Raw genomic sequence first — 56,890 nt, forward strand, 5'->3', positions numbered from 1 at the left:
CCGGTTACATTCCGAACCCGGAAGCTAAGCCCTCCAGCGCCGATGGTACTGCACTCGTGAGGGTGTGGGAGAGTAGGACACCGCCGGACAATCTTTCCGTCAGGGCCACCCCTAGCAATGGGGGTGGCCCTGACGCGTATCCACATATAGAAGCGGGCCACCCCTCACCGGGTGGCCCGTTTCTGCGTTACCTCACCCCCACCCGGGGGTTGATCGACTCGATATCGCCGATGTGGGGGTGTCAGGTAGGCGGGTAACCGCCAGATCAGCGACACGGGGATCCACCGCATCAGGACCGCCGGCGCGCAGCTGGTCAGTCGCGGGTCTGCATATCGGCGCGGAGATCCCGCAGCAGGGCGCCAGCGTCGTTGACCGACCGCCCGGGGAACATGGCCATCACGACGCTGCCGTGGTCGGCCCAACCGCACACCGCGAAGTCGCCCCCCTCGCCGGTGGTGCTGCCGCACTTCATCACACCGCCGAGGTCGCCCGCGGGCACCTCGCGCAGGCCGGTCACCGCACCGGTCTCGTCGGACATTAGGCCGAAGAGGCTGTCCAGGTCGCGCTCCGGCTGCCACAGCAGGGTGGTGCCGCCGAAGATCAGCACGGACCGCTTGTCGTCGGCCGGATCGCGGTAGACCGTGCCGAAGCTGCGGTCCAGCTCGATGTCGGCGGCCAGGCCGCTGCGCAGGTAGTCAGCTGTGCTTTTCGCCCGCTCGCTGTCGTCCCGCGTCAACCCCGCCACCTGGTCGGGTGAGGTCAGCCGGGTGTCCTTCTGCTGCGCCACCCGCCACCCACCAACGGCCAGCGTGCCCGCACCCGCGAGGCCGACTGCCAGCGCGATCGCCCAACCGATCCGGCGACGCCGGGACCAGCCGCCCGAACGCTCGTCGGGCCCACCCCCGGTGTCCCGGGTGCTCAGCTGGATCGGCTCCTCGGTCAGCTCGACCGGCTCGCGACCGTCGTCGAGCGGGCGCTCAGTGAGATGTGCGTCGGACATAGCCGACACCGTACGCGAATGGCAGGTGGCGCACGTCGGGTCTGCGGAAGCCCTCCGTAGACTTGTCAGGTGACCGAGAGACTGGATGCCCGACGCCCCGACGCCCCGACCCTTGCCGGCCAGTACCTGCCCGGCGAGGTAGAGCAGCGACGGTACGAGCAGTGGGTAGCCGCCGGGCACTTCCGGGCCTCGGCGGACAGCGACAAGCCGCCCTTCACGATCGTCATCCCGCCGCCGAACGTCACCGGCTCGCTGCACATGGGTCACGCGTTCGAGCACACGCTCATGGACGCGTTGACCCGGCGTAAGCGGATGCAGGGCTTCGAGGCGCTGTGGCTGCCCGGTATGGACCACGCCGGCATCGCCACCCAGAACCTGGTCGAGCGTCAGCTCGCCGCCGAGGGTCTGTCTCGGCACGACCTGGGCCGGGAGAAGTTCGTCGAGCGGGTCTGGCAGTGGAAGGCCGAGTCCGGTGGGGCCATCCTGGGCCAGATGCGTCGCCTCGGCGACTCCGTCGACTGGGACCGCGAGCGCTTCACCATGGACGCGGGGCTGACCCGCGCCGTTCAGACGATCTTCAAGAAGCTCTTCGACGACGGTCTCATCTACCGGGCCAACCGGATCATCAACTGGTGTCCGCGCTGCCTCACCGCGCTCTCCGACATCGAGGTCGAGCACACCGACGACGACGGTGAGCTGATCTCCATCCGCTACAGCGACGAGGTCGTGGTGGCCACCACCCGGGCCGAGACGATGCTGGGCGACACCGCGGTGGCGGTGCACCCGGACGACGAGCGCTACCAGCACCTGATCGGCACCGAGGTCGAGTTGCCGCTCACCGGCCGCCGGATCCCGATCGTGGCCGACGCGCACGTCGACCCCTCCTTCGGCACCGGCATGGTCAAGGTGACGCCCGCCCACGACCCGAACGACTTCGAGATCGGCCAGCGCCACGACCTGCCCGCACTGACCGTGATGGACGAGCGCGGTGTGATCACTGTGCCCGGCCCGTTCGAGGGGCTGGACCGGTTCGAGGCGCGGCCCGCGATCGTGGCGGCGTTGCGCGAGCAGGGCCGGATCGTCGCCGAGAAGCGCCCGTACGTGCACGCGGTCGGGCACTGCTCGCGGTGCAAGACGACCGTCGAGCCGCGGCTGTCGTTGCAGTGGTTCGTCAACACTGCGCCGCTGGCCCAGGCGGCCGGTGACGCGGTCCGCGACGGCCGGGTTCGCATCGAGCCCGCCGAACTGGCTAAGCGCTACTTCGCCTGGGTCGACAACATGCACGACTGGTGCATCTCCCGCCAGCTCTGGTGGGGGCATCGCATCCCGGTCTGGTACGGCCCGCAGGGTGAGATCGTCTGCGTCGGCCCGGACGAGCAGCCGCCGACCGACGAGGGCTGGCACCAGGACGAGGATGTCCTCGACACCTGGTTCTCCAGCGGCCTGTGGCCGTTCTCCACCCTCGGCTGGCCGGAGCAGACTCCGGACCTGGCGAAGTTCTACCCGACCAGCGTGCTGGTCACCGGGTACGACATCCTGTTCTTCTGGGTCGCCCGGATGATGATGTTCGGCCTCTACGCGATGGACGGCCGGCCGCCCTTCGACGTGGTCGCGTTGCACGGCATGGTGCGTGACCAGTTCGGCAAGAAGATGTCGAAGTCGTTCGGCAACGTGGTCGACCCGCTGGACTGGATCGACCGGTACGGTGCCGACGCCACCCGGTTCACCCTGGCTCGGGGCGCGAACCCCGGTCAGGACGTTCCGGTCAGCGAGGAGTGGTGCCAGGGCTCGCGTAACTTCTGCAACAAGCTCTGGAACGCCACGCGGTTCGCGCTGATGAACGGCGCGCACACCACCGGTGACCTGCCCGCCGCCGAGCAGCTCTCCACCGTCGATCGGTGGATCCTGTCCCGGCTGGCGCACGTGACCGCCGAGGTCGACGAGCAGTTCGAGGCGTACGAGTTCGCGAAGGTGTGCGACCTGCTCTACCACTTCGCCTGGGACGACGTCTGCGACTGGTACGTCGAGTTGAGCAAGCCGGTGCTCGCCGAGGGCGGCGAGCGGGCCGAAGCCAGCCGACGGGTGCTCGGGCACGTGCTGGACCAGCTGCTGCGGCTGCTGCATCCGGTCATCCCGTTCGTCACCGAGGAGCTGTGGCTCGCGCTGACCGGCGGCGAGACGGTGCAGACCGCCGCCTGGCCGGTGGCCGACAGGTCGCTGGTCGACGACGCCGCCGAGGCCGAGCTGGTGAGTGTGCAGCGGGTGGTCACCGAGATCCGCCGGTTCCGTTCCGACCAGGGGTTGCGCCCGACGCAGCGGGTGGCCGCCCGCCTCGACGGGCTGACCGGTGCTGGCATCGCGGCTCACGAGCCGCTGATCCGGTCGCTGGTCCGGCTCGACCCGGCCGGCGACGACTTCCAGGCCAGCGCCACGCTGGCCATGCCCGGCGCGGTCGGTGTCGCGTTGGACACCCGGGGGTCGATCGATGTGGCCGCCGAGCGGGCTCGGCTGACCAAGGACCGCGCCGCAGCCGAGAAGGAGGTCGCGCAGGCTCGGGCGAAGCTCGACAACCCGGCCTTCATCGGCAAGGCCCCCGAGCCGGTGGTTGCCAAGATCCGCGACCGGCTCGCCACCGCCGAGGCCGATCTGGTCCGGATCGATGCTGCTCTGGAGACGCTTTCCTCGTGACCGACCGTACCGAATTCGCCGCCGCCGAGGCCGAGCTGGCCGCCCGCGGTTTCACCCGCATGGTCTTCGAGCTGGACCGCATCGAGTCACTGCTCGACCTGCTCGGCAGCCCGCAGCGGGCGTACCCGGCGATCCACCTGACCGGCACCAACGGCAAGACTTCCACCGCGCGCATGATCGACTCGCTGCTCCGGGCGTTCGGGCTGCACACCGGCAGGTACACCAGCCCGCACCTGGAGACCGTCCGGGAGCGGATCAGCCTGGACGGCGAGCCGGTCAGCGAGGAGCGGTTCGCCGCCGTGTACGGGGAGGTCAAGCCGCTGGCCGAGCTGGTCGACGCGCGCTCGGACGAACCGCTGACGTACTTCGACATGACCACGGCGCTGGCGTTCGCGACGTTCGCCGACGCGCCGGTCGACATCGCGGTGGTCGAGGTGGGGCTCGGCGGTGCCGAGGACGCCACCAACGTCATCCAGGCCGGGGTCTGCGTGATCACCCCGATCGGCCTGGACCACACCGAGTGGCTCGGCGACACGCTTCAGGACATCGCGCTCGCCAAGGCCGGCATCATCCACCCCGGCGCCACCGTGATCGCGGCGGCGCAGGAGGACGAGGCCGCGCGTCCCCTCCTCGAACGCTGCTCCGAGGTGGGCGCCACCATCGCCCGGGAGGGTGCCGAGTTCGGCGTGCTGAGCCGCGCGGTCGCGGTCGGCGGGCAGGTGCTCACCCTGCAGGGTCTCGGCGGCGTCTACGACGATGTGTTCATCCCGCTGCACGGCGCGCACCAGGCGCAGAACGCGGCGGTGGCGCTCGCCGCCGTGGAGGCGTTCCTGGGTGCCGGAACCCGACGGCAGCTCGACATCGAGGTGGTCCGGGAGGGCTTCGCGTCGACCAGCTCCCCGGGCCGGCTGGAGCGGGTGCGCAACGCCCCGACCATTCTGTTGGACGGCGCGCACAACCCGCACGGCATGAAGGCCACCGTCACCGCGCTGCAGGAGGAGTTCGCGTTCAGCAAGTTGGTGGCGGTTGTCGGCGTACTCGCCGACAAGGACGCCGAAGGTCTGCTGGAGCTGCTGGAACCGGTGGTCGACCAGGTCGTGGTCACCCGCAACAGTTCGCCACGGGCGATGCCGACGGCGGAACTCGCCGCGCTGGCCGCCGAGATCTTCGGCGAGGAACGGGTCGACGTCGCCGAGGAGATGCCGGACGCGATCGAGCTGGCGGTGGCGATGGCCGAGGAGGACGTCCCGGGTGAGCTCAGCGGGGTCGGAGTGCTGATCACGGGTTCGGTGGTCACGGTGGCGGACGCCCGACGGCTGCTGAAGCGATGACCGGCCCGGAGCGGGACCCCCGGACCGCGGAGCACCCATCGGCGGACCAGCACACCACCGCGCAGCCTGGGGCCGCGCAGCCCTCGGTGGAGCAGCCTGGGGCCGAGCAGCCTGGGGCCGAGCAGCTCGCGGCCGGACCGTCCGGGGAGCAGCCGACGGCCGGGCAGCCGCGCCGTTCCGGGTTGCGCAACCCGGAACGTGCGGTCCGTGGCCTGGGTGCCGGGACGCTCAGCCTGGAAGCGCTCGTGCTGCTGCTGGCCATCCAGCCGATCCGGGTGGTCGGCAGTGACTTCGGCGGTGCGGCGATCGGCGCGGTGGTGGCCCTTGCGGTGGCCGCCGTGCTGCTCGCCGGCATGATGCGCCGCCCCTGGGCCTGGCACGCCGGCACCGTGCTCCAGGGCCTGCTGCTGCTGGCCGGTCTGCTGCACTGGTCGCTGCTCGGGCTGGGCGTCATCTTCGCCCTGGTCTGGGCGTACGCGTTGCACGTCCGCCGGGTCATCCTCGGCTGACGCCCCACCCACCCCGCTCACGGAGACCCGCTGAGGGGGAGTGGGCCGGGTCAGGCGTCGGCGCGTTCCCGCCACTGGGTGAGGGCGATGCCGTGGCCGTCCGGGTCCCGGAAGGCCGCCGCCCACACCTCCAGCTTGCTGCCCCGGCTGATCACCCGGGGCGCGTACGTGAAGCGGACGCCGGAGTCGCGCATCCGCTCGTACGCCCCCTCGATGTTGTCCACCTCGAGGTTGACGTGCACCAGCCGGCGGCTGATCGGCGCCGCCTCGGTCAGCTCGCGCAGCACCAGCCGGGTCGTGCCGGAGGCGAGCACGGCGTTGCCGGTGCCCTGGTCGACCTCGGTGAAGCCGAGCCGGTCGCGGTAGAAGGTGAGCGACCGGGCCAGGTCGGTGACCAGCAGGGTGAGGCCGACCCCGCTGATCGGGCCGGCCGGGTCGGCGACGGCCGCGCCGTCGTACCCGAAGATCGCCTCGTCCAGTTCCTCGGCGGTGACGGTATCGCGGGCCGTTCCGCCGGTGGCCGGATCGTCCAGCGGCAGGTCCAGCGGGTCCAGTGGGTCTGTGGCGACCGGGCTGGTGCGCTGCGTGGGCGGCGGGTCGAAGCGCTGCGCGGTGGGCGGGTCGAGGTGTTCCTCCGCCGGTGCGGGCCGGTCGTCCTCCGGTGGGCGCGGCGCGGGGGTGGTGGCCCGTCGGGGCAGCCCGCCTCCGGCCTGCTGCTCGACCACGACGCCCTCCAGCACCACCCGACCGCTCGGGCTGTGGCTCATCACCACCGGCTCGTGCTCCTCCGCCGCGACGATGGCGTCGTCACGCAGCGGATCGGGGCCGTGCGGGTCCCGGAACGGGTCGCCGTGCGGGTCCCGGAACGGATCGCCACCGCGTGGGTCGCGGAACGGGTCGCCGTGGGGGTCGCGGTAGTCGTCGTCCCCGGGGTGGTCGGCCCATGGCGGGGCGTCCTGCTGGATCAGCACCTCGTCCACGGCGTCGACGTCGCCGAACTCCGGTGGGAGGTCGGCGACGGCCGCCGCCGTCTCGGCGTGGGTCAGCACCTCGTCCCACAGGACCTTGACGTGCCGCTGGTCGTCCAGCGCGACCCGGATCGGCAGGGTCTGACCCAACGACGGCCACTTGGAGACCGGCACCCGTGGCTCGATGATCTTCTTGGACCGGGGCGGCAGGCCCGGCGCGTCCAGCACCAGTTGCAGCTCGCAGCGGCCGAACGCGTACTGGGTGGGTGGTTCGGAGGCGCTGTGCACGTGGCCGACACCGACCACCCAGGTGCGCCCACCGCCGCGCACGGTGGCCAGCGCGATCGCCAGCACCAGCAGGGCGACCCCGAGCGCCACGATGGCCCAACTGGTCATGCCCAGCCCGAAGAGGACGACGAACGTGGCCACGGTGCCGAGCACCGTGCCAATCAACTTGCGTACCGGCGCGATGGGTCGGTTCCCGCCATTCGCCACAGTGGACCTCCCGGGGGTCAGGGCCAGGCTAGGCCGGATCGGCCGCCGGGGGAAAGACCGGCCGCCGCGCCGGCGCCGGGACCGGGTCGCTAGGCTGACCGTACCGAGCCCGAGCGTTCTGCGCGTACAGGAGGAACCCAGCGTGTCCAGCAACAGCCCGGAAGAGCGCAGCCTCGTTCTGATCAAGCCGGACGCGGTTCGCCGCGGTCTGGTCGGCGAGGTCCTCTCCCGCTTCGAGCGCAAGGGGCTGCGGATCGACGCGATGACGCACCGGACGATGGACGCGGCGCTCGCCGACGAGCACTACGCCGAGCACGTCGACAGGCCGTTCTACCCGCCGCTGAAGGACTTCATGACCAGCGGCCCGCTGATCGCCCTGGTGCTCTCCGGCGACCAGGTCATCGACGTGGTCCGTGGGCTGGTCGGCGCGACCGACGGCCGTAAGGCAGCCGCCGGCACCATCCGGGGCGACCTGTCGCTGTCCAACCGGGAGAACCTGGTGCACGCCTCCGACTCACCGGACAGCGCCAAGCGCGAGATCGCGCTCTGGTTCCCCGAGCTGGGCTGACCCGAGCTGTCGACCCCGAGCCCGTCGACCACGAGCCCGTCGACGCGGGCTCGCGGCGGCGGGCTCAGTCGACCGGCGGCAGCTTCGCCGGGTTGCCCACCACGTAGATCCCGGTGATCCGGCCGTCCGCCGCAGCGACGGTCATCGTGTAGCGGTCGCCGTTCGGGCGGGTGAGCAGGGCGGCGGGTTCGCCGTTCAACTCCAGCCGCCGCACCGCCCATTCGCGGTCCGGGCCGTAGATCCCGGCGAAGAACCGGGCGACCCGGTCGGCGCCGCTGACCGGGTTGCGGGCGGCCTGCACCCGACCGCCGCCGTCGTTCCACGCCGTGGCGTCTGCGGCGACCAGGCCGGTCAGCGTCGCCAGGTCCCCGTTCCGAGCGGCGGCCAGGAACGCCTCCAACAGTCGTTCCCGCTCCGGCCTGCTGGCGGTGAACCGACGCCGCTCCTGGCGTACCCGGGTGACCGCCCGGTGGTGCAGTTGCCGACAGTCCTCGGGCGTCCGGTCCAGGATCTCGGCGATCTCCGCGTACGGCAGTTCGAACGCGGTGTGCAGGACGTACACCGCGCGTTCCGGCGGGGTGAGCCGCTCCAACACGTGCAGCAGGGCGGTGGACAGCGAGTCGCGCAGCTCCGCGCGCTCCAGCGGCCCGAACGGCGAGGGCTCGGTCGGCACGGGCTCGGGCAGCCACGGCCCGACGTACGTCTCGCGGGTCGCCTGCCGCGCCCGCAGCCGGTCCAGGGCCAGCCGGGTCACGACCCGGGACAGGTAGCGGCGCGGCTCGGCCACCGTCGAGCGGTCCACGCCCAACCAACGCAGGTACGCCTCCTGGAGCACGTCCTCGGCGTCGTACCGGCTGCCGAGCAGGCGGTACGCCAGCCCGAGCAGCATCGGCCGGTGCGCCTGAAGCGCACCGGCCGCCTGCGTCGCCTCGGTCGTCACACCTGCGCCGGGAGCTCCGTGCGCGTGGTGATCGCCACTCGGTTCCATACGTTGATTGTGGCAATCGCGAGGACCAGGTCCGCCAGCTCCTTCTCCGACCACACCTTCGCGGCGGCGTCCCAGACATCGTCCGGTACCCCGTGGTCGCCGAGGCGGGTCACCGCGTCGGTGAGCGCCAGCGCAGCGCGCTCCCGCTCGTCGAAGAAGGGCGCCTCGCGCCAGGCGGCCACCGCGAACAGCCGCCGGCTCGACTCGCCGGCAGCGAGCGCGTCCCGGCTGTGCATGTCCACGCAGAAGGCGCAGCCGTTCAAGATCGACGCCCGCATCTTGACCAGCTCGAGGACGGTGTGGTCGACGTTCGTCTGGACGTACTTCTCCAGGCCCAGCACGGCCCGGTATCCCTGCGGCGCTACCTCGGCCGCGTTCATCCGCTGCATGACTACCTCCTGGTCGGTTTTGACACCGACACGACGGACCGACCGGGGTACGCCGTGACAGTTCCGGCTGTGATCCCGGTCATGTGGGTCGGGTGGGCTCAGCCGCGATCCGCTGACCGTCCACTCGAAACTGTCGGGGGCGTGCCGTCCGGACAACCGGCGTTCCGACCCACGTCACCCGTGCCGCCGGTCGCGGCCACCTCCCCCCACCCCTCCCCGGGTGATCATGAAGTTGTTGCCACGACTCGCCGTCACGGCGGGCAATAACTTCATGATCAACGGGGCGAGGTGGGGTGGGGTGGGGATAGTCGGGGGCGGGGAGGGCGGGAGGTCTTGTATCGTTGACGGTCGTAAGGCGATGACCCGGCTATCACCGGTGAGCCTCCGGAAGAACAGCCGGGTCACCGGCCCAGTAGAACCGGACGGGTCCGGCCCGTCACAGCCGGCCAATGAGCGGGCGGTCGCACGTTGACCGCCAAGCGGGGTGGTACCGCGGACCACCGGGAGCGCTGTTTCAGGCGTACCCCGGAAGGTTCGTCCTCGCAGACCCACGTTGAGTGAGCTGCGCGAGGAGAGCGACCCCCGATGGCCTATCCGTTGCACGACCCGACCGCCGCCGGTGTCCCGGCGAGCCCGGACCTGCCCGCGGTCGAGCGCCGGGTGCTGGAGCACTGGACGGCCGACAAGACCTTCGAGGCGTCCGTCGAGGCTCGCCCGGCCGGTGACGACGGCAAGAACGAGTACGTCTTCTACGACGGTCCGCCGTTCGCCAACGGCCTGCCGCACTACGGCCACCTCTTCACCGGGTACGTCAAGGACGTGGTGCCGCGCTACCAGACCATGCGCGGTCGGCACGTCGAGCGGCGCTTCGGCTGGGACTGTCACGGCCTGCCCGCCGAGGTGGTGGCCGAGAAGCAGCTCGGCATCACCAGCAAGGCGGAGATCATCGACCTGGGCGTGGCCCGGTTCAACGACGCCTGTCGCGCCTCGGTGCTGGAGTTCACCCAGGACTGGGAGCGGTACATCAACCGGCAGGCCCGGTGGGTCGACTTCGCCAACGACTACAAGACCCTCGACCTGGACTACATGGAAAGCGTCATGTGGGCCTTCAAGACCCTGCACGACAAGGGTCTGATCTACGAGGGCTTCCGGGTGCTGGCGTACTGCTGGCGCTGCGAGACGCCGCTGTCGAACACCGAGACGCGGATGGACGACGTCTACCGGGACCGGCACGACCCGACGCTTACCGTGTGGTTCGAGCTGACCGCCGACGAGTCCGCCCCGGAGCTGGTCCGCGGGCCGGTCAAGCTCGGCGTCTGGACGACCACGCCGTGGACCCTGCCGTCGAACCTGGCGCTCGCCGTCGGCCCCGACATCGAGTACGCGGTGCTGGAGCGCGACGGCGAACGTTACGTCGTGGGCGCGGCGCGGGTGGCCGCGTACGCCAAGGAGCTGGAGGGCTACGAGCAGGTCGGCACTGTGTACGGCCGGGACCTGGTCGGACGCCGCTACACGCCGCTGTTCGACTTCCTCGTCGAGCAGGCGGGCGAGAACGCCTACCAGGTGCTCGGCGCGGAGTTCGTCACCACCGAGGACGGCACCGGGATCGTGCACCTCGCGCCGGCCTTCGGCGAGGACGACCAGAACGTCTGCAACGCCGCCGGCATCCCCACCATCGTCACTGTCGACGACCACACGCGGTTCACCGCGCTGGTCCCGCCGTACCAGGGTGAGCAGGTCTTCGACGTCAACAAGCCGGTGATCCGGGAGCTCAAGGAGCGGGGGGTGGTGCTCAAGCAGGACACCTACACCCACTCGTACCCGCACTGCTGGCGCTGCGACACCCCGCTCGTCTACAAGGCGGTGTCGTCGTGGTTCGTCGCCGTGACGCAGTTCCGGGACCGGATGGTCGAGCTGAACCAGGAGATCAACTGGACGCCCGGCCACATCAAGGACGGCTCGTTCGGCAAGTGGCTGGCGAACGCCCGCGACTGGTCGATCAGCCGCAACCGGTTTTGGGGCTCGCCGATCCCCGCGTGGAAGTCCGACGACCCGAACTACCCGCGCCTGGACGTCTACGGCTCGCTCGCCGACATCGAACGGGACTTCGGCGTACGCCTGACCGACCTGCACCGGCCGGCGGTGGACGACCTGGTCCGCCCCAACCCGGACGACCCGACCGGCAAGTCGATGATGCGCCGGGTGCCGGAGGTGCTGGACTGCTGGTTCGAGTCCGGGTCGATGCCGTTCGCCCAGGTGCACTACCCGTTCGAGAACGCGGACTGGTTCGAGCACCACTACCCGGGTGACTTCATCGTCGAGTACATCGGGCAGACCCGCGGCTGGTTCTACACCATGCACGTGCTGGCCACCGCGCTGTTCGACCGGCCGGCGTTCCGTAACTGCCTCAGCCACGGCATCCTGCTCGGCTCGGACGGGCGCAAGATGTCCAAGAGCCTGCGCAACTATCCGGACGTCTACCACGTCTTCGACGCGTACGGCTCGGACGCGATGCGCTGGATGCTGATGTCCTCGCCGGTGCTGCGCGGCGGGGACATGGCGGTCACCGAGGCGGGCATCCGCGACGCCGTCCGGCAGGTGCTGCTGCCGCTGTGGAACGTCTGGTACTTCTTCTCGCTCTACGCCAACGCCGACGGGCACACCGCTCGTCGCCGTTCCGACTCGACGCACCTGCTCGACCGGTACGTGCTGGCGAAGACGAACGAGTTGGTGTCGACGGTCGGCGCGCAGATGGACGCGTACGACATCTCCGGCGCGTGCGCCACCGTCCGGTCCTACCTGGACGCGCTGACCAACTGGTACGTGCGCCGGTCCAGGGACCGCTTCTGGGCCGGCGACGCCGACGCGTTCGACACGCTCTGGACCGTGCTGGAGACGCTCTGCCGGGTGGTGGCGCCGCTGGCGCCGCTGACCGCGGAGGAGATCTGGCGGGGGTTGACCGGGGAGCGCTCGGTGCACCTGACCGACTTCCCGTCGGCGGAGGAGTTTCCCGCTGACCACGAGTTGGTCGCCGCGATGGACGCCACCCGGGCGGTCGCCTCGGCGGCGCTGTCGCTGCGCAAGGCCAAGGGGCTGCGGGTGCGTCTGCCGCTGTCCAGGCTGGTCGTGGCCTCGCCGGCGGCGGAGCAGTTGCGCCCGTTCGCCGACCTGGTCACCGACGAGGTCAACGTGAAGGCCGTCGAGTTCAGCGCGGACCTGGCCGAGTACTGCCAGCAGGTGCTGACCGTGGTGCCCCGGGTGCTCGGCCCACGCGTCGGCAAGCAGGTCCAGCAGGTGATCAAGGCGGTCAAGGCGGGCGACTGGGAGCTGGTCGACGGCGCCCCGGTGGCCGCTGGCGTCACCCTGGCCGAGGGCGAGTACGAGCTGCGTCTCGTCGCCGCAGACGCCGAGCACTCGGCGCCGCTGCCCGGCGCTGAGGGCGTGGTCGTGCTGGACACCGAGGTCACCCCGGAGTTGGCCGCCGAAGGGCTGGCCCGCGACGTGGTGCGGGTGGTGCAGCAGGCCCGCCGCGACGCCGACCTGAACGTCTCGGACCGGATCGTGGTGTCGGTGTCGGCGTCGGAGGAGGTGCGCGCGGCGGTGGCCGCGTACGGCGACTTCGTGGCCGGTGAGGTGCTGGCCGACTCGGTCGACTTCGCCGAGGGCCTCGACGGCTTCGCCGGTGAGGTCGGCGAGGGCGACCGGGTGACGGTGGTCGTCCGCCGGGTGTAACGACCGTCGTCAGGGTGCGGACGCCTCACCACCTCCGTCCGGGGGGTGTGGAGGCGTCCGCTACCGTGACACCGCCTGTTCGTACCTGATCCCGCCGGAGGACCAGTGCCCCTGCTCTACACCATCGGCAAGCTCACCGTGGCGCCCACGCTGCGGTTGGCGTTCCGCCCGACCGTGGAAGGGCTGGAGCACGTGCCGGAGAGCGGCGGCGCGGTCTTCGCCGGCAACCATCTCTCGGTCGCCGACGAGCTGTTCCTCGGCACGGTGGTGCCCCGCCACCTGGCGTTCTGGGCGAAGTCGGAATATTTCAAGGGCACCGGTGTGAAGGGCGCGATCTCCAAGTTCGTCCTCACCGGCCTGGGTGCCATCCCGGTCGAGCGGGCCGGCGGGCGGGCGGCACTGTCCGCGTTCGACGCCGCGATCCCGGCGCTCAAGGGCGGTGACCTGGTGGCCGTCTACCCGGAGGGCACCCGCTCACCGGACGGCAGGCTCTACCGGGGGCGGACCGGCGCGGCCCGCCTGGCGATCTCCGCCGGTGTGCCGATCATCCCGGTCGGCATGATCGGCACGGACAAGGCGCAGCCGATCGGCGCCCGGGTGCCGCGCCCCGGCACCGCCAAGATCACGATCCGGTTCGGCAAGCCGCTGGACTTCACCGGCCGCCCGGACGACCGGGCCTCGCTGCGGCAGATGACCGACGAGCTGATGAGCGAGATCCAGAAGCTCACCGGCCAGGAGTACGTGCCGCGCTACGCCCCGCCGCGCGCCCACCCCGACCCGACCCACGACGCCTGACCCGCCACCCCCGCCCCCCCCCCGCCCCGCAACGGGTGATCAAGAGGTTTGCGTCATCGCGGAGGCGGGTTCTGACCGATACCTCTTGATCACCGTCGGCGCAGGGCTCACGCCTTGGGTTGGACGATCTCGTTGCGCAGGGTGGACAGCAGGTCGGCACTGTCGGCGACGGAGAGCCGGGTGAACACGCCGGTCGCGATGCTGCCGTGGTCGACCGAGGTGCAGACCACCACGTCGGCACCGGCGGACCGGCCGACCGCGCAGCGCTCGTGCCGGCCCCGTACGCCGGTCTTCACCGTCTCGGGGGCGTCCAGCGCGTAGCGGTCACTGAGCCGGGTGATCTCCGCTTCCGCGTCCGCCTCTGGGGTCAGTCGGAAGCCGGTGCCGCCGAACACCGTCACCCGCTTGCCGTCCTTCGTGCCGTAGACGCCGGCGAACGTGTCCTCGGCCAGCCAGTACTCCTGGCGTACCTCGCCCTCCAGTTCGCGGGCGGTCTGGGCGCTGCCGTCGTCCTGACGCAGGCTCAGGTCGGCCACCCGCTCGGGTAGCGCCGCGCGGGCCGGGTACTGGGCCGAGATCGGGAACCCGTAGTAGGCGGGGCAGCCGCAGCAGCAGGCCAGGGTGAGCAGCAGCAGCCACGGCCAGCGGCGACGTCGCCGTACCGGTACCGGCACGTACCCCTTCGGGGCCTGCCAACCCGGCGGCGGCATCGGTGGTGGTGCCATCGGCGGCGCGGCCGACCGCCGGCCCCGGCGCTGCTTGGGCGGTCGGGGCGGTGCCGGGGGCGGTGCGGGCGGCGACATGGGTCGGCTCGGCATCATGGGCCCGGCGGCCTGCGGCGGTCGGGGTGCGGCCTGCGGTGGCATCGGAGGGGCCGGCGGCGACACCGGATGCGACCCGACTGAGGGAGCGGGCGGACCGGACCACTGCCGGGTCGCCGGCGGCATCGGGTAGTCCAACGTCGGCGGCATCGGGGGCAACTCGGCGGACGGCAGGTCCCAGCCGCCGGTGTCCACACCGGCCCACGGGTCGACCGGCGTCTGGTGCTCCGGCGATGCGACGGGCACGGGCGGCGGCGGAGTCGGCTCGGCCGACTCGCCCCAGGCGCGCCGACGCGGCAACGGCGGCGGCACCGGCGCCGAGCCGCTCCACCGGGGCGCGGGGACCTCGGCGGCGGCCTCGGGCTGCTGCGACGGCTCCAGGGCTGTGGGCTGCGCCGATGGTTCCGGCTGGTCCGATGGTTCCGGCTGGTTTGGGGGTTCCGGCTGGTTCGGCGGTACGGGTGGGGAGGTCGGCTCGTCGGCGACCGCCGGACCCTGGTCCGGCTCCGCGCCCGGGGTGTTCCCGTCGGCCGGCCGTGCTCCCGGCTGGGGCTCCGGCATCGCGGCAATCTCCTCTCGCGCCGGTCCGAGGTTAGTACCGCGTCGCCACCGCCGCCGCGCGGGCGTCGAGGCACGCGCGGGCGTCGAGGCACGCGCGGGCGTCGAGGCAGCGGTGCGGTGAGGCAGGGGTGCGGCGGGCGTGCTCGGTGCATCGGTGCGTCGTGGCGGCGTCCGCGCGGTCGCCGCCGGGCGGGCGCGTACCCTTGGGCATCATGAGTGCCCCGTCCACGACGCCGCGCGCGGCCGCGACCAATTCCGTCTGGCCCCGGCTGGAGCCGCTGCTCCCTCAGGTCTCCAAGCCCATCCAGTACGTCGGCGGTGAGCTGGGCGCGGTGGTCAAGGACTGGGATGCGGCGACGGTGCGCTGGGCGCTGATGTATCCCGACGCGTACGAGGTGGGCCTGCCCAACCAGGGCGTGCAGATCCTCTACGAGGTGCTCAACGAGCTGCCCGACACCCTCGCCGAGCGGACGTACGCGGTCTGGCCGGACCTGGAGACCCTGATGCGCACGCACAGCGTGCCGCAGTTCACGGTCGACGCGCACCGGCCGGTGCGGGACTTCGACGTGTTCGGCATCTCGTTCTCCACCGAGCTGGGCTACACCAACCTGCTCACCGCGATCGACCTGGCCGGCATTCCGATGCTGGCCGCCGACCGCACCGACGCGGACCCGGTGATCGTGGCCGGTGGGCACGCGGCGTTCAACCCGGAGCCGATCGCCGACTTCATCGACGCCGCCGTGCTCGGTGACGGCGAGGAGGCCGTCCTGGAGATCACCGCGATCGTCCGGGAGTGGAAGGCCGAGGGCTCCCCGGGTGGCCGCGACGAGCTGCTGCTGCGGCTGGCCCGCACCGAGAGCGTGTACGTGCCGCGCTTCTACGACGTCGACTACCTCCCCGACGGGCGCATTCAGCGGGTCGTGCCGAACCGGGCGGATGTGCCGTTCCGGGTGCACAAGCGCACGACGATGGACCTGGACGCGTGGCCGTACCCGAAGAAGCCCCTCGTGCCGCTGGCCGAGACGGTGCACGAGCGGTACGCGGTGGAGATCTTCCGGGGTTGCACCCGGGGCTGCCGCTTCTGCCAGGCCGGCATGATCACCCGCCCGGTGCGGGAACGCTCGATCACCACCGTGGGGCAGATGGTCCAGCAGGGGCTGGAGTTCTCCGGCTTCTCCGAGGTGGGCCTGCTGTCGCTGTCGTCGGCCGACCACTCCGAGATCGGCGACATGTGCTCCGGCCTGGCCGAGCAGTACGCGGGCACCAACGTGTCGCTGTCGCTGCCGTCGACGCGGGTGGACGCCTTCAATATCGACCTCGCCCAGGAGTTGTCCCGCAACGGGCGGCGGACGGGTCTGACCTTCGCTCCGGAGGGCGGGTCGGAGCGGATCCGCAAGGTCATCAACAAGATGGTGTCGAAGGAAGACCTGATCCGCACCGTCGTCACCGCGTACAGCAACGGCTGGCGGCAGGTGAAGCTCTACTTCATGTGCGGCCTGCCCACCGAGACCGACGAGGACGTCCTCGAGATCGCCGACATGGCCCACGAGGTGATCAAGGCCGGTCGGGCCGCCACCGGCTCCAAGGACATCCGCTGCACGGTCTCCATCGGCGGGTTCGTGCCGAAGCCGCACACCCCGTTCCAGTGGGCTGCCATGGAGCGCCCGGAGGTCATCGACCACCGGCTCAAGATCCTCAAGCAGGCGATCAACTCGGACCGATCGCTGGGCCGGGCCATCGGCTACCGCTACCACGACGGCGAGCCGTCACTGATCGAGGGCCTGCTCTCCCGGGGTGACCGCCGGGTCGGCTCGGTGATCCGCAAGGTGTGGGAGAACGGCGGCCGGTTCGACGGGTGGAGCGAGCACTTCTCCTACCAGCGCTGGGTGGACGCCGCGGCCGAGACGCTGCCCGCGTTCGGGGTGGACCTCGACTGGTACACGACCCGTCAGCGTGAGGAGCTGGAGGTCCTGCCCTGGGACCACCTGGACTCGGGCCTGGACAAGGACTGGCTCTGGCAGGACTGGCAGGACTCGGTGAGCGGCTTCGAGCAGGACGACTGCCGCTGGACCCCGTGCTTCGACTGCGGCGTCTGCCCGTCGATGGACACCGAGATCCAGATCGGCCCCACCGGCAAGAAGCTCCTCCCCCTAACCCCCCTGAAGAGCCTGAAAACCCCCACCGCGTAGCCCCGGCCGGCCCGCCCGCCCCAGCCCGCGTTGATCATGAAGTTGTTGCCTGCGGCACCGCGTGTCGCCGACAATAACTTCATGATCAACGGTTTCTGAGTTCCGAGGAGCGAGACGATCAGTAAGAAACCACAGCCGGAGGGTGGGCAGGCGCCGATCGTCCAGCGCGTCCGCATCCGGTACGCCAAGCGCGGGCCGCTGCGGTTCACCTCACACCGGGACTTCGCCCGCGCCTTCGAACGCGCCCTGCGTCGGGCCGCCGTACCGATCGCCTTCTCCCAGGGCTTCACCCCGCACCCGAAGATCTCCTACGCCAGCGCGGCGCCCACCGGCGTGGCCAGCGAGGCGGAGTACCTGGAGATCGGCCTCCAGGCGCCGGTCGACCCGGAGGCGCTGCGCGCCGCGCTGGACGCCGCGCTCTCGCCCGGGTTGGACGTGCTGGAGGCGGTGATCGCCGACGGTGGCAACCTGCCGGACCGGATCGAGGCATCGCACTGGCACATCGTGCTGCCCGAGGTCGACCCCGCTGTGCTGCGCGCCGCCGTGGACGCCTTCAGCGCCGCCGACGAGGTGCTGGTCGAGCGGATGACCAAGCAGGGCCGACGGACCTTCGACGCTCGCGCGGCCGTTATATCAATCGATGTCATGGCGTCGACGGAGACGCCTTCCGGGGCGCCGGCCGTACCGTGTGCGATACTCGAACTGGTCGTGCGGCAGGTCACCCCGTCCGTACGGCCCGATGACGTCCTTTCCGGCCTCCGCGTGGTGGCCGACCTGGAGCCGCCGGTCTCGCCGAGGGTGACCCGGCTGGCTCAGGGCACGTTGACCGCGCAGGGTGCGATCGTGGATCCGTTGGATGCGGACCGCGGCGGGGCAGCCATCGTTGGGCATTGACCGACGGTCAGTGCTCTGGCAGGCAGACTTCGGCGGTCGCGCACCACGCGCGCCCGGCGGAAACACTTTTGCGGCAACCCTGCGTGGCAGCGCTCACCCGCGCCCGGGGCAGCCAGAACTGGAGAACGTCCATGCTCGAGAACGAGCCCGAGGGCGGCGAACGGACCGGCTCACAGCCGGCCGGTGACACCGCTGACCAGAGCACCACCGACGGCCTTTCCGCCACGGCCGCCGGCTCGGCACCGCTGGAGCCGACGGGTGCGCAGAGCACTGAGCCAGCCGGTGCGCAGAGCACTGAGCCAGCCGGTGCGCAGAGCACTGAGCCAGCCGGTGCGCAGAGCACTGAGCCAGCCGGTGCGCAGAGCGCCGAGCCCGCAGCCCCGGTGCGGCGTGCCCGGACGACCCGTCGTCGGGCCGCGCCGCTCAGCCAGCCGGAGCAGACCGACGCGCCGGTCGAGGCGTCCACCGGCGGGACGGGCAGCGCCGAGTCGCCGCAGGCGGAGGTCCTCGCCCCGATCTCCGGCGACCAGGACGTAGCCCCGAAGACCCCCCGGCGCCGCCGCAAGGCCACCGCGGTCGAGACGACCGCCGCGGAACCGCTGGTCGCGGCCACCGCCGAGGAGGCGTCCGCCGAGGTGGTGCCCCCGGTCAAGGTGACGCGTACGCGGCGGAAGAAGGCCACGCCGGCAGCCGTCGAGGAACCCGCAGCCGTCGAGGAGCCGCCCGCCGTCGAGGAGCCGCCCGCCGAGGCGGAGCCTGTCGAGGAGCCGGCCGTCGAGACGCTGGCGGAGTCGGACCTGCGCGAGGCGGAAGCCGAGCTGAACGAGGCGGAGATCGACGCCACCGCCGAGCCGACCCGGACCAGTGGTGCCCAGGCGGGTTCCGGCGACGTACCGCCCGGGGTTTCTGTTGCCAACGTGGCGGAAGAGCCGATCGAGCCGGCCGAGGTCATCGAGCCGGAGCAGCCGCGGACCCGGCGTCGGCGTGCGGCGCTCTCCGCGCCCACCGTGCTGTTCATGGCGCCGCAGCCGGACGCCGTGCCGGTGACCCGGCCGGTGGAGCCCGCCCCGGTCGCCGAGGAACTGGCCGTCGAGGCCGAGCCGTCCCGTCGTCGGCGGCGCGGTCGCCGCGACGTCGAGCCGGTGGAGCCGGTCGAGGCCGTCGAGGCCGAGGAGGAGCCCGTCGAGGAGGCCGACGAGGTCGCCGAGGCGGATGAGGACGACGAGGACAGCGCCGCCGCGCGTCGCCGCCGCCGGCGTGGTCGCCGTGGCCGTGGCCGGGGCAAGGGCGGGGCCGACGACGCCGAGGACGAGGACTCCGAGGAGGCGCAGGCCGAGGAGGAGGAGACCGCCGAGGCCGAGGGTGACGAGGACGAGGAGTCCGAGGGCGGGGACGGGCTGACCCGCCGCCGTCGGCGTCGTCGTCGCCGGGGCGCCGGTGACACCGAGGGTGCCGCCGACGACGGCGTGCCCACCGTGGTCAAGATCCGTGAGCCGCGCCGTACTGTCGACGAGGTCCAGGGTGTGTCCGGCTCGACCCGGCTGGAGGCCAAGCGCCAACGTCGCCGGGACGGCCGGGAGCAGCGGCGTACCCGGCCGCCGATCCTCAGTGAGTCGGAGTTCCTGGCTCGCCGGGAGGCGGTCGACCGGGTGATGGCGGTCCGGCAGCGCGGTGACCGCACCCAGATCGCCGTCCTGGAGGACGGGGTGCTGGTCGAGCACTACGTCACCCGCAACTCCTCCGGCACGATGGCCGGCAGCGTCTACCTGGGCAAGGTGCAGAACGTGCTGCCCAGCATGGAGGCGGCGTTCGTCGACGTCGGCCGGGGCCGCAACGCGGTGCTGTACGCCGGCGAGGTCAACTGGGACACCTCCGGGCTGGAGGGCCGCGCCCGCTCGATCGAGCAGGCGCTGCGCTCCGGCGACTCGGTGCTGGTGCAGGTCACCAAGGACCCGATCGGCCACAAGGGCGCCCGGCTGACCAGCCACATCGCGCTCTCCGGCCGGCACCTGGTCTACGTGCCCAACGGCAACGCCTCCGGGATCAGCCGGAAGCTGCCGGACAACGAGCGCAAGCGGCTGCGCGACGTACTCAAGAAGTTGGTCCCGGACGGCGCCGGCGTGATCGTCCGTACGGCGGCCGAGGGCGCCAGCGAGGACGAGCTGGCGCGCGACGTCAAGCGGCTCCAGGCGCAGTGGGAGGACATCCAGGCCAAGGCCGCCGAGGGTGGCGCCCCGGTGCTGCTCTACGAGGAGCCCGACCTGGTCATCCGGGTGGTCAGGGACCTGTTCAACGAGGACTTCCGCGAGCTGGTGATCGAGGGCGAGCAGTCGTACGGCATGGTCGAGTCGTACCTGTCGCACGTCTCTCCGGACCTGGTCGACCGGGTACGCCGGCACGTCGGCACGAGTGACATCTTCGCCGAGTACCGGATCGACGAGCAGATCATCAAGGGCCTGGACCGCAAGGTGTTCCTGCCGTCGGGCGGCTCGCTGGTGATCGACAAGACCGAGGCCATGACGGTCGTCGACGTCAACACCGGCAAGTACACCGGCTCCGGGGGCAACCTGGAGGAGACGGTCACCCGGAACAACCTGGAGGCGGCGGAGGAGATCGTCCGCCAGCTCCGGCTGCGTGACATCGGCGGCATCGTGGTGATCGACTTCATCGACATGGTGCTGGAGTCGAACCGTGAGCTGGTGCTGCGCCGGCTCACCGAGTGCCTGGGCCGGGACCGCACCAAGCACCAGGTCACCGAGATCACCTCGCTCGGCCTGGTGCAGATGACCCGTAAGCGGATCGGCGCGGGCCTGCTGGAGGCGTTCAGCGAGACCTGTGAGTGCTGCAAGGGTCGGGGCGTCATCATCCACACCGAGCCGGTGCCGGAGAAGCCCCGCACCGGTGGGGCGGGTGAGAAGGTCAAGGCCGTCGCCTCGTCGGCCCCGGTGGCCGCCGCCCCCGCCGCCGAGCAGGGCACCGCGTCCTCCCGCCGCCGGGCGCGCAAGAGCGCCCCGGCCGAGCGGGCGGTGGTCGAGGTCGTCGACACCGACACCGACACCAGCGCCGAGCCGGACGCCGACTACCAGGACACCATGGGCTACGACCTGTCCCGCTACGAGTCGGACGCCGCCGCCGGGCCGGCGGTCACCGACAGCCAGCAGGGCGAGTCGGCCCGGCTGGCCGCGGCGGACGACCCGGACGCGCTCGCCGACGGCGACGCCGACGAGGAGAGCAGCGAGGGTGGCTCAGGGCGTCGCCGCTCCCGGCGCGGTGGCACCCGCCGGCGGACCCGCCCCTGACCCGCATCATGTTTGACGAGGTCCCTTCTCCGGCAATCTGGCGGGGGAGGGACCTCGCCGTTCCGGCCCACCAGGCCGCTCCCGGTCAGGAGGAGAGGATGCGTCGCCTGCTCGCCGTAACCGTGCTGGTCAGCGCGCTCGCCGCTGGGGCGGGTTGCGCCGCCGACCGGCCGGTCGGCGAGGGCACGGCCGGTGCGACCACCGGGGGGTCCGGCCCGACGGCGGCCGGGCCCGGGGGAGCTTCCGCCGGGTCGAGCGGTACGCCCGGGGTGGGCGACGCGCAGGTGTGCGCCGAGGCGCGGCGGGCCGGCGAGACCGCCCTACGGGTGTACGTGGAGGAGTTGGGCCGGATGGTGGCGGCGGTGGGTGCCGGCGACAGCGCCACGGCCGAGGCGGCCCGCGCGAGAGCCGAGGCGGCGCTGGCGCTCTGGCGTACCGCGCTGCGGGAGCAGTCGGCCCGAGCCGTCGATCCGCAGCTCAAGGCACTGCTCACCGACATCGGCACCGAGGCCGCCGCGCTCGGCGCCGACGTCGAGTCGATCGACGAAACCGAACTCGACCGGCTCCAGCAGCGCCTCGACCAGCTCTGCGCACGCTGAACAGGGCGGGCCGGTTTGGGGTCCGGGCCGGCCATGGCGTACTCTTGCCTGCGGCGCACCTTTGGTGTGCTGAGTTCCCGTGTGCCCGCGCCGCCGTGCACTGCTACCCGGCGAGCCGCCGCGGGGACGACCGCCAGCAGCCTCAACGACAGGGAGTCCGCCTCCGATGTACGCGATCGTCAAGACCGGCGGCAAGCAGTACAAGGTCGCCGAGGGCGACGTGATCGAGGTCGAGAAGCTCACCGGTGCTCCCGGTGACGCGGTGAAGCTCACCGCGGTGCTCCTCGTCGACGGTGACGACCTGGTGACCGACGCGGCGAAGCTTGCCGAGGTCGCGGTGTCCGGCGAGATCGCCGCGCACACCAAGGGCCCGAAGATCCGGATCCACAAGTTCAAGAACAAGACCGGCTACCACAAGCGCCAGGGTCACCGCCAGCCGTTGACCCAGGTCAAGGTGACCGGCATCTCCAGCGGGAAGTAGGTCGTCCTCCAATGGCTCACAAAAAGGGTGCGTCCAGCTCGCGTAACGGTCGTGACTCCGCGGCCCAGCGACTCGGCGTGAAGCGCTTCGGTGGTCAGGTTGTCAGCGCCGGTGAGATCCTCATCCGGCAGCGTGGCACCAAGTTCCACCCCGGTGACCTGGTCGGCCGTGGCGGCGACGACACGCTGTTCGCGCTGTCCGCCGGTGCGGTCCTGTTCGGCACCAAGCGCGGTCGTAAGACCGTCAGCATCGTTCCTCAGCAGTAGTTTTCAGGCTTTGCGGGCCGCGGACCTCCGGGTCCCGGCCCGCTTCGCTTTTTCGAAGTGCGGGGTCGACCCTCGCTGGAAGGATTGACGCCGTGGCGACGTTCGTTGACCGGGTCGTGCTGCATTTGCAGGCCGGCGATGGCGGGCACGGGTGTGTCTCGATCCACCGCGAGAAGTTCAAGCCGTTCGGCGGACCGGACGGCGGCAACGGCGGGCACGGCGGCAGCGTGTCGCTGGTGGTCGACCCGCAGGTGACCACGCTGCTGGACTTCCACTTCCACCCGCACGTCAAGGCCGACAACGGCAAGGGCGGCGCCGGGTCGAACCGGGACGGGGCCAACGGCCGCAACCTGGTGCTCAAGGTGCCCAACGGCACCGTGGTGCAGACCACCGACGGCACCGTGCTGGCCGACATGGTCGGCGCCGGCACCACCTTCGAGGTGGCCCGCGGTGGGCGCGGTGGGCGGGGCAACGCCTCGCTGGCCAACGCCAAGCGCAAGGCTCCTGGCTTCGCCGAGTTGGGGGAGCCCGGCGACCAGTTGGACATCGTGCTGGAGCTCAAGAGCGTCGCCGACGTGGGTCTGGTGGGCTTCCCGTCGGCCGGCAAGTCGTCGCTGATCTCGGTGATCTCCGCCGCGAAGCCGAAGATCGCCGACTATCCGTTCACCACCCTCGTGCCCAACCTCGGTGTGGTCCGGATGGACAACCACACCTTCACCGTCGCCGACGTGCCGGGTCTGATCCCCGGCGCGGCCACCGGCAAGGGGCTGGGCCTGGAGTTCCTGCGACACATCGAGCGCTGCGCGGTGCTGGTGCACGTCATCGACTCGGCGACCCTGGAGCCCGGCCGTGACCCGGTCGCCGACATCGACGCCATCGAGGCCGAGCTGAGCCAGTACGGCGGGCTGACCGACCGGCCGAGGCTGGTGGCGGTCAACAAGGTCGACGTGCCGGACGGCCGGGACCTGGCCGAGATCGTGCGGCCGGACCTGGAGGAGCGCGGCTACCGGGTGTTCGAGGTCTCCGCGGCCACCCGCGAAGGGCTCAAGGAGCTGACGTACGCGATGGCCGAGCTGGTCGACGCGGAGCGTAAGGCCGCGCCGCCGGCAGAGCCGACCCGGATCGTGATCCGGCCGATGGCCGTGGACGACGACGGCTTCACCATCACGGCCGAGACGGACGGCTCGTTCACCGTCCGGGGCGTTCGGCCGGAGCGGTGGGTCAAGCAGACCAACTTCGACAACGACGAGGCGGTCGGCTACCTGGCCGACCGGCTTGCCCGGCTCGGTGTCGAGGACAAGCTCGCCAAGGCCGGCGCCCAGCCCGGTGACCTGGTTCGGATCGGTGTGCGGGAGTTCGACTGGCAGCCGACGCTCCACGCCGGCGTGGAGTTCGTGCCCGGCAACCGGGGCACCGACATCCGGCTGGAGGAGAAGTCGAACCGGGCCTCGGCGGCGGACCGGCTCGCCGCGCGCAAGGCCCGCCGGGTGCGTTCGGCGGACGAGGTGGGCGCGGACGCCTCCGACGATGACGTCGACGACGACATCGAGGACGACGCCGAGTAGCCCGTTGCGCTCCGTGATCGGGTTGACTGCTGGAAACCTCCGCGAAATCCATCCGGCCTAACGTCGGGTGATGCTGATCGAGTCCCGGCCCGCCACCGATCCCGAGATCGCCACCCTGGTCATCGCCCAGCAGCGTGAGCTGCGTGCGGCCGATGGCGGGCTGGACGGGCAGGTCACCATCACCCACGACGACATCCGCTACCTGGCGGTGGTGGCGAACGGTCAGGCGGTCGCCTGCGGCGGCCTCCAGTCGCTCGACGCCGCCACCGGCGAGATCAAGCGGATGTACGTCCGACCGGCGCACCGGGGGCGGGGGATCGCCCGCCAGTTGCTCGCCGCGCTGGAGGAGTTGGCGTTCCGGCAGGGCCACTCGGTGGTCTGCCTGGAGACCGGCACGTACCTGCCCGCGGCCCTCGGGTTGTACGCCTCGTGCGGGTACGACCGGATCCCGGTGTACGGCGAGTACGTGGGTAACCCGTACAGCGTCTGCTTCGCCAAGCGGTTGCCGGTCGCGGCCTGACGGCTACGGCGGTCGCCAGGATCTCCACCTCCTGCACGGGTTCAGCGACGCGCTGATACCCGTGCCGGTGTGGCCGTGAAACCCAGAACGGGCAGCTCAGGGCCGGTCGAAGGGGGTGTCCAGTCGCCCGCCGGTGCCCACCTGGTTGGACAGCAGCAGCCCGAGCGCGACCATGCCGAAGCCGAGCGCGAGGTGCAACCAGTTGTCGGCGTTGTTGACCGGCAGGATGTTCGCGCCGCCCGCCTCGTCGAGCCCCTCGACCACCAGCCCGTACAGCCAGAGGGCCAGGTAGATCGCGCCGCCACCGGCCAGGAACAGCCGAGCGCCGGCGATGCTGCGGGCCATCGCCAGGCCGACCAGCCCGAACAGCAGGTGCACCGCGTTGTGCAGGATCGACACCTGGAACAGCCCGAGCAGCTTGGCCTCCGAGTGATGCCCGGCGAAGCGCAACTGGCCGTAGTCGGTGGTGATGCCGGGAATGAAACCGAGGACACCGATCAGCAGGAAGGCCCCGGCCACGGCCAGCGCGGCCACCTGCACCCGGGGCCGCTGCGCGGCAGGTCCGCTACCTCGCGCGTCTCGTGCCATCCCCTGCCCCCTCCGTGGATCTGCCAGCCCCGCGAATCTCGCTGTCCGTAGCGGCGACGTGACGCAGCCCGACGATCCTCCATTTTGAAGTCGATCCGGCCGGCCGCGCAGAGAAATGGGCGAAGAGGTATGGAAGCGAAAACGCAGGGTAGGTGAATTGTCGGCGGCCACGGTGACGCGGTCGCATCCCCCAGCACAACCGCGACGACTTTCCGAGCGGAAGGGAAATCATGACTTACGATCTTTCACCCACGTCTTCCACGTACGGGCAGGAGTCGGCCAACGGCGGAGGCGTTCGCGAGCAGGCCCGCCAGGTCGGGTCCGAGGCGGCGCACGCCGGTGGGGCGGTCGCCCACACCGCCAAGGAGCAGGGCACCGAGGTCGGCCGCGAGGCGGCCCGGCAGGCCCGCGACCTCTACGGCGAGGCGCGTACCCAGCTCGCCAGCCAGACCGGTGAGCAGCAGCGGCGCGCCGCCGGCGGGCTGCGCTCGATCGCCGACGAGATGCGCTCGATGGCCGAGCAGGGTGGCCAGGCCGGCCCGGTGAGCGAGCTGACCCGTCAGGCCGCCGACCGGGTGCACGGCGTGGCCGGCTGGCTTGAGGAGCGCGAGCCCGGCGACCTGATCAACGAGGTACGCGGCTACGCGCGGCGCAACCCGGGCACCTTCCTGGTCGGCGCGGCGGTCCTCGGCGTGCTGGCCGGCCGTCTGACCCGCGGCATCACCGCCACCGGCGACGACTCCGGCAACGCATCGGCCGGCTACCGAGGCGCCGGGGCGTACGACCCGGAGCAGACCGCCGTGATCCCGACGCCGCCGCCGGCACCCCGCGCCGCGCCGGACGCCGTCCCGCCGGGTGGCTACCTCGACCCGACCCCCGGCACCTACACCGAGCCGACCTCCGGCGGCTACACCGACCCGGTGCCCGGCGAGTACGCCGACCCGCGGCAGGCCAACCACCCGGAGCAGACCGGCACCACCCAGCCGCTGCCGCCGGTGACCCAGACCGACCCGCTGCCGGGCGTGCCGTCCACCGGTAGCCCTCGCCCGTGAGCCACCGAGTCATCCGAAGGGAGGCGACGGCATGACCATGCCGACGCAGGGGTCCGGACTGGACTCCGGATACCACCCCGACGCGGGTGCCCCGCACACCGCGGCGGAGGTGAAGGGCAGCTCGCTCGGTGACCTGATGCGTCAGGTCACCACCGACCTGTCGACGCTCATGCGCCAGGAGGTCGAGCTGGCCAAGGCCGAGATCCGCCAGGAGGGCAAGAAGGCGGGCAAGGCCGCCGGGCTCTTCGGTGGCGCCGGCTTCGGCGGGTACATGGTGGCGCTCTTCGTGTCCATCGCCGTATGGCAGTTCCTGGACAACGTCATGGACTCCGGCCTGGCCGCGCTGATCGTGGCCGTGATCTGGGCCGTGGTCGCCGCGGTCCTCTACTCCAAGGCCAAGCAGAACGCCCAGCACGTACGCGGGCTCAAGCAGACCAACGACAGCGTGCAGCGGATCCCCGACGCGCTCAAACCCCACCCGGAGGGAGTCACCCGATGAGCACCGACCCCGACCAGATCCGCCGGGAGATCGAAGCCACCCGCAACAGCCTCAGCTCCGATGTGGACGCGCTGGCGTACAAGGTCAGCCCCAGCCGCATCGTCGACGACCGTAAGCAGCGGGCCCGCTCCGCGCTGCAGAATGTGAGGGACAAGGTCATGGGAACCGCATCCGACCTCGGCCACGGCACCGGCCACGCCGCGCACTCGGTGGGCGACCGCGCCTCGTCGGCGGCTTCCAGCGTCAGCGACGCCGCGCACTCGGCGGCCTCGACCGTCAGTGACGCCGCGCACGACGCGCCCCGGGTGATCCGGCAGAAGTCCCAGGGCAACCCGCTGGCGGCCGGGCTCATCGCGTTCGGGGTCGGCTGGCTGGCCTCCTCGCTGATCCCGGCCTCCCGCCGGGAGCAGCAGGCCGCGGCGCAGGTCAAGGAGAAGGTCAGCGAGCACAGCGGGGTGGTCAAGGAGAAGCTGGGCGAGGTGGCGAGCGAGCTCAAGGACGAGCTGCGCGAGCCGGCCCAGCGCGCCGCCGATTCGGTGAAGACCACGGCCCAGGACGCGGTGCACGCGGTCAAGGACGACAGCAGGTCGGCCGCGCACGACGTCAAGGGCCATGCCCAGCAGGTCAGCCCCTGACCCCACACCAAGAACCGCAATCGCGACAGCTCGCGGCCACCCCGGTGCCCGCGAGCTGTCGCGTCCCAGCTCCTCTCCTCCCGCGATCTTGCAGTTTCGGTCTAGCTTTTGCCGCCTTGGGGCTGGTTTGTCCCGACAGAAAGTGCAAGATCGCGGGAGGGGTGGGGGTGTTTTTGCAGGGTTCGGGTCTGGTGGGCGGCTCGGCGGATCAGGGCGTCGCCGTAGCGGACGCCGCCGAGCAGGAGTCGCTGGCCGACCGCCAGCCAGCCGCACACACCGCGTTCCAGCAGCCAGACCGGAGCCGCCAGCGCCGTGCGGGGCGGAAAGACCGCGGTGCCACCGGCACGACGGCGACCCACCTCGGCCAGGGCGACGACACTGGCCGCCGCGCCGACGAGCAGCACGGGCCGACGGGCCGCGACCGCCGTGGCCAGCGCCGGCACGACCGCGAGCGCGGTCAGCAGGCGGGCCGGCTGGGCCAGATCGTCGTACGCCTGGCGGACCCGCTGCCCCCGGAAGTGCGCGGTGTCCGGCGGCAGCCGCCGGACGTACAGCCAGGCCGGCGTGACCTCCGTACCGCCGTGGGCGCGCACCGTGCGGATCAGCTCCAGGTTCTCGAAGAGCACGTCCGGGTCGTACCCGCCCATGCCGAGGAAGGTGCTTCGGCGCACCGCGAGGGTGCCCGGGTAGTCCGCCCCGAGCGCCCGGTTGAGCAGCGTCCGGCCGGTGTCCCACCAGGCGTGCCAGGGCAGCGGGTCGAAGTAGTTCTGCGGGCGTACCAGGTCCGCCCGGTCGAGCAGCCGGTGCGTCGCGAGCAGCCCGGCCTCGTCGTACCGGATGTCGTCGTCGGCGATCACCACGTGCTCGTGGCCGGCCGCCGCCACGCCGGTGAGGACCCCGAGCACCTTGCCGTTCGCCCCGCGCAGGGCGGGGTCGGGTGTGAGGTGCCGGACCAGCCCGTGCCACGCCGAGGCGTGTCGGGCGAAGAGGTCCGGCGCCGAGCCGTCGACCACGAGCACCTCGACCCGGTCGGCCAGCCAGCGCAGGTAGCCGGTCAGCTCGGCCAGGCCAACGTCGGAGTGCCAGCGCAGCGGCAGCACGTACGCCATCGGTAGTCGGACCGGCGACGTGCCGGCGCCCTGGGGTCTGACGTCGCGGCGGCTTCCGGCTCGCCCGGAGCCGGTGGGGCCGCTGGTCGGGGCGCTCACGTCGCATCCGAGCGTCGGCCGACCGGCCGTGGAGCGCTGGCCGGGAATGGCTGTGTCCGGGCCAGGCGTATGGCGGTAGCCGCCGGTCGTGGGCTGGACACCGGCGTCAGGCGGCGCGACGGATGTTGGTGAGGGTCATACCGCTGGGCGGGAGGGCGGGCATTCGGCGCAGATCCAGGGTCAGGTCCTGTGGCGGCACGTCGTAGGTCATGGCGCTGGTCAGGTTGGTGACCGCCCGCTTCATCAGGTCGATGGTGATCCACTCGCCGGCGCAGCGGTGCCCGGTGGCGTAGTCCCCGCCGCCCTGCGGGACCAGCTCGAACGGGTCCACCCGGCGGCCGGCGAACCGCTCCGGACGGAACAGCTCCGGCTCGAGCCAGAGCGCCGGGTGGTGGTTGGTGCCGTAGAGGTCGAGGAGCACCCGGCGGCCCCGGGGGAAGTGGTGGCCCGCCCAGTCGAAGGAGCGCCGGACCCGGGCGGCGGCGGACGGGAAGAACGGGTAGTAGCGGCGTACCTCCTGGACGAACTGTTCGGTGGCCTCGTCGTCGCGGACCCGCTGCCGCCAGGCGGGATGGTCGTGCAGGGCGAGCGCGGCGAAGGCGATGTACCGGTCCACGGCGACCACCGGTCGCAGCACGTTGAGCAGTTCGACCGCCGCGATCCGGTGGGGGAGCAGCGCGCCCCGCGCGTCGCGGTGCTCGGCGATCACGTCCAGCGCACTGCCGGCCGGTGCCGGTTCCGTGCCGACCCGGGCCCGCTCGATGCGGTCGGCGAGCCACCGCTCGGCTCGGCGGCGGGCGAGCAGCCCTCGCCAGTGCCGGAGGCCGACCACGGCCGGGCCTTCGATCATGGCGTGCAGCTCGACGGCACGCCGATCGACCTGCGACGTGGCCAGCGGCACCCCGGCCCAGGCGCAGACCACCCGGGTCAGGAGGCGGCCCACCTCGTCGTAGAGCGTCACCAGGCCGGCGGCCTCCCAGGCGGGGATCCTGGCCCGCCACTCGTCGTCGAAGAGCTGCCCGAGCCGCCCGATGCTGTCCGGCGTCATGATCGACATGAACATCGCCTTGCGGTCGGAGTGCTCCGGGCCGTCCAGGCCCTGCACGCCGCCCCGCCCGGTGAGCGTGCGCTGCACCCGCAGCGGCATCGCGTTCTGCCGCTGGAAGCGCTCGGTGTCGTAGAACAGCGTCGCCGCCGGTCTGCCGCGCAGGCAGATGGTCGGTGCCAGCAGGATTCGGGTCTGGAAGACGTCGCTGCCGTACCGGTCGCAGCGCTCACCGATGAACCGGTAACCGGAGCGCAGGAGCGCGAGGGTGCTGTCCGGGCTGCGGTCGACCGGCATGGTCGCCATCGGTGTCTCCCCACGCACTCGTGGCAGCCGTCGACCACCTGCCGCCCTGCTGCCGTGACTACCCCGGTCGCCGCCGCTGAATCCCGCCGATCGGCGCGCCGGCTGGCCCCTCCCAGGGACGGCGGAACCTGGTTGGCTGCTGGTGGGGCCGCCGCCTGCCGGCGCCGGGCCTGGAGGCCACGACTACGGGGAGGGCGCGATGCGGGAGAACAGGTCGCCGCACTGGCGGCAGCGACGGTCGGCTGGGGCACCGAGCGGGGGCCGCGACGGTCGGCCGCTGATCGGGCCGCCCGGTCGGCCCACCCGACCGCACCGGTTCTTCACCGTGCACCTGGGCTTCACCGCGCCCGGTCCGGCCGACGCCCGCGAGGTGGCGGTGGCGTACGCGGAGGCGTTGAGCCTGCTCCGCCCGGAGCTGGCACTCGGCGCGGCGGCCCTGTCACCGGCCGACGCCTGGCACCGGGCCGAACGACTGTTCTGCGGGGCGGTCGGCCCGGACGGTGAGCGCTGCGTCGACGTCGCTGACCATCCCGGCTTCCACCACGCCCCCGGCCCCGGCGGCCTTGGCTGGGGCGAGGGCGACACCGACGGCGACACCGATGGCTGACGGCGACGCAGGTCGCGGTCAGTCCAGGTCGAACTCGCCGTCCTGCGCGCCGGCCACGAACGCGTCCCACTCGGCCTGCGTGAAGACGAGCACCGGCCCCTCCGGCTCGGCGGAGTTGCGCATCCCGATCAGGTCGTCGACGAAGGCCACCTCGACCGCGCTGGCGGAGGTGTCCCCCTCAGCCCGTTGCCAGACCGCCCGGGAGAGGTCGAAATCGCCCTTGGGGTGCTGCGCCATGGTTCTTTCCTCCAGTGCCGAGGGTCGTGTGGTGACCGATTGCCGATCCCCATCGGGCAGGATAAGCGGATGCCGAGCCTGACCCGTGTAGAGGCGACCGCGCGTGGCGCGGCGATTACTGTCGAGTCCTACCAGGTGGATCTCGACCTGACCGGCAGCGGCGACCTGTTCCGCTCCCGCGTCGAGATCCGGTTCCGGGCGACCCCCGGCACCGCGACCTTCGCCGAGATCAAACCCACCACCCTGCTGGGTGTACGCCTCAACGACCGCGACCTCGACCCGGGCGTGCTGGCCGACAACCGGCTCCCGCTCAGCGACCTGGACGCGGAGAACACGCTTGTCGTCGAGGCGGAGATGGCCTACTCCAACACCGGGGAGGGGATGCACCGCTTCGTCGACCCGGCCGACGGCGAAACCTACCTCTACGCCGTGACGTTCCTCGACAACGTGCAGCGCATCTTCGCCGCGTTCGACCAGCCCGACCTGAAGGCGTCGTTCGTGCTCACGGTGACCGCCCCGCCGCAGTGGACGGTCGTCGGCAACGCCGAGGTGGCCGCCAACCCGGCTCCGGGGCGCTGGGAGTTCGCCCCGACCGCGCCCCTGGCCACGTACTTCTTCTCGCTGATCGCCGGGCCCTACCACGTCCGGCGGGCCGAGCACGACGGTGTGCCGCTGGGCATCTACTGTCGTCGGTCGCTCGCCGAGCACCTGGACGCCGACGCGGAAGAGATCTTCACCATCACCCGGCAGTGCCTGGACCGGTTCCACGAGCTTTTCACCGAGCGCTACCCGTTCGGCAAGTACGACCAGGCGTTCGTGCCGGAGTTCAACGCCGGCGCGATGGAGAACCCCGGCATCGTCACCTTCCGCGACGACTACGTGTTCCGTTCGGCGGTCACCGACACCGAGCGTGAGCAGCGGGCGACGACCATCGCCCACGAGATGGCCCACATGTGGTTCGGTGACCTGGTCACCATGCGCTGGTGGGACGACCTGTGGCTCAACGAGTCCTTCGCCGAATATCTGGGCACCCGGGTCACCGCCGAGGCGACCCGCTTCGACCAGGCGTGGACGACGTTCGCCATGCGCCGTAAGGCCTGGGGGTACGCCGCCGACCAGCGTCCGTCCACCCACCCGGTCGCCCCGGTGGAGGTGGCCGACGCCGACGAGGGCCTGCTCAACTTCGACGGCATCTCGTACGCCAAGGGCGCCAGCGTGCTGCGGCAGTTGGTCGCGTGGCTCGGTGACGAGGCGTTCCTCGCCGGCCTGAACGCGCACTTCGCCGCGCATCGCTTCGGCAACGCCACCCTGGCCGACCTGCTGGCCAGCCTCTCCGCCGCCAGCGGTCGCGATCTGTCCGACTGGGCCGAGCGGTGGCTGCGCAGCCCGCAGGTCAACACGCTGCGCGCCGAGGTCGCCGTCGACGCCCACGGCCGCTACACCGAGGTGGCCGTGGTGCAGACCGCGCCCGAGTCGTACCCGGTGCTGCGTCCGCACCGGATCGGGGTGGGCCGCTACTCGATGGACGGCACGGCGGAGCGCGCCGAGGTCGACCTCGACCCGGCCACCGTCGGCGGCCGGACGGTGCTCGGCGAGCTGACCGGCGCTCCGGCGGCCCGGCTGCTGCTGCTCAACGACGGCGACCTCACCTTCGCCAAGGTGCGCCTCGACCCGGCGTCGGCCGACGCCGTGCCGCTGGTGCTGCCCAGACTGGCCGACCCCCTCACCAGGGCGGTGCTCTGGGGCGAGGCGTTGGACGCGGCGACCGACGGGGAGCGGCCGGTCGCCGGCCTGGTCGACCTGATGGTCGCCGCGCTGCCCGCCGAGACCGAGGTGATCATCGCGGAGGACGTGCTGACGCTCAGCCGGTCGCTGATCGACCGTTACCTCGACCCGCTGACCCGGTCGGCGGCGCTGGCCCGGGTGGCCGGGGCGTGCCGTCAACTGCTCGACGGTGCCCCGGCGGGGGAGTCCCTCCAGCTCGCCGCAGCCCGGGCCTGGGTCGCCGCGACCACCGACGCGGATCTGCTCACCGGCTGGCTCGCCGGCCGCGACGTGCCGGCCGGGCTGAAGGTCGACGCCGAGCTGCGCTGGTCGGTGCTGCGTCGACTCGTGGTGCTGGGCGCGGCCGGCGAGGCGGAGGTCGCCGCCGAGGCCGCCGCCGACCCCAGCTCTGCGGGTGCCGAGCGGGCCGCCCGTTGCCGGGCCGCCCTGCCGGATCCGGCCGCGAAGCAGGCGGCCTGGGAGGTCATCGTGGGGGGCGCCGAGCTGTCCAATCGGCTGCTGGAGGCGACGGCCGAGGGGTTCTGGCAGCCCGAGCAGGCCGAGTTGACCGCCGCGTACGTCGAGCGGTACTTCGCGGAGATGCCGGCCGCCGCCCGTCGGCGTACCCCGTGGACGGCCGACCGGGTGGCGAAGCTGGCGTTCCCCCACTACGCCGTGGCGCAGCCGACCCGGGAGGCGACCGCGGCGCTGCTGGCCCGCGACGACCTGACCCCGGGTCTGCGTCGGGTGGTCACCGACGCCGACGACGACCTGCGTCGCGCGCTGGTCGCCCGGACGGCGGTGGCCGCCGGGGCGGCCTGAGACGCGTCGGGCGCGGGGTGGCCGGTGGGTCACCCCGCGCCCGGAGGCTCAGCGCAGCGCCGGGTCCGCCGTGACCGGGGCGTCCCAGTCGATGACGTAGCGCTGCTCGTCGGCGACGGTTTTCTCCGGGTCCATGGCGGTGCGTGTCAGCAGCGGCATCAGCAGCGGCATCAGCGTCCGGGCGACCGGCCCCGGCGCTTTGGCCTGGTTGATGCGGGCGGCGCGGGCGGCGACCTTTTCGACCCGGGCACGGCGCAGCCGCACGAACGCGGCCAGGGCCGACTCCACGTCCGGCAGGTCGCGCAGGCAGCGGGCGAGCTGCACCCCGCTCTCGATGGCCAGCGACGCTCCCTGCCCGGAGCTGTTCGACGGCGCATGCGCCGCGTCGCCGACCAGCACCATCCGCCCTCGGTGCCAGTGCGGCACCGGCGGCATGATCTGCAACGCGCCGACCACCTGGAGTTCGTCGGCGTCGCTTGTCGCCGTCAACTGTCGACCCGGGTCGTCATCGCCGTAGCTTTCGCGCAGTGTGTCCAGCCACTGTGCCGCCGGCACCGCGCGGGCCTCGACGAGGCTCAGCGGTCGTTGGTACGGCAGGTTGGCGCCCCACCGGGTGCCGCCGCCGGGCTCCGGCCAGTACAGGTAGTAGCCGCGTCGGCCGAACGCGAACGTCATCGTGCCGGGTTGGACGTCCACCTCGTGCCGGGCGACCGCCTCGAAGCCGAGCAGGCCGGTGAACCGGGGGCCGGGCGCGGCCGGGTCGATGAGGCCCCGGACCGTGGACCGGATGCCGTCGGCGCCGACGAGGATGTCGGCGGTGGCGGTGCTGCCGTCCTCGAATCGGGCGGTCACACCGCTGTCGGTCTGGTCGGCGTGGACCAGCCGCTTGCCGTACGCGAACGGGACGCCCTCGGTGACCGCCCGGTCGTGCAGGACGCGGTACAGCTCGGCCCGGTGCACCACGCGCAGCGGCGGCACCCCGGCCAGTGTGGGCAGGTCGATGCGTCGACGGCCGACGGCCATAGCGGTGCGCTCGATCGGGGTGGCGATCGCCGTCACCGCCTCGTCCGCGCCGACCGTGCGCAGCGCCGCCACGCCGTTGGGCGCGAGCGCGAGGGTGCCGCCGATGCCGCCGGCCGCACTGGCGGTGGCGGGGTACGCCTCGTAGACGGTGGCGGTGATGCCGGCGCGGCGTAGCGCGAGTGCCGTCACCGGCCCGGCGATGCCGCCGCCGATGACGATCGCGGTTCGTAGGGTGGTCATGCTCTCTCCCTGGGGTTCGTCGGTCGTGCGCGTGCGAACCGACCTGGGAGGGAACCCGGTTATCCTCGTGTTTGCCGCTTCGGGCCGGGTGCCTCAACAGGTGTCGGTTCGAGGTAGGGCTCCGGCGGGGTGTTGGCGCACCCCGCCGGAGCCGTCTTTCAGTCGGTGGTGTCGGGGTCGCGGCTGGTCCTTTCTGCCAACTCGGTCAGCTCGGCCGGCATCTCGCCGGTCTCGTGGAAGGCCCGCCAGGTGTCCAGGCCCGGGTAGGTGCCCGAGGTCAGCTCGCCCAGCAGAGCCCGCAGCCAGGCTGCCTCCGCGGCCCGCATGGCCAGGTCGTACTCCGACTCGACGAGGAACAGCCGTGGGATGTCCCGCAGGTGTGCGTCGAGCGTGTCGCGGTCCTGGCGGATCGCGCCCTCCAGCAGATCGAGTCGCTGGCGCAGCAGGTCGGTGGCCTCGTCGGGGTGCAGGGCGGCGAGCACGGAGAGGCCGGCGCGGAAACGGGGATGCTCCGGCACCGGGGTGGAGACCAGCTCACGGGCCCAGTCGACCAGCTCCGCCCGCCCCGCCTCGGTGATCCGGTAGACGGTGCGTTCCGGACGCCGGCTGTCGCGGACGCTCTCCACAGCCTCGATCAACTGGTGTTTGTCCAGGTTGCGGACCACCGTGTAGAAGGACCCCCACTTGAACTCCATGTCCTGGTCCTTGCCCCAGGCGCGCAGTGTGGTGGCGATCTCGTACGGGTGCATCGGCCGCTGGACCAGGGCGGACAGCACGGCCAGCGCCAGCAGGTTGCCGACCTTGCGCCGCTTCGGCACGACGCGCCTCCTGTCCTCGTTTCCGATTGCTCGTAGACGAGTATATGCCGGCGAGTGGTCGTGGCGCGACCCCTCGCGTCGGCCAGCACTCCCTCTGTCGCGCTGCTTCGAAACCGGGGCAACGCGGGTGCTGCCGGGCCGAATCGGCCGGCCAGGGCGCTCCGCCTACGATCACGGGGTGGAGGAAGATATCCGGCGGATTGGGATCATGGGTGGCACCTTCGACCCGATCCACCACGGGCACCTCGTCGCGGCCAGTGAGGTGGCCGACCGGTTCGGCCTGGACGAGGTGGTCTTCGTCCCCACCGGGCAGCCGTGGCAGAAGGCCGACGAACCGGTCAGCCCGGCCGAGGACCGGTACCTGATGACCGTCATCGCCACCGCCTCCAACCCTCGCTTCCAGGTCAGTCGGGTCGACATCGACCGCAGTGGGCCGACCTACACGGTCGACACCTTGCGCGACATTCAGGCCGAGTACGGCCCCAAGGTGCAACTGTTCTTCATCACCGGCGCGGACGCCCTGCAACGCATCCTGTCCTGGAAGGACCTGGACGAGATCTTCGAGTTGGCCCACTTCGTGGGGGTGACCCGGCCCGGCTTCCCGCTGACCGACAAACACCTGCCGGCGGACACGGTCAGCCTGATCCAGGTGCCCGCGATGTCCATCTCGTCGACCGACTGCCGCGCCCGGGTGGCCCGAGGCGAACCGGTCTGGTATCTGGTGCCCGATGGTGTGGTGCAGTACATCGCCAAACGCCGCCTCTATCAGCGCTGATCGTGCCCGGTATGGCCGCGTTCGTGCGCCTAACCGACCAGAACTGACGAGTCGGGGCGTCCCCGGGTATGAGACGCTTGGAGGATCGCACGGTTGATCGAAGGAGAACGGTGACAGTTTCCGAACGCGCTCACGAGCTGGCAATCGCAGCCGCCCAGGCCGCCGCCGACAAGAAGGCGCAGGACATCGCGATCATCGACGTCGGCGACCAGCTCGCCATCACCGACGCGTTCGTGCTCGCCGCCGCCCCCAACGAGCGTCAGGTGCTGGCCATCGTCGACGCCATCGAGGAGAGCCTGCTGGAGCTGCCGGAGAAGGCCAAGCCGGTGCGGCGCGAGGGCGAGCGTGGTGGCCGGTGGGTGCTGCTCGACTACGTCGACATCGTGGTGCACGTCCAGCACACCGAGGAGCGCGAGTTCTACGGGCTCGACCGCCTCTGGAAGGACTGCCCCACGATCCCGTTCGTCGACCGCGACCTGGTCGAGGCCGACGCCGGGTCCGCCGCAGCCGAATGACCCGGCTGATCGTCTGGCGGCACGGCAACACCGACTGGAACGCGGCCAACCGCGTCCAGGGGCAGACCGACGTACCCCTCAACGAGCTGGGCCGTGACCAGGCTCGCGCCGCCGCGCCGCTGCTGGCGTCGCTGCGTCCCGACGCCATCGTGTCCAGCGACCTGAGCCGCGCCGCGGAGACCGCCGACGCGTTGGCCGCGCTGACCGGCCTGCCGGTCCGCGCCGACGCCCGACTGCGTGAGCGGCACTTCGGCCAGTGGCAGGGCCTGCACCTCACCGAGGTCGCCGAGCGCTTCCCCGACGAGTACGCCCGCTGGCGGGCCGGCGACCCGGCCCCGGGCGCTGACCTGGAACCGCTGCACGATCTCGGCGAGCGGGTGGCCGCCGCGCTACTGGAGGCGGCCGACGCGGCCCACGGCGGCACGGTGGTGATCGCCACCCATGGCGGTGCCTCCCGGCAGGGCGTTGGTCACCTTCTCGGCTGGGACTCCGGTGTGCTGCGCGGCCTCGGCTCCCTGGCCAACTGTCACTGGACCGAGTTGCGGCACGCACCTCGCGCGACGGCGGTCGGCCGGGCCCACGAGGTCCAGGGCTGGCAGCTGCGCGGGCACAACGTCGGCCTGATCACCGCCGCGGCCGTCGTCGACGCGTTCTGAGCGTCGTCCCGGCGAGGCTGGGCGTGCCCGCGCCTCGGCGTTCGACGCCTCGATCGGCTAGCGTGCCGGGCATGCCCGTCGCGGTCGTCACCGACTCCACCGCCTACCTTCCGCCTGAGCTGGTGCAGCGGCACCGGCTGACCGTCGTTCCGCTGACCGTCGTGCTCAACGGCGCGGAAGGGCTGGAGGGGGTGGAGACCCAGCCGTCCGACGCCACCCGGGCGTTGGGCGGCCGGCGGGTCACGGCGACCACCTCCCGGCCGGCGCCCGAGCAGTTCGCCCGCACTTACCGCCAGCTGCTCGACGCCGGCGCCGACGGGATCGTGTCGGTGCACATCTCCGCCGGTCTGTCCGGCACCGTCGAGGCGGCCCAGTTGGCCGCCGCCGACTTCGACGGCCGGGTCGAGGTCGTCGACAGCCGCTCCACCGGCATGGGGCTCGGCTTCCCGGCCATCGCGGCCGCCACCGCCGCCGAGGGCGGCGCCGACCTCGCCGGTGTACGCGACGCCGCGCTCACCGCCGTCGCACGGACCACCATCTGGTTCTACGTCGACACGCTGGAGTTCCTCCGCCGGGGCGGCCGGATCAACGCGGCCGAAGCGCTGTTCGGCACCGCCCTGTCGGTCAAGCCGATCATGCACATGCCGGACGGGGCCATCGTGCTGCGAGAGAAGGTCCGCACCGGCAGTCGGGGAGTGGCCCGACTCGTCGACCTGGCCGTCGAGGCGGCCGGCGACGACGACGTGGACCTCGGGGTGCACCACCTGGCCGCGCCGCAGCGGGCCGAGGCGCTGCTCGCCGCGCTCACCGAGCGGCTCGGCGACCGGGTGCACGACACGTACGTCTCCGAGGCGGGCGCGGTGGTCGCCGCGCACGCCGGCCCGGGGCTGGCCTGCGTGGTCGTGCACCGCCGCGCCGACGGCTGAGCCGGTGCCCGCCTCCTATGTGGTCACCGGAGGTGGCCGCGGCGTCGGTCGGGCCGTGGTGCGACGGCTGGTGGCGACGGGTGCCGCCGTCGTCGTCGTGGAGCGCGACGGCGACGCCCTCGACTGGCTGGCCGGGGACCCAGCCGCCGACCGCCTTGTCGCGGTGGTCGGCGACGCCGGTGCCGAGCCGGTGGCCGAGCGCGCCGCTGAACTTGCCGAACGCGCCGCTCCGCTGACCGGCTGGGTCAACAACGCGGCCGTGTTCCGCGACGCCGCGCTGCACACCGTTTCGGCCGACGTGATCCTGGACCTGATCGGGCTGAACCTGCGACCCGCCGTGGTGGGCGCCGCCGTCGCCGTCCGCCGGTTTCTCGCCGCGGGCAACGGCGGTGCGATCGTCAACGTCTCGTCGCACCAGGCCCGCCGGCCCGTGTCCGGTGCTCTGCCCTACGCCACGGCCAAGGCCGCCGTGGAAGGGCTGACCCGGGCGCTGGCCGTCGAGTACGGGCGGCACGGCATCCGCGCCAACGCCGTCGCGCTCGGCTCGATCGCCACCGAGCGGCACGCCGAGTTCCTCGCCGCCCAGGAACCCTCCCAGGCCGAGTGGATCGACGCCGAGCTGAACCGGTTGCACCCGGTGGGCCGTATCGGGCGGGCCGACGAGGTGGCCGAGGCCGTCGCGTACCTGCTGTCGCCGGCGGCGAGCTTCGTCAACGGGGTCGTCCTGCCGGTGGACGGGGGACGGGCCGTTCTCGGCCTCGACCCGGAGGCCCGCTGACTGCTTCCGCCTCGGATTGGGCCCGTCCGGAGGTTGCTGACGCCCATAGCAGATCGGGGCATGATCAGGGCGTTGTCCACAGTGGTCCCGGTTGTCCACAGGGAGAGCTCGGCGCGTCTCGCCACGCCGTCCGCCGCCATAGCGTCGGGCCGTGTCGCACGACGAGGAGACAGAGGTACGCCAGCGCCTGCGCCGACTGACGCACCCGCCGGCCGGCGCGTTGCCGCCCTGGGCTGAGACCCCGCTCGCGGGTGTGGTGCCGCCTCGGGCTGAGGTGCCGCACGCGGGTGTGGTGCCGCCTAGGGCTGGGGTGCCGCTCGCGGAGCAGCCGGCTCCGGACGGCCCTGCGGCCCAGCCCTCGTCGCTGCTGCCCGGGCCGGGAGCGTTCGATCCGGGGCGGCGCGGGGTACGGGCGCTGGCGGTCGTCGCCGTGCTGGTGGTGCTTGCCGCCGCCGGTTGGGCCTGGCGGTCCCGACCCCGGTCGGAGCCGGTTGCACCGCTGGCCACTGAGGCCGCTACGGCCGTCACGGCGGGTGTCCCCGGCGCATCCGGCTCGGGCGAGCTGGTGGTGGCTGTCGCGGGCAAGGTCCGCAAGCCCGGGCTGGTGCGGCTGCCGGCCGGCGCCCGGCTCGCCGACGCGGTGCAGGCGGCCGGTGGCCCGCTGCCCGGCGTCGACGTGGCGCTGCTCAACCCCGCCCGCAAGGTCACCGACGGCGAGCTGATCGTGGTCGGGGTGACACCACCGCCGGTGCCGGCCGGCGCGATCGGCCCGGCGGCCGGTGGGGCACCGCCCGCCGGTCCGCTGAACCTGAACACCGCCACGCTGGCCCAGCTCGACGCGCTGCCCGGGGTGGGGCCGGTGCTCGCTCAGCGGATCCTCGCCTACCGGGATCAGCATGGCGGCTTCAAGGGCGTTGGTGATCTGCGCCAGGTCGACGGGATCGGTGACGCGCGATACGAGCAGCTCAAGGACCTGGTGACGGTGTGAGCGTCCACCCCGTCGTCGGTGACCCGACCCCGCCGGACCTCCGGCTGGCCGGGTTGGCCGTTGCCGCCTGGCTGACCGCGCTCGCCGGCCTGCACGTCGACGCCCGTCTCCTCCTGCTGGTGGCCGGGACGGCGACGGTGTTGACCGCGCTGACGAGCCTGCACCTGCTCGGCCGCCTCGGGCGGCCCCGGGCCGTGGCGCGCCGGTACGGCTGGATCGTCGTCGCGGTCGGCCTCGGCGTGGTCTGCGGCGCGGCGGCAACCGCCGCTCGGCTGGCCGTCCGGGACTCACCGCCGGTCCGCGTCCTGGCCGAGGCGCGCACTCCGGTCACCGCCGACCTGGTCGTCCGGGACGACCCGCGCCAGATCCGGTCCGCTGGCGGTCCCGGCATGCTGTTGGTGTCGGCGGACCTGGTCCGGCTCACCGGTCCGGACGGCGAGCGGGTCCACGCGTCGGTGCGGCTGTTGATCCTGGCCACCGACCCGGCCTGGCGAGGGCTGCTGCCCGGCCAACGCGTGACCGCCGAGGGCCGGCTCGGCGTTCCGCGCGGCGGCGACCTCACCGCGGCGGTGCTCAGCACCACCGGCCCGCCCGAGCGGCGGGGCGCACCGTCCTGGGCGCAGCGTGCCGCCGGCACGCTGCGCGCCGGCCTGCAACGAGCCTGCGCACCCCTGCCCGACGACCCGGGTGGCCTGCTGCCGGGCCTGGTGGTGGGGGACACCAGCCGCTTGCCGCCCGCCGTCGAGGAGGACTTCCGGGCCACCGGCATGACGCATCTCAATGCCGTTTCTGGGAGCAACGTCGCAATTGTGGTGGGTGCGGTGCTGCTGTTGGCCCGCTGGGCACGCGCCGGCCCGTGGCTCGCCGCCGGGCTCTGCGGGATGGCGCTGGTCGGTTTCGTCATCCTGGTGCGTCCGTCGCCGAGCGTCGTACGGGCCGCCACGATGGGCGCGATCGGGCTCGCCGCGCTGGCCGCCGGCCGGCCCCGGGCCGCGCTGCCCGCGCTGGCCGCCGCGATCGCGGTGCTGGTGCTGCTCGACCCCGAGCTGGCCGGCGACGCCGGGTTCGCGCTCTCCGTGCTGGCCACCGGCGGTCTGCTGCTACTCGCCCCGCGCTGGCGGGACGGGCTGCGCCGGAGGGGTGTCCCGGGCGGGCTGGCCGAGGCGTTGGCGGTGCCGGCGGCGGCCCAGGTGGCCTGCGGGCCGGTCGTCGCAGGCATCTCCAGCACGGTCAGCCTGGTGGCGGTTCCGGCCAACCTGCTGGCGGTGCTGGCCATCGCACCGGCGACGGTGCTGGGCGTGACGGCGGCCGTGCTGTCGCCGGTCTGGCCGGCCGGCGCCGAGTTCGTCGCGTGGCTGGCGAGCTGGCCGGCCTGGTGGCTGGTCCTCATCGCCCATCACGGTGCCCGACTGCCGGCCGGCACCCTGCCCTGGCCGGGTGGAGCGGCCGGCGCCCTGCTGCTGGCCGGGCTGACCGTGGCGCTGCTGGTCGCCGTGCGCCGGCCGCTGGTGCGCCGCCTGGTCGCGGTCGTCGCCGTCGCCGCGCTGGTCGGCGCGCTCCCGGTCCGGCTGATGGCCTCGGGCTGGCCGCCGCCCGGCTGGGTGGTGGTGGCCTGCGCGGTGGGGCAGGGCGACGCCCTGGTACTGCCGGTCGCCGCCGGCCGCGCGGTGGTGGTCGACGCGGGACCGGAGCCGGGGGCGGTGGACGCCTGTCTGCGGCGGCTCGGTGTGCGGGAGGTGCCGCTGCTCGTGGTGAGCCACTTTCACGCCGACCACGTGGGCGGGGTGGCCGGGGTGTTCCGGGGCCGGCGGGTGGCAGCGGTGCTGACCCCAGCGTCGACGGATCCGCCGGCCGGCCGGGACGCGGTCCGCGCGGCGGCGACCGGCGGGCGGGCCGCGCTGCTCAGCACCACCGCCGGGGCGCGGCATCCGGTCGGCGGTGTCGACCTGCTCGTGCTCGGCCCGCCGTATCCGCTGGCCGGCACGCGATCCGACCCGAACAACAACTCGCTGATGCTGCGCGCCACGGTCGCCGGAGTGCGGATCCTGCTGCCCGGCGACGCGGAGACCGAGGAGCAGCACGCGGTGCTGACGCGGGCGGTGCCGGGGCAGTTGCGGGCGGAGGTGTTGAAAGTTGCTCACCACGGCTCGGCATATCAGGACGGGAGCTTCCTGGACGCGGTGCGGCCGGCCGTCGCGCTGGTGCCGGTCGGTGTCGGCAACACCTACGGGCACCCGAACCCGGGGCTGCTGGCCCGGTTGGGCAGGGGCGGGGCACGGGTGCTGCGGACCGACACCGACGGCGACCTGGCGGTGGTTCGTGCCGGCGACGGCCTGGCGGTGGTCCGCCGAGGCGTGCCAGCGGGGCGACCGCCGTGAGAGCCGGCGGGCGGGCGCTCGCCGTGAGCCGGCGGGCGGGCGCTCGCCGTGGAAATTGCGGCATCGCCGGAGCAAATGTTGGGCGTATTGCGGATTAGATGGTAAATCGAGATAGATGTCTGGTTTTGCGCTAAGTGCGGGCTGCACCGACCGGGCGGCGAATGAGCAGGCCCGATCCCGCCGTGGGCCGTGCGAATATGGGCGACGTGACCCCCGCCAGCCTCGCCCCCATTCTGCTCGTCCTCGGTGACGAGGAACTGCTCGCCACGCGCGCGGTCACCGAAGCTGTCGCGAAGGTCCGCAGCGTCGACCCCGAGGTGGACGTCCGCGAGTACCAGGCCGGTGCGCTCGCCGTCGGCGAGATCGCCGAGATGCTCAGCCCATCGCTGTTCGGTGGGCGACGGTTGCTCGTCCTGCGCTCCGGCCAGGACGCCCGTAAGGACCTGGTCGCCGCACTGCTGGCGTACGCGAAGAATCCCGATCCGGAGGTCCAGCTGCTGGTGCTGCACCTGGGCGGCGCCAAGGGCAAGGCGTTCGCCGACGGGCTGCGGTCGGCGGGTGCCACGGTGGTGCCAGTGGCCCAGCTGCCGAAAGGGGCGAAGGGGCACCGCGAGCGGGTGGCCTTCGTCCGTGACGAGATCCGCCGGGCCGGCGGCAAGTGCACCGACGACGCCGCCGAGGCGCTGATCGCCGCGGTCGGCAACGACCTGCGCGAGCTGGCCGCCGCCTGCTCCCAGCTCATCGCCGACACCGACGGGCGGATCAGCGCCGAGACGGTCTCCCGCTACTACCGGGGCCGGGTCGAGGTGACCGGCTTCACGGTGGCGGACGCCACCATGGTCGGCGACGTGCCCGGGGCGCTGGAAGCGCTGCGCTGGGCCCTGCACGTCGGGGTCGACCCGGTGCCCATCGCCGACGCCCTCGCCGATGGGGTACGTACGGTGGCCCGGGTGGCGTCGGCGGGGCGGGGTAGCCCGTACCAGCTCGCCAGCAGTCTCGGGATGCCCGCGTGGAAGATCGAGCGGGCGCAGCGGCAGGGGCGCGGCTGGACGCCGGAAGGGCTGGTCCGGGCCATGCAGGTCGCCGCCGAGTGCAACGCGGCAGTCAAGGGCGGCTCCGACGACCGGGCGTACGCCCTGGAGCGCGCGGTCTTCTCGGTCGCGGCGGCCCGGCAGGGCAGCAGCCGGTGACGGGGCCGAACCGCACGGCGTGGGCCACCATCCCGGCCGACGAGGAGCGTTACCGGCCGCTCTACGCCCGGCTCCTCGGCCTGCGGTTCGTCAACCCCGGCGGGGTGCTCTGCTTCCTCTTCTTCGAGGGCACCATCGCCCTGGCCGTGCTGCTCGCCCTCGCGGAGTTGGTCACCTGGTGGGCGGTGCTGGTGCTGCCCCTGGTGGTGGCAGCGATGGTCAAGCTCAACGACATGGTGGCCGCGACCGTGGTCCGGTCCGCCGCGCTCGTGCCCGAGCAGGAGCGGGACCGCTTCCGCCGGCAGATGGAGCCGGTCGTGGGCCGCGCCCGGGTCGAGTGGATCTCGCACAGCGTCACCGGAGTGGTGATCACCGCCGACCCGGTCCGGCCGACCCACCGCGCCGACCCGTCCGACTGAGCGTGCGGCCGGCCGGCCCGCACCGCAGCCCGGACGACACGCCGGACACAGCCCGACGCCACGGCTCCGAAGACGCACCCCGACGGTGACTGGCCGCAGACACGCGGAAGCCCCGGACCGGAGTCCGGGGCTTTCCGAATCAGTCTGACAGCGAGCGTCAGGCGGAGAGGGACACCACGCGCTTGGCGATCGCGGACTTGCGGTTCGCGGCCTGGTTGGAGTGGATCACGCCCTTGCTGACGGCCTTGTCCAGCTTGCGCGAGGCCTCCTGCATCAGAGCGGTGGCCTTCTCGACGTCACCGGCCTCTGCAGCCTCGTTGAACTTCCGGACGGCGGTCTTCAGCGACGACTTGACCGACTTGTTGCGCAGCCGGGCCTTCTCGTTCTGCCGGTTGCGCTTGATCTGGGACTTGATGTTCGCCACGCGACAGCCTCGTCTTGATAGCTCGGGTTGGTCAGCTTAGGTGCGCGGGATGACGAACATGCGTCAACGCTGCGCGAAGAGCCAGGTTACCAGGTCGCTCGGGACGAGCCAAAACGGCTCGACCACCGGGCTGCCGATCCCGGCTCGCCGGGGACCACGATACGCCCTCGGGCCTGCCGGCCGTATCACCGCCAGCCCTGGCGGCGGGCGAGCCAGTCGAGGGCCTGCCCGCCACTGCGTCGCCGGTGTGCCGTCAGGTGCGGGGAGACCGTCACGGGTGCCGCGTCCGCTCCGGTCAGGTAGTAGCCGGCCAGCGCGGCCAGGGTGGCGTCCAGCGCGTCCGGAGGCGCGCCCGCGGACACCGGGTGCGCGGCGAAGAGCCGGTCGGTGTCCAGCCCGTCGGCGTACGCGGTGAGCAGCAGACCGGCCACGTCGAACCAGGCCGGGCCGGAACACGCCCAGGTCCAGTCGCAGAACCAGGCCCGACCGTCCCCGTCGACGAGCACGTTGTCCACCCGCAGGTCGCCGTGGATCATGCCGGTCGCCTCGGCGGCGTACCGGGGGAGGCGGGACTCCAGCGCCACCAGCTCGGGCATCCGCCCCCGCACGGCCTCGGGCAGCGCCGGGGCTGGCTCCCGGCCGGCGACGACCTCCTCCCACCAGAGGATGTCCGAGCGGGCCAGGTCGGCGAGGTGCGGCAGGCCGAGCGCCCTCAACCCGGCCGGCGGGTCGGCCAGCGCGGCGGCGACCTCGGCGTACCCGGCGAGCGTGGCGTCCAGCTCGGCCGGCACCCAGGGCAGGCGCGGGGTGTGACCGTCGACGGCGTCGGTGCAGAGCACGAACCAGCCGGCCTCGTACAGCGTCCACCGGAGGCGGGGCGCGGGCAGGCCGACCGGCAGCCGTTCCAGGATCGCGGCCTCCCGGGCGTACGAGTCGACCAGGTGTGGTTGCCCGGCGACGGCTGCCGCCTTGACGAAGACCCTGCCCCCGGCGGCGGTGTCGAGCACGGCGGCGAAGCCCCCGGTGAAGCCGGCGGGGGCGACCCGGGCGGTGACGACCGCCGCGCCGAGCCGGCCGGCGATCGCGGCCCGCAGCGCCGCCGGCAGCGCCGACCACGACGGGCGCGGCACGCCCACGTGGTGCGGAGGCGGCGGGGAAGACACCCCACCATGCTGCCCCGGGGTACGTGCGCGGTGCGCGGCGACACTGCCAGACTGCCAAGCCATGAGGACCGAGGACTTCTGGCAGCTGATCGACGAGGCCCGGGCCGGTGGCGGGGGAGAGCCCGGCCCGGTCGCCGCGCGGGCCGCCGCGTTGCTCGCCGAACGCGATCCGGAGGACATCGTCGGGTACGCGCGGCACCAGACGCGGGTGTTGGCCGCCTCGCACAAGGCGGACCTGTGGGGCGCGGCGTACCTGATCAACGGCGGCGCCTCGGCGGACGGCTTCGAGCACTTCCGGGGCTGGCTGATGACCCAGGGGCGGGCGGTCTTCGCACGGGCGGTCACCGACCCGGACTCCCTGGCCGAGTTGCCGCAGGTGCGGGCCGCCTCGCTCAGCGGCGAGGAGTTCTCCGCCGAGCGGATGCTGGCGGTGCCGTGGGACGCGTACCGCAAGGCGACCGCGACGGAACTGCCGGCGGACCGGGACCCGGTGCGTGCGCCGGACCTCAACGACTTCTGGGATTTCGACGACGAGGAGGAGGCCCGCCGGCGGCTGCCCCGGCTGGCCGCGCTCTTCGTGGAGCCGCCCATGGAGTGAGGTCTCCGGGTCGATCCGTCGCCCGCACAGCGGACCTACCCCGGCGGCGTGGGAACATAGAGGGGGTCGGCGGCGCGCCGGCCTGTTCACGTCAGTCGACCAGAACGGACCGCTGTGCCACCGAAGCTCGATCCCGGCGCGAACGCTCCTGGTGCCACCGACCCTGGTCGCATCCGGAACTTCGGCATCATCGCCCACATCGACCACGGGAAGTCGACCCTGGCCGACCGGATGTTGCAGCTCACCGGTGTGGTCGACCCCCGGCAGATGCGCGCCCAGTACCTGGACCGGATGGACATCGAGCGCGAGCGCGGCATCACCATCAAGAGCCAGGCTGTCCGGATGCCGTGGACCATCCGCGATGGCGAGCGGGCCGGTGAGCACGCGGTGCTCAACATGATCGACACCCCGGGGCACGTCGACTTCACCTACGAGGTGTCCCGCTCGCTGGCCGCCTGCGAGGGCGCGGTGCTGCTGGTCGACGCCGCGCAGGGCATCGAGGCGCAGACCCTGGCCAACCTCTACCTGGCGCTTGAGAACGACCTGCGCATCATCCCGGTGCTCAACAAGATCGACCTGCCGGCCGCCCAGCCGGAGAAGTACGCCGAGGAGTTGGCCCACCTGATCGGCGGCGACCCCGCCGACTGCATCCGGGTCTCCGGCAAGACCGGCGAGGGCGTGCCGTACCTGCTCGACGAGATCGTCCGGCAGTTCATCCCTCCGGTCGGCGAGGCCGAGGCGCCAGCCCGCGCGATGATCTTCGACTCGGTGTACGACGTCTACCGTGGCGTGGTCACCTACGTCCGTGTCATCGACGGCCGGATCAGCGCCCGGGACCGGATCAAGATGATGTCCACCGGGGCGGTGCACGAGCTGCTGGAGATCGGCGTCATCTCACCGGAGATGGTCAAGGCCGAGGCGCTCGGCGTCGGCGAGGTCGGCTACCTGATCACCGGTGTGAAGGACGTCCGGCAGTCCCGGGTCGGTGACACGGTCACCATCAACAGCCGGCCGGCGGCCGAGGCGCTCGGTGGCTACAAGGACCCGAAGCCGATGGTCTACTCCGGCCTCTATCCGATCGACGGCTCGGACTACCCCAACCTGCGTGAGGCACTGGACAAGCTCAAGCTCAACGACGCCGCGCTGGACTACGAGCCGGAGACCTCCGGTGCGCTCGGCTTCGGTTTCCGCTGCGGCTTCCTGGGCCTGCTCCACCTGGAGATCATCCGGGAGCGGCTGGAGCGTGAGTACAACCTCGACCTGATCTCCACCGCGCCGAACGTCGTCTATCGGGCGATCACGGACGACGGCGAGGAGATCGTCGTGACCAACCCGAGCGAGTACCCCACCGGCAAGATCGCCGAGGTGTACGAGCCGGTGGTCCGGGCGACCGTGCTGACGCCGAACGACTACGTGGGCGCGGTGATGGAGCTCTGCCAGGGCCGGCGCGGCAGCCTGCTGGGCATGGACTACCTCTCCGCCGACCGGGTCGAGTTGCGCTACACGCTGCCCCTCGCCGAGATCATCTACGACTTCTTCGACCAGTTGAAGAGCCGCACCAAGGGCTACGCCTCGCTGGACTACGAGCCCTCCACCGAGCAGGCGTCCGACCTGGTGAAGGTGGACATCCTGCTGCACGGCGAGCCGGTGGACGCGTTCAGCGCCATCGTGCACAAGGACAAGGCGTACAACTACGGCGTCACCATCGCCGCCAAGCTGCGTACGTTGATTCCGCGTCAGCAGTTCGAGGTGCCCATCCAGGCGGCCATCGGCAGTCGGGTCATCGCCCGCGAGACCATCCGCGCGATCCGCAAGGACGTCCTCGCCAAGTGCTACGGCGGTGACATCAGCCGTAAGCGCAAGCTGCTGGAGAAGCAGAAGGAAGGCAAGAAGCGGATGAAGATGGTGGGCCGGGTCGAGGTGCCGCAGGAGGCCTTCATCGCCGCGCTCTCCTCCGACTCCGGCGACGGCAAGGCCGCCGGCAAGAAGTAGCCCTCGCCACCAGCACCCCACCGCCCCGGCACGGGTGATCAAGAGGCTTCGACAAGCTCTTGATCAACAGCGTCGGGGTGGTGGGGTGCTGGTGGAGATTTTTTTCGGTCCCGGCCGGTGGTCCGGGCACCCGGTCGCAGGGCACGTGACCTGTGTGGACGCGCTCCCACCCCAATCGACGCAGCCATCCGGCATTGACGTCTGCCGCTCGTTTCACGGCGAGTCGGTTTGGTTTTTCCATGGGTCGGGCACTTAACCGTCACGACAGGAAGCACACACATTGTGTGTCAGACGTTCTTAGAAGGAGGGCGACCGTGGAGCTCACCGTGTGGGGCATCATCACTGCCATCGTTATTGGTCTCATCGTCGGCGCGCTGGGCCGCCTGGTCGTTCCGGGCCGGCAGAACATGCCGATCTGGCTGCACCTACTGATCGGTGTCGGCGCGGCCCTGTTGGGCACGGTGCTGGCGCGGGCGGTCGGCATCGCGACCGAGACCGCCGGTGTGGACTGGGGCGAGTTGCTGGTGCAGGTCGTCGTTGCGGCCATCGCGGTCGCGCTGGTGGCCGGCGTGGGTGGCCGTCGCCGCGTGACCCGGTAACACCAGCACCACCCGCACCACCGCAACCTTCGATGGGCGCCCGACCGACAGGTCGGGCGCCCATCGGCGTTCGTCGTCCTGGGTGAAGTCGCCGCACACCGTCGCGGTGCGGCCTCGCCAGACGACCGGGTGGACCTGATCGACTCCATGTCGGCGACGTGGCGGTGTCCCGCAGTGGTGATACCCCGATGTCGGCGACATGGCGTCGATCATCAGCCGGGCGGCCCGGCGTGACCCGCACTCGCGCGGTCTTCCTAAGGGCGCCGACCCCGATCGACCTCGGGCCGGGTCGGCGTAATCGCGCCCCCTTGTATGCCTGATCGTGATCGTCTGGGGCACCGAGTCGGTTTGGATTTTCGGGCGGTCGGGCATTTAGCGGTCACGACAGGAAGCACACGCACTGTGTGTCAGACGTTCTTAGAAGGAGGGCGACCGTGGAGCTCACCGTGTGGGGCATCATCACCGCCATCGTCGTTGGTCTCATCGTCGGCGCGCTGGGCCGCCTGGTCGTTCCGGGCCGGCAGAACATGCCGATCTGGCTGCACCTGCTGATCGGTGTCGGCGCGGCCCTGTTGGGCACGGTGCTGGCGCGGGCGGTCGGCATCGCGACCGAGACCGCCGGTGTGGACTGGGGCGAGCTGCTGGTGCAGGTCGTCGTTGCGGCCATCGCGGTCGCGCTGGTGGCCGGCGTGGGTCGCCGCCGCAGCGTCACCCGGTAACAACCTGGCATCACCCGCACCTCGAACGAACGCCCGGCCGATGGTCGGGCGTTCTTTCGTGGTGGAGTGCCCGACTTCGACCCGATGCCACAAACCCTCGTGTCGATGCCCTTGCGGTACCGTCGCCACGCTTCGGGCGGTCCGACCACTGTCGTAAAGGATTTCTTCGTACTAAGGTGCGGCGCAGAAGGTTAGTTCCAGGCGGCGCGAGGGGAGAAGTGGCGTGAACAGGTGGAAGCGGCTGGCCCCGGTCACCGCCGTGGTGGCCTCGGCCGCGATGGTGCTGACCGGCTGCGGAGGCTCCGGCGAGGATGCGGCAGACGACAGCAAACTCACCGTATGGATGATGGGCGAGGGCGGCGACGCGCAGAACGCCTTCCTCGACTCGGTCGAGACGGAGTTCCGGCAGAAGCACCCCGACACCGACGTGGTGGTGCAGTACATCCCCTGGCTAGAGGCGCCCAAGAAGTTCCAGGCCGCGCTCGCCGGCGGTGAGGGACCGGACATCACCGAGCTGGGCAACACCGAGACCCAGGGCTGGGCTGCCCAGGAGGCGCTCGCCGACGTGAGTGGCCGGATGGGCGGCTGGGCCGACGGCAAGGACCTGCTGCCCGACCTGGTGCGCAACGCGCAGCTCGACGGCAAGCAGTACGGCGTGCCGTGGTACGCCGGCGTTCGGGCGATCTACTACCGCACCGACTGGTTCGCCGAGGCGGGCGTCCAGCCGCCGAAGACCTGGGACGACCTGGTCACCGTGGCCAAGGCCGTGCAGGCGAAGAAGAAGGGCACCTACGGCATCGCCCTTCCCGGCAACTCCGAGCTGCCCTTCTACTCGTTCCTCTGGGGTGCCGGCGGCGAGATCGCCAGCAACCAGGGCGGCGCCTGGAAGTCCGGCTACACCACCCCCGAGGCGCAGCGGGCGGTCAAGTTCTGGACCGACCTGGTGACCGTGCACAAGGTGGCCCCGCCGGCCGCGGCCGGCTGGAACGAGATCGACGCGCGCACCCAGTTCGCCACCGGCAAGGCCGCGATGGCCTTCGCCGGCAGCTGGCAGCAGGCCGCCATCAAGAAGGACAACCCCGACATCGAGAAGGTCTGGGGTACGTTCCCGATTCCCGGCCCGGACGGCAAGGCGGCTCCCGCCTTCGCCGGTGGCTCGGACGTGGCGATCTGGAAGGACAGCGAGCGCCAGGACCTGGCCTGGGACTACCTGACCGTGCTGCTGAACAAGAAGAACGCGCAGAGCTTCGCGAGCAGCCTCGGCTTCTTCCCGGTCTACCAGGACCTGGTCGCCGGTGACACGTACGCCAACGACAAGGTGATGGCCGCGTTCGCCACCACCATGCAGAACACCAAGCTCACGCCGCTCACCCCGAAGTGGGTGGAGGTCAGCCGCACCAAGACGGTGACCCAGGCGATGAACAGCTCGGTCATGAAGGGTCAGAAGACGGTCGAGAAGGCTACCGCCGACGCGGCCACTGAGATGGAAAGCATCCTCAACAGCAAGTGAGCGTACAGACAAAAAACCCGGAGACGGCCGCCGCGCGGGAGACCCCCGCGCGGCGGCGTCGCCGGGTGGACCGCCTGCCCTACCTGCTGCTCCTGCCCGCCCTGGTGATCATCGGGGTGTTGCTGCTCTGGCCGCTCGGCCAGGTGGTGACGATGTCGTTCTACCGGCTCAACAGCGTGCGGCAACTACGCGGCGACCGGGAGTGGCCGTGGGTGGGCCTCGGCAACTACATCGAGATCCTCACCGATCCGTTCTTCCTGACGGTGCTGCGCAACACCGTCCTGTTCGCGGCGGCCAACGTGTTTCTCACGATGGTCCTCGGCACCCTGGTCGGGCTGCTGCTCAACCGGCTCGGCCGCAAGATGGCCACGTTCGTGGCCAGTTGCGTGATGCTCGCCTGGGCCACCCCGGCGCTGACCGGCACGATCGTCTGGAAGTGGATCTTCGACGACACGAGCGGCCTGGTCACCTGGCTGTTCAACGCGCTACCGGACGGCCTCTCCAACGGGCTGTTCGGCCGCAGCGACTGGACCGGCTACGGCTGGTTCAACTCGCCGCTGCTGTTCTTCGCCATCCTCACCCTGGTGGTGGTCTGGCACTCGTTCCCGTTCATCGCGGTGAGCGTGCTCGCCGGCCTCAAGAGCGTGCCGAGTGAGCTGCACGAGGCGGCCCGGGTCGACGGGGCCAGCCCGTGGCGGGTCTTCTGGAAGATCACGTTCCCGCTGCTGCGCCCGGTCTTCGGGATCCTGATCGTGCTCTCCACCATCTGGGACTTCAAGGTCTTCACCCAGCAGTTCGTGTTGGCCGGCGGCACCCAGGACCGGCCGACGTTCATGCTCTCCATCTACTCGTACGCCGAAGCGTTCTCGCCGCCGCCGAAGTACGGCCTCGGCGCGGCCATCGCGGTGATCCTCACGCTGATCCTGCTCGTGGTCACCGGCTTCTACGTACGGATGGTGCTCAGGCAGGAGGACGAGTAGTGAAGAAGGTCGCCCTCAACGGCGCCGGGCTGCTTGTCGCGCTCTTCGCGGCCTTCCCGGTCTACTGGATGATCTCCACCTCGTTGAAGCCGAGCAGCGAGATCTTCTCGTCCACGCCGCAGCCGGTGCCGGCCCACCCGACGCTGGCGCACTACCGGGAGATCCTGACCGGCAACCTCATCCCCGGCGTGAGCTTCCTCGACTTCTTCCTCAACAGCGCGCTGGTCGCGGTCGCGACGGTGGTGCTCAGCGGCCTGGTCGCCCTGCTCGCCGCGACGGCGGTGGCCCGCTTCCGTTTCAAGCTGCGGACCAGCTTCCTGATCATGCTGCTGGTGGTGCAGATGATCCCGCTGGAGGCGCTGGTCATCCCGCTGTTCCTGATGATCCAGCGCCTCGGGCTCTACAACACGCTGCCCAGCCTGATCCTCACGTACCTGGGCTTCTCGCTGCCGTTCGCGGTCTGGATGCTGCGCGGCTTCGTCGCGGCGGTGCCCAAGGAGTTGGAGGAGGCCGCGGCCATCGACGGCGCGAGCCGCGCCCAGATCTTCCGCAAGGTGCTCTTCCCGCTGGTCGCGCCCGGCCTGGTCGCCACCAGCATCTTCTCGTTCATCACCGCCTGGAACGAGCTGATCTTCGCGTTGACGTTCATCAACGACCAGAGCCGCTACACCCTGCCGGTGGCGATGACGTTCTTCTTCGGCCGGGACGACACCAACTGGGGGCCGGTCATGGCCGCCTCCACCCTGTTCACCCTGCCGGTCATCATCTTCTTCCTGCTGGTGCAGCGCCGGATGGTCTCCGGCCTGGTGGCCGGCGCCGTCAAGGGCTGACAGCCGGCGAAAGGATCTTGACGGCACCGCGACCCGCCGGCCCGGCTAGGCTGACCGCCATGACGGGCAGGGTGGCAGCGGTGAACCTCGGCATCGTGACCGAGGCGAAGTGGGCCGGCGACGCGAGCGGTCGCAGCGGCATCGACAAGCGCCCGGTCGACGGGCCGGTGCTGCTGCGCGTCGACGGAGTCGTCGGCGACTTCATCGGCGAGCGAGCCCACCACGGCGGCGAGGACCAGGCGGTCTACGCCTACGCGGAGGAGGACGCCGCCTGGTGGGCGGCCGAGTTGGGGCGCGACATCCGGCCCGGCGGCTTCGGCGAGAACCTCACCACCTACGCGGTCGACCTGACCGGCGCGGTGATCGGTGAGCAGTGGCAGATCGGGTCGGCCCTGCTCCAGGTGACCAAGCCGCGTACGCCGTGCACCACCTTCGCCGGCTTCTGGGGCGTACCGGATCTGATCAAGCGGTTCACCGTCCGGGCGCTGCCCGGCGCCTACCTGCGGGTGCTCCGCGAGGGGGAGGTGGGTCCGGGCGACCCGATCGAGGTGGTGGACCGGCCCGCGCACGGGGTGACCATCGGCGAGGTGTTCCGGGCCACCAGCCTGGAGCCGGAGCTGCTGCCCCGCCTGCTCGACGCGGACGACCTGCCGGAGTCGATCCGGGAGAAGGCCCGCCGTCGCCTCGCCAGCCGCGCCTGACCGACGGTGGACGCGCGAGAGCCCCGGACATCTCCAGATGCCCGGGGCTCTCGGCTAACGGCTCAGCGGAGCCAGGGGACGCTGCGGTCCAGCAGACCGCGCTCCTTGAGCTCCTTGCGCAGCGGGATCTCGTCGTCGACGTACCCGTCCCAGTTGATGCCCCAGTAGTTGGCGGTGTGGGTGCCCTCACCGATCAGCTGGCGCTGCACGGGGGTGCGGTTCTGGTACCACTCGCCGTTCACGTCGGGGTGCAGCTCGTCCAGCGGGCGGATCCACCGGTAGGTGTAGCCGACGAAGAGCATCTTGCGGGTGATGGTCGACAGGTTCGTCGACCGGGAGTGCCACTGCCGGCGGTCGAAGATGAAGGCGTCGCCCGGGTTGGCGGTGATTTCCACCGTGCCCTCCGGGTCCGGGTTGTGCACGCTGAGGTCCTTGGGCCGGTCCAGCGAGTTCCACAGGTGGCTGCCCGGGATGACCTTGGTGGCGCCGCGGCCGGTCTCGGAGAGGTCGGAGAGCACGTACGCGACCTTGAGCGAGAACATCGGCCGAGGCAGGTTCGGGTCCATCGTCTCCGGGTCGGAGTTCTGGCGGTACCCGTCCTGGTGCCAACCCCAGTACGGCTTCTCCGGCTCGGCGGCCGGCGGAGTGACGTCCAGGTGGTTGTGGTGGGTGTAGATGTTCCAGCCGGCCAGCCCCCACATGTACGGGAAGGCGATCGGGTGGGTGAGCAGCTCACCGAAGAGTTCGTCGCGCTCCAGGAAGCCCAGCAGGTGCAGCGTGCCGTCCTTCTTGGTGGTGCCCTTGGCCTGCTCCTCCGCGTAGACGCGGTCGACCGCCGCCTCCAGCGCCGCCCGGTGGTCCTCCGTCAGGACGTTGCGGAGCAGGAGGAAGCCCTGCTCGTGGAACTCCTTGCGGTCAGTGTCGCTGATCGGTTCGTAGCCGGTCCGGTCGCCGTAATCGAACACCGCGTCGTACCCCTCCCCATGAGGTGAATATGTTTCTGGCACAGGCCGCCGATCGTAACGCGATGGCCCAGGCATCGGGGTGAGTGCGTCGCGCGAATGGGATTCGGCGGGACACCATGCAGCGGGAGGGCTGCGAAGAGTGAGTTTTCCGTGATCAATAAGGGTGTTCGTGGATCAATGTCCGATTGTGCGGTGACTGCCGGTTAAGAGATCCGGATCGGTCAGCCCTCGTTGAACACCTCGGCCACCACCTGGCCCGAGGAGTTCTGCTCGCCGGCCACCCGACCCCAGGTGCCGTTGCGGGCGGTCCACTCCCGGTCGCCGAAACGGACCCGCTTCACACCGTGGTCCTGGGCGTGCGAGACCAGCCAGTGCGCGTACCGCCAGCCGTCGCGCTGGTCGCCCGGAGTCACCGCCAGCCCGGTCGGGTCGGTCGGGTCGGTCCCCTTCAACCCCCAGTCCAGCACCAGGTTGCGGGTCAGCTGCGTGGCCGCCGCCGCGCCGTACATCACCGGGGTGCGCCCCACCGTGCACGCCACCGCGCCGGTGACGTCGCCGAGCAGGGCCCGGCTGAGGACCTCGGACTCGTCGGCCCACTTCTGGTACGCCTCGGGGAACGCCGAGCGCTGTACCCGCTGGGCGGCGTCGGTGACCCGCATCTTCTCCCAGCCGCGCACCTTCTTCAGTGCCGCGTAGAAACGGTTCGCCGCGTACCGCTGGTCCCGGATCTGCGCGGGGGTGCCCCAGCCCTGACTCGGGCGCTGCTGGAACAGGCCCACCGAGTCGCGGTCACCGTCGGCGAGGTTGCGCAGCCCCGACTCCTGGTACGCGGTGGCCAGCGCGACCACCACGGCCCGCTCGGGCATCCCACGCTGGGCGCCGATCGCCGCGATCGTCGCCGCGTTGGCCATCTGGTCGGCGTCCAGCACGACCCGGCCGTCGGCCTGGACCGTGCACGTCCGGCCCATCAGCGGCAGCCGCAGTCGATCCCCGGCCTGCCGGACGACGAGCCAGATCGCGATCACGGCGACGAGGATGAGAACCACTCCACCCGCCACGGCTGCCCGAGTTCGCACTCACACCCCCAGATCGACAGTCCGCCAAGCGTACGTCCCCGCCCGCACTCTCCGGACCGCCCGAGCGGTTCCGGGTCGACTCGGCCGGTTCCGACCCGGTTCGGGGTCGGCTCCGCCGCCGTGTACCGGTTGGCGACGTTCCCGCTCCGGTGGCGATCTCACCTGCCTGTCGCCCTGTCGTGCGCGTCACCCGCCCACGACGACGGGAAGCGATTGACCAGGCAAGGACTTGAGGGGTGCTGACATGTCAACCGACTGAACCTCGCACCGGGGTGCAGGTCATGAGCAAGGAGAATCCGATGGGAACTCTGAACGGCAAGGTCGTGCTCGTCACCGGCACCGGCGGCGGCCTGGGGCGCGTCGCGGCACTGACCTTCGCTCGCGAAGGCGCGAAGGTCGTCGGGGCCGACATCCAGGTCGACGGCAACAACGAGACGGTCGAACTCGTCCGGCGGGCCGGCGGTGCGATGACAGGCATCGCGCCGATCGATCTCACCGATCCGGAACAGGTGCGCAGGCTCGTCGAGGACGCGGCCGCAGCCTATGGCGGCCTCGATGTGGTCTACAACAACGCGGCGGCGCTCCGCTTCGGCCCGATGCCCGACTTCTCCGTCGAGGACTGGCGGTACACCATCACCGGAGAACTCGACATTCCGTACTTCGTGTCGAAGTTCGCCTGGCCGCACCTGGTCCGGCGCGGCGGTGGCGTCATCATCAACGCCGCCTCCATGGCCGGAATGATCGGTGGTCACGTCCCCCCGATGGTCGGTCACACCGCGGCGAACGCCGGCATCATCGGCATGACCCGACAGCTCGCGCTCGAAGGCGCGCCGCACGGGATTCGCGCGGTCGCGGTCAGCCCCGGGCCCATTCTCACCCCGGCCAGCGAACGCGACCTCGGCGACAACCAGGCCGCCCGGGACGCGATCACCAGCAAGACGCTCCTCAAGCGCTTCGCCCGACCCGAGGAGGTAGCCGAGCTGGTGGTCTTCCTCGCCTCTGACCGGGCGTCGTACATCACCGGCGCGAACTACCCGGTCGACGGCGGCGCGACCGCCTGGTGACCGGACCGAGAGCCGGGGCGTCGCCGAGCGGAGGCGGCGTCCCGGCGGCCCTCGGTCCTACCCGGCGTGATCCGCGTCAGCACCGGGCACCCAGGCGGCGTCCCGCTTCTCCCGGAACGCCATGATCCCCTCGCGCCCCTCG

53 protein-coding genes and 1 rRNA gene (1 of these 54 cut by a window edge) are annotated in these 56,890 nt (G+C 71.7%); 38 read left to right on the plus strand and 16 right to left on the minus strand.

The window, feature by feature from the left end; all coding sequences use genetic code 11:
- Positions 1–89, plus strand: a 5S ribosomal RNA gene (rrf, locus tag ABZ780_RS12515); the annotation flags it as partial.
- Positions 90–313: 224 nt separating this feature from the next.
- On the opposite strand, the gene ABZ780_RS12520 is transcribed toward rrf, so the two are convergent.
- The gene (locus ABZ780_RS12520) at positions 314–1,000 is read right to left on the minus strand and encodes a hypothetical protein (RefSeq protein WP_357012603.1); all 687 of its coding nucleotides are present in this window, start codon (positions 998–1,000) and stop codon (positions 314–316) included.
- 69 nt (positions 1,001–1,069) lie between these two features.
- On the opposite strand from ABZ780_RS12520, the gene ABZ780_RS12525 reads away from it, so the two are divergent.
- The 3 genes from ABZ780_RS12525 to ABZ780_RS12535 are packed head-to-tail and all read left to right on the plus strand — an operon-like array spanning position 1,070 to position 5,528.
- Entirely contained in the window at positions 1,070–3,688 is a 2,619-nt protein-coding gene (locus tag ABZ780_RS12525) for a valine--tRNA ligase (RefSeq protein WP_357012604.1), read from the plus strand.
- On the plus strand, positions 3,685–5,019 hold the full coding sequence (locus ABZ780_RS12530) for a folylpolyglutamate synthase/dihydrofolate synthase family protein (protein ID WP_357012606.1): 1,335 nt from the start codon (positions 3,685–3,687) through the stop codon (positions 5,017–5,019). The genes ABZ780_RS12525 and ABZ780_RS12530 overlap by 4 nt, the downstream gene beginning before the upstream one ends.
- Complete coding sequence (locus ABZ780_RS12535) at positions 5,016–5,528, plus strand: DUF4233 domain-containing protein (protein WP_357012607.1); 513 nt, start codon at positions 5,016–5,018, stop codon at positions 5,526–5,528. Before ABZ780_RS12530 ends, ABZ780_RS12535 begins: the two co-directional genes overlap by 4 nt.
- Positions 5,529–5,578: 50 nt before the next feature.
- Here the strand turns inward: ABZ780_RS12535 and ABZ780_RS12540 are convergent, their stop codons facing one another.
- On the minus strand, positions 5,579–6,991 hold the full coding sequence (locus tag ABZ780_RS12540) for a VOC family protein (protein WP_357012609.1): 1,413 nt from the start codon (positions 6,989–6,991) through the stop codon (positions 5,579–5,581).
- 142 nt (positions 6,992–7,133) lie between these two features.
- Here ABZ780_RS12540 and ndk point away from each other — a divergent pair, with 142 nt between their 5' ends.
- Positions 7,134–7,559 (plus strand): nucleoside-diphosphate kinase, encoded by a 426-nt coding sequence (gene ndk, locus ABZ780_RS12545; protein ID WP_357012610.1) that lies wholly within the window; start codon positions 7,134–7,136, stop codon positions 7,557–7,559.
- 64 nt (positions 7,560–7,623) lie between these two features.
- Here ndk and sigJ read toward each other — a convergent pair whose 3' ends face one another.
- On the minus strand, positions 7,624–8,499 hold the full coding sequence (gene sigJ / locus ABZ780_RS12550) for an RNA polymerase sigma factor SigJ (protein ID WP_357012612.1): 876 nt from the start codon (positions 8,497–8,499) through the stop codon (positions 7,624–7,626).
- Positions 8,496–8,936: a carboxymuconolactone decarboxylase family protein gene (locus tag ABZ780_RS12555; protein ID WP_357012614.1), complete on the minus strand. Its 441-nt coding sequence runs from the start codon at positions 8,934–8,936 to the stop codon at positions 8,496–8,498. Before ABZ780_RS12555 ends, sigJ begins: the two co-directional genes overlap by 4 nt.
- A 585-nt stretch (positions 8,937–9,521) precedes the next feature.
- On the opposite strand from ABZ780_RS12555, the gene ileS reads away from it, so the two are divergent.
- Both ileS and ABZ780_RS12565 read left to right on the plus strand, forming a co-directional pair.
- Positions 9,522–12,668 carry an isoleucine--tRNA ligase gene (gene ileS / locus ABZ780_RS12560; protein ID WP_357012615.1) on the plus strand — a complete coding sequence of 1,049 codons (3,147 nt, stop codon included), beginning with the start codon at positions 9,522–9,524 and terminating at the stop codon, positions 12,666–12,668.
- A gap of 105 nt (positions 12,669–12,773) precedes the next feature.
- Positions 12,774–13,463, plus strand: a complete 690-nt coding sequence (locus ABZ780_RS12565) for a lysophospholipid acyltransferase family protein (protein WP_357012616.1) — start codon at positions 12,774–12,776, stop codon at positions 13,461–13,463.
- A gap of 107 nt (positions 13,464–13,570) precedes the next feature.
- Here the strand turns inward: ABZ780_RS12565 and ABZ780_RS12570 are convergent, their stop codons facing one another.
- On the minus strand, positions 13,571–14,845 hold the full coding sequence (locus tag ABZ780_RS12570; RefSeq protein ID WP_357485893.1) for a hypothetical protein: 1,275 nt from the start codon (positions 14,843–14,845) through the stop codon (positions 13,571–13,573).
- Positions 14,846–15,057: 212 nt separating this feature from the next.
- Here ABZ780_RS12570 and ABZ780_RS12575 point away from each other — a divergent pair, with 212 nt between their 5' ends.
- From ABZ780_RS12575 to ABZ780_RS12610, 8 genes are all read left to right on the plus strand, one after another.
- Complete coding sequence (locus tag ABZ780_RS12575) at positions 15,058–17,034, plus strand: TIGR03960 family B12-binding radical SAM protein (RefSeq protein ID WP_357012618.1); 1,977 nt, start codon at positions 15,058–15,060, stop codon at positions 17,032–17,034.
- 174 nt (positions 17,035–17,208) lie between these two features.
- On the plus strand, positions 17,209–17,928 hold the full coding sequence (locus tag ABZ780_RS12580) for a TIGR03936 family radical SAM-associated protein (protein WP_357012713.1): 720 nt from the start codon (positions 17,209–17,211) through the stop codon (positions 17,926–17,928).
- Between the two features lie 131 nt (positions 17,929–18,059).
- The gene (locus ABZ780_RS12585) at positions 18,060–21,227 is read left to right on the plus strand and encodes an Rne/Rng family ribonuclease (RefSeq protein ID WP_357012620.1); all 3,168 of its coding nucleotides are present in this window, start codon (positions 18,060–18,062) and stop codon (positions 21,225–21,227) included.
- A 98-nt stretch (positions 21,228–21,325) separates the two neighbouring features.
- Positions 21,326–21,826, plus strand: coding sequence for a hypothetical protein (locus tag ABZ780_RS12590; protein ID WP_357012621.1), 501 nt, complete (start codon positions 21,326–21,328; stop codon positions 21,824–21,826).
- 166 nt (positions 21,827–21,992) lie between these two features.
- Positions 21,993–22,307, plus strand: a complete 315-nt coding sequence (rplU, locus tag ABZ780_RS12595) for a 50S ribosomal protein L21 (protein ID WP_007464063.1) — start codon at positions 21,993–21,995, stop codon at positions 22,305–22,307.
- 11 nt (positions 22,308–22,318) lie between these two features.
- On the plus strand, positions 22,319–22,573 hold the full coding sequence (gene rpmA, locus ABZ780_RS12600; RefSeq protein WP_074313740.1) for a 50S ribosomal protein L27: 255 nt from the start codon (positions 22,319–22,321) through the stop codon (positions 22,571–22,573).
- A 92-nt stretch (positions 22,574–22,665) separates the two neighbouring features.
- The gene (gene obgE, locus ABZ780_RS12605; protein ID WP_357012622.1) at positions 22,666–24,138 is read left to right on the plus strand and encodes a GTPase ObgE; all 1,473 of its coding nucleotides are present in this window, start codon (positions 22,666–22,668) and stop codon (positions 24,136–24,138) included.
- A 70-nt stretch (positions 24,139–24,208) separates the two neighbouring features.
- Positions 24,209–24,658: a GNAT family N-acetyltransferase gene (locus ABZ780_RS12610; protein WP_357012623.1), complete on the plus strand. Its 450-nt coding sequence runs from the start codon at positions 24,209–24,211 to the stop codon at positions 24,656–24,658.
- 96 nt (positions 24,659–24,754) lie between these two features.
- On the opposite strand, the gene ABZ780_RS12615 is transcribed toward ABZ780_RS12610, so the two are convergent.
- Positions 24,755–25,246, minus strand: a complete 492-nt coding sequence (locus tag ABZ780_RS12615) for a DUF4383 domain-containing protein (protein WP_357012625.1) — start codon at positions 25,244–25,246, stop codon at positions 24,755–24,757.
- A gap of 230 nt (positions 25,247–25,476) precedes the next feature.
- Here ABZ780_RS12615 and ABZ780_RS12620 point away from each other — a divergent pair, with 230 nt between their 5' ends.
- The 3 genes from ABZ780_RS12620 to ABZ780_RS12630 are packed head-to-tail and all read left to right on the plus strand — an operon-like array spanning position 25,477 to position 27,432.
- A complete protein-coding gene (locus tag ABZ780_RS12620) occupies positions 25,477–26,298 on the plus strand; it encodes a hypothetical protein (RefSeq protein ID WP_357012626.1) in 822 nt (273 codons plus the stop codon).
- Positions 26,299–26,329: 31 nt separating this feature from the next.
- Complete coding sequence (locus ABZ780_RS12625) at positions 26,330–26,797, plus strand: phage holin family protein (RefSeq protein ID WP_355598036.1); 468 nt, start codon at positions 26,330–26,332, stop codon at positions 26,795–26,797.
- Positions 26,794–27,432, plus strand: a complete 639-nt coding sequence (locus ABZ780_RS12630) for a DUF3618 domain-containing protein (RefSeq protein WP_357012627.1) — start codon at positions 26,794–26,796, stop codon at positions 27,430–27,432. Before ABZ780_RS12625 ends, ABZ780_RS12630 begins: the two co-directional genes overlap by 4 nt.
- A gap of 101 nt (positions 27,433–27,533) precedes the next feature.
- On the opposite strand, the gene ABZ780_RS12635 is transcribed toward ABZ780_RS12630, so the two are convergent.
- Together ABZ780_RS12635 and ABZ780_RS12640 are read right to left on the minus strand one after the other, a co-directional pair.
- On the minus strand, positions 27,534–28,640 hold the full coding sequence (locus tag ABZ780_RS12635) for a glycosyltransferase family 2 protein (protein WP_357485895.1): 1,107 nt from the start codon (positions 28,638–28,640) through the stop codon (positions 27,534–27,536).
- Positions 28,641–28,746: 106 nt separating this feature from the next.
- A complete protein-coding gene (locus ABZ780_RS12640; protein WP_357485896.1) occupies positions 28,747–29,991 on the minus strand; it encodes a cytochrome P450 in 1,245 nt (414 codons plus the stop codon).
- A 199-nt stretch (positions 29,992–30,190) separates the two neighbouring features.
- Between ABZ780_RS12640 and ABZ780_RS12645 the strand changes: the two genes are divergently transcribed.
- Complete coding sequence (locus tag ABZ780_RS12645) at positions 30,191–30,598, plus strand: hypothetical protein (protein ID WP_357012630.1); 408 nt, start codon at positions 30,191–30,193, stop codon at positions 30,596–30,598.
- Between the two features lie 18 nt (positions 30,599–30,616).
- On the opposite strand, the gene ABZ780_RS12650 is transcribed toward ABZ780_RS12645, so the two are convergent.
- Positions 30,617–30,835 carry a DUF397 domain-containing protein gene (locus ABZ780_RS12650; RefSeq protein WP_357012632.1) on the minus strand — a complete coding sequence of 73 codons (219 nt, stop codon included), beginning with the start codon at positions 30,833–30,835 and terminating at the stop codon, positions 30,617–30,619.
- A gap of 69 nt (positions 30,836–30,904) precedes the next feature.
- Between ABZ780_RS12650 and pepN the strand changes: the two genes are divergently transcribed.
- Positions 30,905–33,421, plus strand: a complete 2,517-nt coding sequence (gene pepN / locus ABZ780_RS12655) for an aminopeptidase N (RefSeq protein WP_357012633.1) — start codon at positions 30,905–30,907, stop codon at positions 33,419–33,421.
- A gap of 48 nt (positions 33,422–33,469) precedes the next feature.
- Here pepN and ABZ780_RS12660 read toward each other — a convergent pair whose 3' ends face one another.
- Positions 33,470–34,684 (minus strand): FAD-dependent monooxygenase, encoded by a 1,215-nt coding sequence (locus ABZ780_RS12660; protein ID WP_357012634.1) that lies wholly within the window; start codon positions 34,682–34,684, stop codon positions 33,470–33,472.
- Positions 34,685–34,842: 158 nt separating this feature from the next.
- Positions 34,843–35,502, minus strand: a complete 660-nt coding sequence (locus tag ABZ780_RS12665; RefSeq protein WP_357012635.1) for a PadR family transcriptional regulator — start codon at positions 35,500–35,502, stop codon at positions 34,843–34,845.
- A gap of 178 nt (positions 35,503–35,680) precedes the next feature.
- Between ABZ780_RS12665 and nadD the strand changes: the two genes are divergently transcribed.
- The 9 genes from nadD to ABZ780_RS12710 all read left to right on the plus strand — a co-directional run bounded on the left by nadD (position 35,681) and on the right by ABZ780_RS12710 (position 44,127).
- Complete coding sequence (gene nadD, locus ABZ780_RS12670; protein ID WP_357012636.1) at positions 35,681–36,277, plus strand: nicotinate-nucleotide adenylyltransferase; 597 nt, start codon at positions 35,681–35,683, stop codon at positions 36,275–36,277.
- A gap of 110 nt (positions 36,278–36,387) precedes the next feature.
- Positions 36,388–36,792, plus strand: coding sequence for a ribosome silencing factor (rsfS, locus tag ABZ780_RS12675; protein ID WP_357012637.1), 405 nt, complete (start codon positions 36,388–36,390; stop codon positions 36,790–36,792).
- Complete coding sequence (locus tag ABZ780_RS12680; RefSeq protein WP_357485898.1) at positions 36,789–37,448, plus strand: histidine phosphatase family protein; 660 nt, start codon at positions 36,789–36,791, stop codon at positions 37,446–37,448. The genes rsfS and ABZ780_RS12680 overlap by 4 nt, the downstream gene beginning before the upstream one ends.
- A 71-nt stretch (positions 37,449–37,519) precedes the next feature.
- Positions 37,520–38,374 carry a DegV family protein gene (locus ABZ780_RS12685; RefSeq protein WP_357485900.1) on the plus strand — a complete coding sequence of 285 codons (855 nt, stop codon included), beginning with the start codon at positions 37,520–37,522 and terminating at the stop codon, positions 38,372–38,374.
- A gap of 4 nt (positions 38,375–38,378) precedes the next feature.
- Positions 38,379–39,152: an SDR family oxidoreductase gene (locus tag ABZ780_RS12690; protein ID WP_357485901.1), complete on the plus strand. Its 774-nt coding sequence runs from the start codon at positions 38,379–38,381 to the stop codon at positions 39,150–39,152.
- 151 nt (positions 39,153–39,303) lie between these two features.
- Positions 39,304–40,140 carry a ComEA family DNA-binding protein gene (locus tag ABZ780_RS12695; protein WP_357485903.1) on the plus strand — a complete coding sequence of 279 codons (837 nt, stop codon included), beginning with the start codon at positions 39,304–39,306 and terminating at the stop codon, positions 40,138–40,140.
- Positions 40,137–42,518, plus strand: a complete 2,382-nt coding sequence (locus tag ABZ780_RS12700) for a ComEC/Rec2 family competence protein (RefSeq protein WP_357485905.1) — start codon at positions 40,137–40,139, stop codon at positions 42,516–42,518. Before ABZ780_RS12695 ends, ABZ780_RS12700 begins: the two co-directional genes overlap by 4 nt.
- Before the next feature lie 197 nt (positions 42,519–42,715).
- On the plus strand, positions 42,716–43,708 hold the full coding sequence (gene holA / locus ABZ780_RS12705; protein ID WP_357486388.1) for a DNA polymerase III subunit delta: 993 nt from the start codon (positions 42,716–42,718) through the stop codon (positions 43,706–43,708).
- Entirely contained in the window at positions 43,705–44,127 is a 423-nt protein-coding gene (locus ABZ780_RS12710) for a hypothetical protein (RefSeq protein ID WP_357012644.1), read from the plus strand. Before holA ends, ABZ780_RS12710 begins: the two co-directional genes overlap by 4 nt.
- Positions 44,128–44,284: 157 nt before the next feature.
- On the opposite strand, the gene rpsT is transcribed toward ABZ780_RS12710, so the two are convergent.
- Together rpsT and ABZ780_RS12720 are read right to left on the minus strand one after the other, a co-directional pair.
- The gene (gene rpsT / locus ABZ780_RS12715; RefSeq protein WP_074313654.1) at positions 44,285–44,551 is read right to left on the minus strand and encodes a 30S ribosomal protein S20; all 267 of its coding nucleotides are present in this window, start codon (positions 44,549–44,551) and stop codon (positions 44,285–44,287) included.
- Between the two features lie 185 nt (positions 44,552–44,736).
- Positions 44,737–45,687 carry a phosphotransferase gene (locus tag ABZ780_RS12720; protein ID WP_357486389.1) on the minus strand — a complete coding sequence of 317 codons (951 nt, stop codon included), beginning with the start codon at positions 45,685–45,687 and terminating at the stop codon, positions 44,737–44,739.
- Between the two features lie 88 nt (positions 45,688–45,775).
- Here ABZ780_RS12720 and ABZ780_RS12725 point away from each other — a divergent pair, with 88 nt between their 5' ends.
- From ABZ780_RS12725 to ABZ780_RS12760, 8 genes are all read left to right on the plus strand, one after another.
- Positions 45,776–46,312, plus strand: coding sequence for a DUF4240 domain-containing protein (locus ABZ780_RS12725; RefSeq protein WP_357485907.1), 537 nt, complete (start codon positions 45,776–45,778; stop codon positions 46,310–46,312).
- Positions 46,313–46,426: 114 nt separating this feature from the next.
- Positions 46,427–48,304, plus strand: a complete 1,878-nt coding sequence (lepA, locus tag ABZ780_RS12730) for a translation elongation factor 4 (protein ID WP_357485909.1) — start codon at positions 46,427–46,429, stop codon at positions 48,302–48,304.
- Positions 48,305–48,618: 314 nt separating this feature from the next.
- Positions 48,619–48,903 carry a GlsB/YeaQ/YmgE family stress response membrane protein gene (locus ABZ780_RS12735; RefSeq protein WP_357012649.1) on the plus strand — a complete coding sequence of 95 codons (285 nt, stop codon included), beginning with the start codon at positions 48,619–48,621 and terminating at the stop codon, positions 48,901–48,903.
- Positions 48,904–49,337: 434 nt separating this feature from the next.
- Entirely contained in the window at positions 49,338–49,622 is a 285-nt protein-coding gene (locus ABZ780_RS12740; RefSeq protein ID WP_357485911.1) for a GlsB/YeaQ/YmgE family stress response membrane protein, read from the plus strand.
- A 223-nt stretch (positions 49,623–49,845) separates the two neighbouring features.
- Positions 49,846–51,132, plus strand: coding sequence for a sugar ABC transporter substrate-binding protein (locus tag ABZ780_RS12745; protein WP_357485913.1), 1,287 nt, complete (start codon positions 49,846–49,848; stop codon positions 51,130–51,132).
- On the plus strand, positions 51,129–52,112 hold the full coding sequence (locus ABZ780_RS12750) for a sugar ABC transporter permease (RefSeq protein ID WP_357485915.1): 984 nt from the start codon (positions 51,129–51,131) through the stop codon (positions 52,110–52,112). Before ABZ780_RS12745 ends, ABZ780_RS12750 begins: the two co-directional genes overlap by 4 nt.
- Positions 52,112–52,942: a carbohydrate ABC transporter permease gene (locus ABZ780_RS12755; RefSeq protein WP_357012654.1), complete on the plus strand. Its 831-nt coding sequence runs from the start codon at positions 52,112–52,114 to the stop codon at positions 52,940–52,942. The genes ABZ780_RS12750 and ABZ780_RS12755 overlap by 1 nt, the downstream gene beginning before the upstream one ends.
- Positions 52,943–53,001: 59 nt before the next feature.
- A complete protein-coding gene (locus tag ABZ780_RS12760) occupies positions 53,002–53,643 on the plus strand; it encodes an MOSC domain-containing protein (RefSeq protein ID WP_357485917.1) in 642 nt (213 codons plus the stop codon).
- Positions 53,644–53,705: 62 nt separating this feature from the next.
- Here ABZ780_RS12760 and ABZ780_RS12765 read toward each other — a convergent pair whose 3' ends face one another.
- Both ABZ780_RS12765 and ABZ780_RS12770 read right to left on the minus strand, forming a co-directional pair.
- On the minus strand, positions 53,706–54,608 hold the full coding sequence (locus tag ABZ780_RS12765) for a phytanoyl-CoA dioxygenase family protein (RefSeq protein WP_053656093.1): 903 nt from the start codon (positions 54,606–54,608) through the stop codon (positions 53,706–53,708).
- Between the two features lie 221 nt (positions 54,609–54,829).
- Entirely contained in the window at positions 54,830–55,684 is an 855-nt protein-coding gene (locus ABZ780_RS12770) for a hypothetical protein (RefSeq protein WP_357485918.1), read from the minus strand.
- A gap of 323 nt (positions 55,685–56,007) precedes the next feature.
- Between ABZ780_RS12770 and ABZ780_RS12775 the strand changes: the two genes are divergently transcribed.
- Positions 56,008–56,748 carry an SDR family NAD(P)-dependent oxidoreductase gene (locus ABZ780_RS12775; protein ID WP_357485920.1) on the plus strand — a complete coding sequence of 247 codons (741 nt, stop codon included), beginning with the start codon at positions 56,008–56,010 and terminating at the stop codon, positions 56,746–56,748.
- Positions 56,749–56,805: 57 nt separating this feature from the next.
- Here the strand turns inward: ABZ780_RS12775 and ABZ780_RS12780 are convergent, their stop codons facing one another.
- Positions 56,806–56,890: the 3' portion of an enoyl-CoA hydratase family protein gene (locus tag ABZ780_RS12780; protein ID WP_357012660.1), read on the minus strand. Its footprint extends 716 nt past the window's final position; the window shows 85 of its 801 coding nt (coding positions 717–801); its start codon lies off the right edge, out of view — the gene reads right to left on this strand; it ends in the stop codon at positions 56,806–56,808.

Source organism: Micromonospora sp. NPDC047467 (assembly GCF_040643095.1).
Classification (GTDB): Bacteria; Actinomycetota; Actinomycetes; order Mycobacteriales; family Micromonosporaceae; genus Micromonospora.

What these genes read in the sequence shown, in the direction of transcription:
- ABZ780_RS12520 (WP_357012603.1), bottom strand. Translation starts at nt 1,000, where the DNA reads ATGTCCGACGCACATCTCACTGAGCGCCCGCTCGACGACGGTCGCGAG.
- ABZ780_RS12535 (WP_357012607.1), top strand. Translation starts at nt 5,016, where the DNA reads ATGACCGGCCCGGAGCGGGACCCCCGGACCGCGGAGCACCCATCGGCG.
- ABZ780_RS12555 (WP_357012614.1), bottom strand. Translation starts at nt 8,936, where the DNA reads ATGCAGCGGATGAACGCGGCCGAGGTAGCGCCGCAGGGATACCGGGCC.
- ileS (WP_357012615.1), top strand. Translation starts at nt 9,522, where the DNA reads ATGGCCTATCCGTTGCACGACCCGACCGCCGCCGGTGTCCCGGCGAGC.
- ABZ780_RS12570 (WP_357485893.1), bottom strand. Translation starts at nt 14,845, where the DNA reads ATGCCGGAGCCCCAGCCGGGAGCACGGCCGGCCGACGGGAACACCCCG.
- ABZ780_RS12575 (WP_357012618.1), top strand. Translation starts at nt 15,058, where the DNA reads ATGAGTGCCCCGTCCACGACGCCGCGCGCGGCCGCGACCAATTCCGTC.
- ABZ780_RS12585 (WP_357012620.1), top strand. Translation starts at nt 18,060, where the DNA reads ATGCTCGAGAACGAGCCCGAGGGCGGCGAACGGACCGGCTCACAGCCG.
- ABZ780_RS12590 (WP_357012621.1), top strand. Translation starts at nt 21,326, where the DNA reads ATGCGTCGCCTGCTCGCCGTAACCGTGCTGGTCAGCGCGCTCGCCGCT.
- rplU (WP_007464063.1), top strand. Translation starts at nt 21,993, where the DNA reads ATGTACGCGATCGTCAAGACCGGCGGCAAGCAGTACAAGGTCGCCGAG.
- rpmA (WP_074313740.1), top strand. Translation starts at nt 22,319, where the DNA reads ATGGCTCACAAAAAGGGTGCGTCCAGCTCGCGTAACGGTCGTGACTCC.
- ABZ780_RS12610 (WP_357012623.1), top strand. Translation starts at nt 24,209, where the DNA reads ATGCTGATCGAGTCCCGGCCCGCCACCGATCCCGAGATCGCCACCCTG.
- ABZ780_RS12615 (WP_357012625.1), bottom strand. Translation starts at nt 25,246, where the DNA reads ATGGCACGAGACGCGCGAGGTAGCGGACCTGCCGCGCAGCGGCCCCGG.
- ABZ780_RS12620 (WP_357012626.1), top strand. Translation starts at nt 25,477, where the DNA reads ATGACTTACGATCTTTCACCCACGTCTTCCACGTACGGGCAGGAGTCG.
- ABZ780_RS12625 (WP_355598036.1), top strand. Translation starts at nt 26,330, where the DNA reads ATGACCATGCCGACGCAGGGGTCCGGACTGGACTCCGGATACCACCCC.
- ABZ780_RS12630 (WP_357012627.1), top strand. Translation starts at nt 26,794, where the DNA reads ATGAGCACCGACCCCGACCAGATCCGCCGGGAGATCGAAGCCACCCGC.
- ABZ780_RS12640 (WP_357485896.1), bottom strand. Translation starts at nt 29,991, where the DNA reads ATGGCGACCATGCCGGTCGACCGCAGCCCGGACAGCACCCTCGCGCTC.
- ABZ780_RS12645 (WP_357012630.1), top strand. Translation starts at nt 30,191, where the DNA reads ATGCGGGAGAACAGGTCGCCGCACTGGCGGCAGCGACGGTCGGCTGGG.
- ABZ780_RS12650 (WP_357012632.1), bottom strand. Translation starts at nt 30,835, where the DNA reads ATGGCGCAGCACCCCAAGGGCGATTTCGACCTCTCCCGGGCGGTCTGG.
- pepN (WP_357012633.1), top strand. Translation starts at nt 30,905, where the DNA reads ATGCCGAGCCTGACCCGTGTAGAGGCGACCGCGCGTGGCGCGGCGATT.
- ABZ780_RS12660 (WP_357012634.1), bottom strand. Translation starts at nt 34,684, where the DNA reads ATGACCACCCTACGAACCGCGATCGTCATCGGCGGCGGCATCGCCGGG.
- ABZ780_RS12680 (WP_357485898.1), top strand. Translation starts at nt 36,789, where the DNA reads ATGACCCGGCTGATCGTCTGGCGGCACGGCAACACCGACTGGAACGCG.
- ABZ780_RS12685 (WP_357485900.1), top strand. Translation starts at nt 37,520, where the DNA reads ATGCCCGTCGCGGTCGTCACCGACTCCACCGCCTACCTTCCGCCTGAG.
- holA (WP_357486388.1), top strand. Translation starts at nt 42,716, where the DNA reads ATGGGCGACGTGACCCCCGCCAGCCTCGCCCCCATTCTGCTCGTCCTC.
- ABZ780_RS12725 (WP_357485907.1), top strand. Translation starts at nt 45,776, where the DNA reads ATGAGGACCGAGGACTTCTGGCAGCTGATCGACGAGGCCCGGGCCGGT.
- ABZ780_RS12760 (WP_357485917.1), top strand. Translation starts at nt 53,002, where the DNA reads ATGACGGGCAGGGTGGCAGCGGTGAACCTCGGCATCGTGACCGAGGCG.